56 protein-coding genes (2 of these 56 running past the window's edge) are annotated in these 56431 nt (G+C 69.1%); 29 read left to right on the forward strand and 27 right to left on the reverse strand.

What is annotated here, in order from left to right; genetic code table 11:
• Window positions 1-794, forward strand: the 3' portion of a protein-coding gene (locus tag JNUCC0626_RS01095; protein WP_394617722.1) for an NAD(P)/FAD-dependent oxidoreductase. 589 nt of this gene lie to the left of the window's left edge; 794 of the gene's 1383 nt are visible here — the last part of the coding sequence; its start codon lies off the left edge, out of view; it ends in the stop codon at window positions 792-794.
• Between the two features lie 204 nt (window positions 795-998).
• Here JNUCC0626_RS01095 and JNUCC0626_RS01100 read toward each other — a convergent pair whose 3' ends face one another.
• Window positions 999-1943: a beta-ketoacyl-ACP synthase III gene (locus JNUCC0626_RS01100; protein WP_394617723.1), complete on the reverse strand. Its 945-nt coding sequence runs from the start codon at window positions 1941-1943 to the stop codon at window positions 999-1001.
• Between the two features lie 83 nt (window positions 1944-2026).
• Between JNUCC0626_RS01100 and JNUCC0626_RS01105 the strand changes: the two genes are divergently transcribed.
• Window positions 2027-2626, forward strand: coding sequence for a TetR/AcrR family transcriptional regulator (locus tag JNUCC0626_RS01105; RefSeq protein WP_394617724.1), 600 nt, complete (start codon window positions 2027-2029; stop codon window positions 2624-2626).
• Here JNUCC0626_RS01105 and JNUCC0626_RS01110 read toward each other — a convergent pair.
• The 3 genes from JNUCC0626_RS01110 to JNUCC0626_RS01120 are packed head-to-tail and all read right to left on the reverse strand — an operon-like array spanning window position 2596 to window position 4398.
• Window positions 2596-3321 carry an alpha/beta fold hydrolase gene (locus tag JNUCC0626_RS01110; protein WP_394617725.1) on the reverse strand — a complete coding sequence of 242 codons (726 nt, stop codon included), beginning with the start codon at window positions 3319-3321 and terminating at the stop codon, window positions 2596-2598. The two genes, JNUCC0626_RS01105 and JNUCC0626_RS01110, sit on opposite strands and share 31 nt — an antisense overlap.
• Entirely contained in the window at window positions 3318-3782 is a 465-nt protein-coding gene (locus JNUCC0626_RS01115) for a hypothetical protein (RefSeq protein ID WP_394617726.1), read from the reverse strand. The genes JNUCC0626_RS01110 and JNUCC0626_RS01115 overlap by 4 nt, the downstream gene beginning before the upstream one ends.
• Window positions 3783-3816: 34 nt before the next feature.
• Window positions 3817-4398 (reverse strand): TetR/AcrR family transcriptional regulator, encoded by a 582-nt coding sequence (locus JNUCC0626_RS01120; RefSeq protein WP_394617727.1) that lies wholly within the window; start codon window positions 4396-4398, stop codon window positions 3817-3819.
• Window positions 4399-4461: 63 nt separating this feature from the next.
• Here JNUCC0626_RS01120 and JNUCC0626_RS01125 point away from each other — a divergent pair, with 63 nt between their 5' ends.
• Entirely contained in the window at window positions 4462-4704 is a 243-nt protein-coding gene (locus tag JNUCC0626_RS01125; protein ID WP_394617728.1) for a hypothetical protein, read from the forward strand.
• Between the two features lie 2 nt (window positions 4705-4706).
• On the opposite strand, the gene JNUCC0626_RS01130 is transcribed toward JNUCC0626_RS01125, so the two are convergent.
• A complete protein-coding gene (locus tag JNUCC0626_RS01130; protein ID WP_394617729.1) occupies window positions 4707-6329 on the reverse strand; it encodes a C39 family peptidase in 1623 nt (540 codons plus the stop codon).
• 63 nt (window positions 6330-6392) lie between these two features.
• Here JNUCC0626_RS01130 and JNUCC0626_RS01135 point away from each other — a divergent pair, with 63 nt between their 5' ends.
• Entirely contained in the window at window positions 6393-8939 is a 2547-nt protein-coding gene (locus JNUCC0626_RS01135; protein ID WP_394617730.1) for an AfsR/SARP family transcriptional regulator, read from the forward strand.
• Here JNUCC0626_RS01135 and JNUCC0626_RS01140 read toward each other — a convergent pair.
• Window positions 8919-10193 (reverse strand): FAD-binding oxidoreductase, encoded by a 1275-nt coding sequence (locus tag JNUCC0626_RS01140; protein WP_394617731.1) that lies wholly within the window; start codon window positions 10191-10193, stop codon window positions 8919-8921. The two genes, JNUCC0626_RS01135 and JNUCC0626_RS01140, sit on opposite strands and share 21 nt — an antisense overlap.
• A 125-nt stretch (window positions 10194-10318) precedes the next feature.
• Between JNUCC0626_RS01140 and JNUCC0626_RS01145 the strand changes: the two genes are divergently transcribed.
• The 7 genes from JNUCC0626_RS01145 to JNUCC0626_RS01175 all read left to right on the forward strand — a co-directional run bounded on the left by JNUCC0626_RS01145 (window position 10319) and on the right by JNUCC0626_RS01175 (window position 16915).
• The gene (locus JNUCC0626_RS01145; protein ID WP_394617732.1) at window positions 10319-11254 is read left to right on the forward strand and encodes a hypothetical protein; all 936 of its coding nucleotides are present in this window, start codon (window positions 10319-10321) and stop codon (window positions 11252-11254) included.
• A 10-nt stretch (window positions 11255-11264) separates the two neighbouring features.
• The gene (locus tag JNUCC0626_RS01150; protein WP_394617733.1) at window positions 11265-12173 is read left to right on the forward strand and encodes a LysR family transcriptional regulator; all 909 of its coding nucleotides are present in this window, start codon (window positions 11265-11267) and stop codon (window positions 12171-12173) included.
• Between the two features lie 116 nt (window positions 12174-12289).
• Window positions 12290-13438: a CaiB/BaiF CoA transferase family protein gene (locus JNUCC0626_RS01155; protein ID WP_394617734.1), complete on the forward strand. Its 1149-nt coding sequence runs from the start codon at window positions 12290-12292 to the stop codon at window positions 13436-13438.
• The gene (locus JNUCC0626_RS01160) at window positions 13435-14178 is read left to right on the forward strand and encodes a crotonase/enoyl-CoA hydratase family protein (protein ID WP_394617735.1); all 744 of its coding nucleotides are present in this window, start codon (window positions 13435-13437) and stop codon (window positions 14176-14178) included. The genes JNUCC0626_RS01155 and JNUCC0626_RS01160 overlap by 4 nt, the downstream gene beginning before the upstream one ends.
• A 1-nt stretch (window position 14179) precedes the next feature.
• Window positions 14180-14899, forward strand: coding sequence for an acetoacetate decarboxylase (locus JNUCC0626_RS01165; RefSeq protein WP_394617736.1), 720 nt, complete (start codon window positions 14180-14182; stop codon window positions 14897-14899).
• Window positions 14896-15723 carry a 3-hydroxyacyl-CoA dehydrogenase NAD-binding domain-containing protein gene (locus JNUCC0626_RS01170; RefSeq protein ID WP_394617737.1) on the forward strand — a complete coding sequence of 276 codons (828 nt, stop codon included), beginning with the start codon at window positions 14896-14898 and terminating at the stop codon, window positions 15721-15723. Before JNUCC0626_RS01165 ends, JNUCC0626_RS01170 begins: the two co-directional genes overlap by 4 nt.
• Before the next feature lies 1 nt (window position 15724).
• Window positions 15725-16915 carry an acyl-CoA dehydrogenase family protein gene (locus tag JNUCC0626_RS01175; protein WP_394617738.1) on the forward strand — a complete coding sequence of 397 codons (1191 nt, stop codon included), beginning with the start codon at window positions 15725-15727 and terminating at the stop codon, window positions 16913-16915.
• A 3-nt stretch (window positions 16916-16918) separates the two neighbouring features.
• Here JNUCC0626_RS01175 and JNUCC0626_RS01180 read toward each other — a convergent pair whose 3' ends face one another.
• Window positions 16919-17317 (reverse strand): TOBE domain-containing protein, encoded by a 399-nt coding sequence (locus JNUCC0626_RS01180; RefSeq protein ID WP_394617739.1) that lies wholly within the window; start codon window positions 17315-17317, stop codon window positions 16919-16921.
• A gap of 89 nt (window positions 17318-17406) precedes the next feature.
• Here JNUCC0626_RS01180 and JNUCC0626_RS01185 point away from each other — a divergent pair, with 89 nt between their 5' ends.
• On the forward strand, window positions 17407-17562 hold the full coding sequence (locus tag JNUCC0626_RS01185) for a hypothetical protein (RefSeq protein ID WP_394617740.1): 156 nt from the start codon (window positions 17407-17409) through the stop codon (window positions 17560-17562).
• Window positions 17563-17603: 41 nt separating this feature from the next.
• On the opposite strand, the gene JNUCC0626_RS01190 is transcribed toward JNUCC0626_RS01185, so the two are convergent.
• Window positions 17604-18566, reverse strand: a complete 963-nt coding sequence (locus JNUCC0626_RS01190) for an aldo/keto reductase (RefSeq protein WP_394617741.1) — start codon at window positions 18564-18566, stop codon at window positions 17604-17606.
• A gap of 179 nt (window positions 18567-18745) precedes the next feature.
• Between JNUCC0626_RS01190 and JNUCC0626_RS01195 the strand changes: the two genes are divergently transcribed.
• Window positions 18746-19660, forward strand: a complete 915-nt coding sequence (locus JNUCC0626_RS01195) for a polyprenyl synthetase family protein (protein ID WP_394617742.1) — start codon at window positions 18746-18748, stop codon at window positions 19658-19660.
• 25 nt (window positions 19661-19685) lie between these two features.
• Here JNUCC0626_RS01195 and JNUCC0626_RS01200 read toward each other — a convergent pair whose 3' ends face one another.
• Window positions 19686-20588 carry an NADP-dependent oxidoreductase gene (locus tag JNUCC0626_RS01200; protein ID WP_394617743.1) on the reverse strand — a complete coding sequence of 301 codons (903 nt, stop codon included), beginning with the start codon at window positions 20586-20588 and terminating at the stop codon, window positions 19686-19688.
• A 130-nt stretch (window positions 20589-20718) separates the two neighbouring features.
• Here JNUCC0626_RS01200 and JNUCC0626_RS01205 point away from each other — a divergent pair, with 130 nt between their 5' ends.
• Window positions 20719-21975, forward strand: a complete 1257-nt coding sequence (locus tag JNUCC0626_RS01205; protein WP_394617744.1) for a helix-turn-helix transcriptional regulator — start codon at window positions 20719-20721, stop codon at window positions 21973-21975.
• On the opposite strand, the gene JNUCC0626_RS01210 is transcribed toward JNUCC0626_RS01205, so the two are convergent.
• Window positions 21972-22313, reverse strand: a complete 342-nt coding sequence (locus JNUCC0626_RS01210; RefSeq protein ID WP_394617745.1) for an iron chaperone — start codon at window positions 22311-22313, stop codon at window positions 21972-21974. The genes JNUCC0626_RS01205 and JNUCC0626_RS01210 overlap by 4 nt on opposite strands.
• A 142-nt stretch (window positions 22314-22455) precedes the next feature.
• On the opposite strand from JNUCC0626_RS01210, the gene icmF reads away from it, so the two are divergent.
• Window positions 22456-25683, forward strand: coding sequence for a fused isobutyryl-CoA mutase/GTPase IcmF (gene icmF, locus JNUCC0626_RS01215; protein WP_394621946.1), 3228 nt, complete (start codon window positions 22456-22458; stop codon window positions 25681-25683).
• Here icmF and JNUCC0626_RS01220 read toward each other — a convergent pair.
• Entirely contained in the window at window positions 25680-26360 is a 681-nt protein-coding gene (locus JNUCC0626_RS01220; protein ID WP_394617746.1) for an MOSC domain-containing protein, read from the reverse strand. The two genes, icmF and JNUCC0626_RS01220, sit on opposite strands and share 4 nt — an antisense overlap.
• Before the next feature lies 1 nt (window position 26361).
• Window positions 26362-26796: a nuclear transport factor 2 family protein gene (locus JNUCC0626_RS01225; RefSeq protein WP_394617747.1), complete on the reverse strand. Its 435-nt coding sequence runs from the start codon at window positions 26794-26796 to the stop codon at window positions 26362-26364.
• 117 nt (window positions 26797-26913) lie between these two features.
• Here JNUCC0626_RS01225 and JNUCC0626_RS01230 point away from each other — a divergent pair, with 117 nt between their 5' ends.
• The 3 genes from JNUCC0626_RS01230 to JNUCC0626_RS01240 all read left to right on the forward strand — a co-directional run bounded on the left by JNUCC0626_RS01230 (window position 26914) and on the right by JNUCC0626_RS01240 (window position 29075).
• A complete protein-coding gene (locus JNUCC0626_RS01230; protein ID WP_394617748.1) occupies window positions 26914-27414 on the forward strand; it encodes a CGNR zinc finger domain-containing protein in 501 nt (166 codons plus the stop codon).
• Window positions 27415-27525: 111 nt separating this feature from the next.
• Window positions 27526-28683: a hypothetical protein gene (locus JNUCC0626_RS01235; RefSeq protein WP_394617749.1), complete on the forward strand. Its 1158-nt coding sequence runs from the start codon at window positions 27526-27528 to the stop codon at window positions 28681-28683.
• A gap of 122 nt (window positions 28684-28805) precedes the next feature.
• A complete protein-coding gene (locus tag JNUCC0626_RS01240) occupies window positions 28806-29075 on the forward strand; it encodes a hypothetical protein (RefSeq protein ID WP_394617750.1) in 270 nt (89 codons plus the stop codon).
• A gap of 17 nt (window positions 29076-29092) precedes the next feature.
• Here the strand turns inward: JNUCC0626_RS01240 and JNUCC0626_RS01245 are convergent, their stop codons facing one another.
• Window positions 29093-29737, reverse strand: a complete 645-nt coding sequence (locus JNUCC0626_RS01245; protein ID WP_394617751.1) for a hypothetical protein — start codon at window positions 29735-29737, stop codon at window positions 29093-29095.
• A gap of 157 nt (window positions 29738-29894) precedes the next feature.
• Here JNUCC0626_RS01245 and JNUCC0626_RS01250 point away from each other — a divergent pair, with 157 nt between their 5' ends.
• Window positions 29895-31460 (forward strand): sensor histidine kinase, encoded by a 1566-nt coding sequence (locus JNUCC0626_RS01250; protein ID WP_394621947.1) that lies wholly within the window; start codon window positions 29895-29897, stop codon window positions 31458-31460.
• 6 nt (window positions 31461-31466) lie between these two features.
• On the opposite strand, the gene JNUCC0626_RS01255 is transcribed toward JNUCC0626_RS01250, so the two are convergent.
• Both JNUCC0626_RS01255 and JNUCC0626_RS01260 read right to left on the reverse strand, forming a co-directional pair.
• On the reverse strand, window positions 31467-32117 hold the full coding sequence (locus JNUCC0626_RS01255; RefSeq protein ID WP_394617752.1) for a response regulator: 651 nt from the start codon (window positions 32115-32117) through the stop codon (window positions 31467-31469).
• 130 nt (window positions 32118-32247) lie between these two features.
• Complete coding sequence (locus JNUCC0626_RS01260) at window positions 32248-32805, reverse strand: YceI family protein (RefSeq protein ID WP_394617753.1); 558 nt, start codon at window positions 32803-32805, stop codon at window positions 32248-32250.
• A 94-nt stretch (window positions 32806-32899) separates the two neighbouring features.
• On the opposite strand from JNUCC0626_RS01260, the gene JNUCC0626_RS01265 reads away from it, so the two are divergent.
• Window positions 32900-33433 (forward strand): MarR family winged helix-turn-helix transcriptional regulator, encoded by a 534-nt coding sequence (locus JNUCC0626_RS01265; RefSeq protein ID WP_394617754.1) that lies wholly within the window; start codon window positions 32900-32902, stop codon window positions 33431-33433.
• Here the strand turns inward: JNUCC0626_RS01265 and JNUCC0626_RS01270 are convergent.
• A complete protein-coding gene (locus JNUCC0626_RS01270; RefSeq protein ID WP_394617755.1) occupies window positions 33338-34282 on the reverse strand; it encodes a GlxA family transcriptional regulator in 945 nt (314 codons plus the stop codon). The two genes, JNUCC0626_RS01265 and JNUCC0626_RS01270, sit on opposite strands and share 96 nt — an antisense overlap.
• Window positions 34283-34353: 71 nt before the next feature.
• Between JNUCC0626_RS01270 and JNUCC0626_RS01275 the strand changes: the two genes are divergently transcribed.
• Window positions 34354-34503 (forward strand): hypothetical protein, encoded by a 150-nt coding sequence (locus tag JNUCC0626_RS01275; RefSeq protein ID WP_382443662.1) that lies wholly within the window; start codon window positions 34354-34356, stop codon window positions 34501-34503.
• On the opposite strand, the gene JNUCC0626_RS01280 is transcribed toward JNUCC0626_RS01275, so the two are convergent.
• A complete protein-coding gene (locus tag JNUCC0626_RS01280) occupies window positions 34496-35635 on the reverse strand; it encodes a citrate/2-methylcitrate synthase (protein WP_394617756.1) in 1140 nt (379 codons plus the stop codon). The two genes, JNUCC0626_RS01275 and JNUCC0626_RS01280, sit on opposite strands and share 8 nt — an antisense overlap.
• Window positions 35636-35677: 42 nt before the next feature.
• On the opposite strand from JNUCC0626_RS01280, the gene JNUCC0626_RS01285 reads away from it, so the two are divergent.
• Complete coding sequence (locus JNUCC0626_RS01285; protein WP_394617757.1) at window positions 35678-36799, forward strand: citrate synthase; 1122 nt, start codon at window positions 35678-35680, stop codon at window positions 36797-36799.
• Window position 36800: 1 nt separating this feature from the next.
• Here the strand turns inward: JNUCC0626_RS01285 and JNUCC0626_RS01290 are convergent, their stop codons facing one another.
• Complete coding sequence (locus tag JNUCC0626_RS01290) at window positions 36801-37667, reverse strand: alpha/beta fold hydrolase (protein WP_394617758.1); 867 nt, start codon at window positions 37665-37667, stop codon at window positions 36801-36803.
• Window positions 37668-37754: 87 nt separating this feature from the next.
• On the opposite strand from JNUCC0626_RS01290, the gene JNUCC0626_RS01295 reads away from it, so the two are divergent.
• Together JNUCC0626_RS01295 and JNUCC0626_RS01300 are read left to right on the forward strand one after the other, a co-directional pair.
• Entirely contained in the window at window positions 37755-38354 is a 600-nt protein-coding gene (locus JNUCC0626_RS01295) for a TetR/AcrR family transcriptional regulator (RefSeq protein WP_394617759.1), read from the forward strand.
• Window positions 38355-38408: 54 nt separating this feature from the next.
• The gene (locus JNUCC0626_RS01300) at window positions 38409-39506 is read left to right on the forward strand and encodes an acyltransferase family protein (protein WP_394617760.1); all 1098 of its coding nucleotides are present in this window, start codon (window positions 38409-38411) and stop codon (window positions 39504-39506) included.
• Here the strand turns inward: JNUCC0626_RS01300 and JNUCC0626_RS01305 are convergent.
• From JNUCC0626_RS01305 to JNUCC0626_RS01345, 9 genes are all read right to left on the reverse strand, one after another.
• Entirely contained in the window at window positions 39469-41175 is a 1707-nt protein-coding gene (locus JNUCC0626_RS01305) for a 1-deoxy-D-xylulose-5-phosphate synthase (RefSeq protein ID WP_394617761.1), read from the reverse strand. The genes JNUCC0626_RS01300 and JNUCC0626_RS01305 overlap by 38 nt on opposite strands.
• A complete protein-coding gene (gene ispH, locus JNUCC0626_RS01310) occupies window positions 41165-42106 on the reverse strand; it encodes a 4-hydroxy-3-methylbut-2-enyl diphosphate reductase (protein WP_394617762.1) in 942 nt (313 codons plus the stop codon). The genes JNUCC0626_RS01305 and ispH overlap by 11 nt, the downstream gene beginning before the upstream one ends.
• 23 nt (window positions 42107-42129) lie before the next feature.
• The gene (locus JNUCC0626_RS01315) at window positions 42130-43176 is read right to left on the reverse strand and encodes a family 2 encapsulin nanocompartment cargo protein polyprenyl transferase (RefSeq protein ID WP_394617763.1); all 1047 of its coding nucleotides are present in this window, start codon (window positions 43174-43176) and stop codon (window positions 42130-42132) included.
• A 3-nt stretch (window positions 43177-43179) separates the two neighbouring features.
• Entirely contained in the window at window positions 43180-44580 is a 1401-nt protein-coding gene (locus JNUCC0626_RS01320) for a family 2B encapsulin nanocompartment shell protein (RefSeq protein WP_394617764.1), read from the reverse strand.
• A gap of 36 nt (window positions 44581-44616) precedes the next feature.
• Window positions 44617-45630 (reverse strand): terpene synthase family protein, encoded by a 1014-nt coding sequence (locus tag JNUCC0626_RS01325; RefSeq protein ID WP_394617765.1) that lies wholly within the window; start codon window positions 45628-45630, stop codon window positions 44617-44619.
• Window positions 45623-46702: a terpene synthase family protein gene (locus tag JNUCC0626_RS01330; RefSeq protein WP_394617766.1), complete on the reverse strand. Its 1080-nt coding sequence runs from the start codon at window positions 46700-46702 to the stop codon at window positions 45623-45625. The genes JNUCC0626_RS01325 and JNUCC0626_RS01330 overlap by 8 nt, the downstream gene beginning before the upstream one ends.
• Before the next feature lie 5 nt (window positions 46703-46707).
• Window positions 46708-48114, reverse strand: coding sequence for a family 2B encapsulin nanocompartment shell protein (locus tag JNUCC0626_RS01335; RefSeq protein ID WP_394617767.1), 1407 nt, complete (start codon window positions 48112-48114; stop codon window positions 46708-46710).
• 360 nt (window positions 48115-48474) lie between these two features.
• Entirely contained in the window at window positions 48475-48939 is a 465-nt protein-coding gene (locus JNUCC0626_RS01340; protein WP_394617768.1) for a heme-degrading domain-containing protein, read from the reverse strand.
• A complete protein-coding gene (locus JNUCC0626_RS01345) occupies window positions 48936-49940 on the reverse strand; it encodes a Gfo/Idh/MocA family protein (RefSeq protein WP_394617769.1) in 1005 nt (334 codons plus the stop codon). The genes JNUCC0626_RS01340 and JNUCC0626_RS01345 overlap by 4 nt, the downstream gene beginning before the upstream one ends.
• Window positions 49941-49978: 38 nt before the next feature.
• Between JNUCC0626_RS01345 and JNUCC0626_RS01350 the strand changes: the two genes are divergently transcribed.
• The 5 genes from JNUCC0626_RS01350 to JNUCC0626_RS01370 all read left to right on the forward strand — a co-directional run.
• Window positions 49979-50953 carry an ROK family transcriptional regulator gene (locus JNUCC0626_RS01350; protein ID WP_394617770.1) on the forward strand — a complete coding sequence of 325 codons (975 nt, stop codon included), beginning with the start codon at window positions 49979-49981 and terminating at the stop codon, window positions 50951-50953.
• 316 nt (window positions 50954-51269) lie between these two features.
• Complete coding sequence (locus tag JNUCC0626_RS01355; RefSeq protein WP_394617771.1) at window positions 51270-52058, forward strand: helix-turn-helix domain-containing protein; 789 nt, start codon at window positions 51270-51272, stop codon at window positions 52056-52058.
• A 5-nt stretch (window positions 52059-52063) separates the two neighbouring features.
• Window positions 52064-52462, forward strand: a complete 399-nt coding sequence (locus JNUCC0626_RS01360) for a VOC family protein (RefSeq protein WP_394617772.1) — start codon at window positions 52064-52066, stop codon at window positions 52460-52462.
• Between the two features lie 65 nt (window positions 52463-52527).
• The gene (locus JNUCC0626_RS01365; protein ID WP_394617773.1) at window positions 52528-55929 is read left to right on the forward strand and encodes a S8 family serine peptidase; all 3402 of its coding nucleotides are present in this window, start codon (window positions 52528-52530) and stop codon (window positions 55927-55929) included.
• Between the two features lie 217 nt (window positions 55930-56146).
• Window positions 56147-56431 carry the 5' portion of a methyltransferase domain-containing protein gene (locus tag JNUCC0626_RS01370; RefSeq protein WP_394617774.1) on the forward strand. The gene runs 465 nt beyond the window's last position, so 285 of the gene's 750 nt are visible here — the first part of the coding sequence; its start codon is at window positions 56147-56149; the stop codon falls past the right edge of the window.

Raw genomic sequence — 56431 nt, forward strand, 5'->3', positions numbered from 1 at the left:
ACGGCGTGCGGCTGGCCACCGGAGTCGGCATCAAGCACTGGGTGCGGCAGCCCGGCGGCATCGGGATTCACCTCTCGGACGGCCAGGTGTTCTTCGCCTCGTGCGTGGTGCTGGCCGTCGGCGCCTCGCCGGCCGTCGACTGGTTGCGCGGCTCCGGCCTCGACATCTCCGACGGCGTGCTGTGCGACTCGACCAACCACGTCGTGGGTGCCGAGAACCTCGTCGCCTGCGGTGACGTGGCGCGCTGGCCCAACATGCGCTTCAACGGTGTGGTGCGGCGCGTCGAGCACTGGCTCAACGCGGTCGAAGGCGGCCGTGCGGCGGCCGAGAACCTGTTGGTGGGCCGCAACCACGCCAAGACCTACACGCCCGTTCCCCGGTTCTGGACCGAGCAGTACGGCATGCGCGTCCAGGGTGCCGGCCTGCCCGTGCTGGGCACCGACACCACGGACGTGAACGGCCTCACCGGCTTCATCGCCAACGGCAAGCTCGTCGGCATCGTCGGCCTGGAGGAGCCGGGCAAGATCATCACCGAGACGCCGGAACTGTTCCGGCAGAACCAGGTCGAGACGAACGTTCCCGTGTGGACGCAGCCGGAGACCGAAGTGGTCGCGCCTGCCGAACCGGAAGTTCTCCCGACGGCCATGCTCCCGGTTCCCGAACCGGTCGCCGCCCTCGCATCATCCGTTCCCCCGTCCGTCTCGTCGTCGATGTCCCCGCCATTGCAGCGGCGGAGGCATTCGCGGTCGAGGCCGGAGATGGTGCGGTCGGGCGGAGGACGCGCGAGGCCCTAACCAGGTGTGGAGGTTTCAGGCAGTCGGTACAGGGCAAGCGGGAACGGCGAACTCCGACGTCGCCCGCGTGGCCAGGTGGCGGACCGATGACGTCACGCGGCGATGCGCTCGTTCCCGCGCCGGCAGCCTGAACTTCCCTCTCGTGCGTCACCAACGGTGTGGCGGCTCGGCGGGCTCCCGAGCCGCCACACCGGCCTTTTCGTTTCAGGGTGCCGTGATGACCTGACCGGCCCAGGACAGCCCGCCGCCGAAGGCGAACAGCAGCACCGGCTTACCGGACGGAAGCTCGCCGCGTTCGGCCATTTTGGACAGTGCGAGCGGCACCGAGGCGGCCGAGGTGTTGCCGGACTCCACGACGTCCCGCCCGATCACGACGCCCTCGGGCAATCCCATCCGCTTCGTCAGCGCCTCGATGATCCGCAGGTTCGCCTGGTGCGTCACGACGGCCGCGAGGTCGCCGACCGCGATGCCCGCGCGTTCGCAGGCCTGGAGCGCGACGGCGGGGAGTTCGCTGGTGGCCCACCGGAACACCGACTGGCCCTCCTGCTCGAACCGGGGCTGCCACTCGTTCACCAGCCGAACGGCGTTGGACCTGCTGGGGTCCGAACCCCAGACCGCGGGGCCGATCCGAGCGTCGTCGGAGGCGCTCACGACCGCGGCGCCCGCGCCGTCGCCCAGCAGGATGCAGGACGACCGGTCGGTCCAGTCGACCAGGTCGGACATCTTCTCCGCGCCGATCACCAGCGCGTGCTTCGCGGCACCCGCGCGCACGGTGTGGTCGGCGGTGGCGAGGGCCGTGCAGAAGCCGGCGCAGGCGTTGTTGAGGTCGAAGACGACGGCCGACGGGATGGCGAGCCGCGCCGCCACCTGGGCCGCCGTGGACGGGCTGCGGTCGATGGCCGAGCAGGTGGCCACGATGACCTGGCCGATGTCGGACGGCGCGAGGCCCGAGGCCTTGAGCGCGCTGGAGCCCGCCTCGGTGGCCATGTCGGCGACCGTCTCCTTCTCGGCGGCGATCCGGCGGGTGGCGATGCCGGTGCGCTGGAGGATCCACTCGTCGTTGGTGTCGACCATCTTCTCGAGGTCGGCGTTGGTCAGCACCCGTTCGGGCTGGTAGTGGCCGAGCGCGACGACACGGGATCCGGACACGGTGAACTCTCCTCCAGGACAGGCGACGCGGCGAATATAGCAACCGATCGGTCGGTAGCTAAAGGGCCTCGTAAGCTACTGGGATGAGCCCGCGCCGTTCTGTCGCCGACACCCTCGAGACGCGGCAGCGCATCCTCGACCGCAGTCTCGCGATCGCGTCGTCGGAAAGCCTCGAAGGGCTCACGATCGGCCGCCTCGCCACCGAACTGGGCATGAGCAAGGCGGGCCTCCTCGGCCACTTCGGCACCAAGGAGGCCCTGCAACTGGCCGTCGTGGACCAGGCCGCCGCGGTGTTCCTGCGCGAGGTCCCCGGCAAGGTGAAGCAGATGCCGTCCGGCCTGCCACGCCTGCGCGCCGTCTGCGAGGCGTGGGTCTCCTACCTCGAACGCAACGTGCTGCCCGGCGGCTGCTTCTTCACCGCGGCCACCACCGAGTTCGACGGCCGCAGCGGCCGCGTCCGCGACGCCCTCGCCGGCATGAACGCCCTGTGGCGCCGCGACCTCCGCATCCACATCCGCCGCGCCGTCAGCGACGACGCCCTGTCCCGCGACACCGACGTCGAACAACTGATCTTCGAGCTGCTCGGCGTCATGCTGGCGCTCAACCACTTCCTCCAGCTGGAGCACGACAACGCCGCGCCCTTCAGGGCCCGTCAGGCCTTGAAGCGCTTGCTCACGAACTGATTGACGATCGCCGCGACCGCTTGCGGTTGTTCGGCGATGAGGCCGTGGGTCGCGTCGATCTCGTGCACCTCGACGTTCGCCGGCACGTCCCGCCGCACCCCCGCCCTGTGCGCCTCGGACAACGGCAACAGCTCGGGTGGGACCGGCAAGTTGCGCGCGGCGAACACCAGCAGGAACGGCGCGGTCACCTTGGCGAACACCGGCAGCGCGTCCAGCAGCTCAGGCGAGGTCCGCAGCACGTCGAGGATCCTGCGCGACGGCCGCGTGATCGTCTCCAGCTGGGCGTCGAAGAGCGCGTTCAACTCGGCCAGGCTTCGCGTCACGTCCTCGGTGCTCAGCCCAGGGTAGTTCTCCGGATGCGTTGTGGCAGAACGATGTCCGTCCAAGCTGACCGCCGCCGGGCACGACGGATGCCGCAACGCCCACAGCCCGGCGATCACGCCGCCCAACGAGTGTCCGACCACCACGGGCTTGTCGAGTCCGAAGTGGACAACGGTCTCGTCGAGGTCGTCGAGCACGGCCTCCCAGTCCCAATCGCCGTCAGGCGACTCGCCGTGCCCTCTGAGGTCGACCGCCACCGCCCGGCCGTTCAGTTCCGGCGCGAGCGCGTCCCAGTTCGACCTGTCGCCGCCCAAACCGTGCAGCAGCAGGAAGTCCTGTCCAGTCCCTTTGTGCTCGGTCGCCGCCAACTTCACTGTTCTCTCCTCAGTCCGAGCCGGGCGCGGATCGACTCGACGGCCACGCCGCCGTCCGGATGCCGCAGCAACTTGTGGCGGTTCACGAGGTCGTGCACGCCCTGCCGGGTGATCCCGAGCATCGCGCCCGCCACCCCGAACGACACGCCCTCCTTGCTGGGATGACCGACCCTCCGCGCACACACGCGTCCCAGCGGCGTCGCCCACCACTCCTCGGGCGGGTCGAACGGCTTGTCGCCGGGGTAGAGCACGGCCATCAGCCGCACGGCCACCTGTCGCGCCACGACGTCACGCGGCCCGAGCAGTTGGGCGGCCCACATGTCGGCGTCCGCGCGGACGGACAGCCGCAGGCCGTCGAGATCGGCCTGCGGCAGCAGGATTTCGAGGGGGTCGAGGAGCCGGCTCGTGACGAGCCGGATCAGGTCGTCCCGCAGATCGACGTGTTCCGAGAGGGTCGGCACTTGACAGACGATAGCAAGTACTTGACGCCCGCCGTCAAGTAGTAAGCGCCGACTTCAGCACGTGCGACAGGACCGTTCGCGCATCGGTCCCGGTCAGGAACGCCTGACGCAGCGCCAGGCCGATCCCGAGCGCCCCGAGCAGCACGACCACCTGTCGCACCGGCATCGCGGGCATGAGCCCCAGCCGTGCCACATGCTCCTCCAGGAGTGCGGTCACCTGCGCGTCGTGCTCCTCCTGCACGGCGGCGATCTGAGCTGAGATCTCGGGTTGTGCCGCGGTGGCAGCAAGAACCTCCGCCGCCACCGCCGCCCACTTCGCCGCCTCGGCGTCCGCGACCCCGCTCAACACCGCGACCAACTCGTCCACCGAAGTGGTCTGGGAGAGCGCGGCACGCAACCCCTCCAGGTGTGTCCCGGCATCGGCCGACACGACGGCGAGCCACAGCCCTTCCTTGCCGCCGAAGTGCTTGTAGACCGCACCCCGCGTGTACCCGGCGTCGGCGGCGATCTCCTCGACCGTCGCCGCGAGAAACCCCCGCCGAAGAAACACCTGCCGCCCAGAGGTCAGCAACCCGGCATGGGTCCGCGCCTGCGTCTCAGCCCTGGTCAACCGCACTGCAGCCCCACTTCAGTAACACAGTGTTTCTGGAAACAGAGTGTCACTGTACAGTCGGAAACCATGGACCTCGTCGCAGGCCTGGCCGCGTTCCTGAGCCTGCCGCTCACCCTCGCCGCCTTCACCTGGTACGCGAGAAGAGCCCGCCGCACCGGCAGCGGCCAGTCGCTGATGGCCCCGTTCGAGGAGATCTGGGACCCGGTGGCCCACCGCACGAACGTCGAGGTCCACGCCGAAGCGCAGAAAACCCCGGAAACCCCGGCGCCGGGCGACCCTCCACAAGGAGAGTCGCCCGGCACCAAGTGAAATCAGGCAGCCCACATCTGGACGGGTGCGATGTAGTTCCAGCTGTAGAGCTGGTTCGCGCCGTCGTAGCTGCCGTCCGTGCCCGCGCCATAGGTGTCGTGGACGTAGAACTGGCCGTTGTCGTGGTAGCCGATCACCACGGACAGGTGGCCGGCGGTGGAGCCCCAGGTGCCGCTCATGATCACGAACTTGCCCTGGTCGAGGAACGCGCGGACCTGCGCCGGGGTGAAGTTGCCCTGCTGGACGGCGGCGCCGTTGCGGGCCAGGAAGTCGCGCTCGGACTCCCAGGAGGCGCAGGGGCGGGCCGGGTTGCCGCCGCAGTAGTAGCCGGTGATCCAGCCGTGCGCGCCCTTCCACGCTCCGGTGCGGCCCCAGTCGGCCATCGTGCGGTTGAAGGTGGTGCCGCGGTTCGAGAACTCGTCGGTGATGTAGCGGCCCCACTTCGAGTAGTGCGAGAACGGCTGGGACACCTGCACGCCGAACTCGTTGGGCAGCTGGTAGGTCACGAGGTCGATGACCGCGCTGGTCGGGCCGCAGGACGAGTTGCCGTTGAAGTCGTTGCGGGTGTCCCACAGCTGGTGGATGTACTCGGCGCGGTTCAGCCGGCCCATCGTGGTCACCTGGCCGTCCAGGGCGGAGGCCTTGAGGCCCGACGCCTTCACGTACCCGCGGGTGGCACTGCCGATCACGGCCTCGGCGCCGTCGAAGCCGGTCAGCGCGTGGGTGAACGACAGGCCCTCGACGACCCGGGAAGCCTTGCCGGAACCGAGGTCCTGCACGTAGACGCCGTTGAACGCCGTGTACTGGTCAGGCCCGAGCGTCTTGTCCGACACGCAACCCATGACCTCGTACGCCACCCGCGCGCCGTCGGTGCTCCACACCGCGCTGCGGTAGTGGTGCTTCGTCTCGCCGATCAGCGACGTGACCTCGCCGTTCTCCGACGCGAGCCCGAGCCACTGCGGTTCGGCGCCGCCGCAGCGGTAGATCTCGTTGTGCTTGATGAAGCTGACGTGCCGCTTGCCCTCGACGTCGACCAGTTTGAAGTCGCGGTACAAAGCCTCTGCACCTGAGCTGATCAGCGGCTTCGCGGCGCCGGACTTCAGGTCGAACCGCACCAGCGAACCCACGAACGTGCTGTCGTCGGCCACGTCCGGGTGCTCGACGGCGAGCAGGCCCGTGCCGTCGGTGGTGAAGCCGAGCAACGACGGTGCGCGGCCCTTGAGCTTGCCCGCGACGACGCCGTCCACCACCACGTTCTCGCCATCGGCGTAGGCGAGCGTCGAGCCGTGGAACACGGCTGACGTGATCGCGCCACGGGCGATGAAGCGCTTCTTGCCGTAGCGGTCGACGGTGTGCAACGAGCCGCCGCTCGTGCCGTCGAAGTCTGAGATCACAGCCGCATAGGCGCCATCGGCAGAAGACGTCGAACGGACCGTGTATGCCGGATCGCTGACAGCGAAAGAGGCTCTCGAAACGCCGCCGACGACCACGTCGTAACCGGAGCCCGCACGGACGGCGTGCGACTCCGCCGGGCTGGAGGAGTAGGGCTCGACGCCCTGAGCGGGGGACACCGCGGCGGCCATTGTGCCGAGTGCCAGCACCAGGGCCAGTGAGGTTTTCGTCATGGTGCCGACGTCCTGGCGCGTGGCATGCGTCCGGTATGCGGTTGGTGGTTACGATCGGGAGTTGTGGAGTTCCGGGTGCTCGGGCCGGTCGAGTGTTACGCCGACGACGGCGTGCGGCTGGGCCTTGGGCCGCCCAAACAACGAGCGGTGCTCGCGTTGCTCCTCGCGCAACCGGGCCGGGTGCTGTCGGTCGACCGGCTGATCAGCGTGCTGTGGGACGACGCCCCGCCCAAGACGGCGTTGAAGAACCTCCAGGTCTACGTCTACCAACTGCGCAAGATCGTGGGCTCGCGGCTGCTCTCGCGCGCCCCCGGCTACCTGATGTCGATCGACCCGGCCGAGCTCGACCTGACCCGCTTCACCGAGTTGCTCGACGTGGCCCGCCGCGAACGCACACCGCAGGCCTATCGCGAGGCGCTCGCGTTGTGGCGCGGTCCCGCCCTCGCCGACCTGAGCGCGTCCGGGCTGCTGCGCGGAGTCGTGGCGCAGCTGGAGGAACTCCGGCTCGCCGCACGTGTCGAGTGCGCCGAGGCCGAGCTGGACCTGGGCCGGCACGTCGAGATCGGCGCGGACCTCAACGAATGGGTGCGCGAACACCCGTTGCACGAACGCCTGCGCGAGCTGCAGATGATCGCGCTGCACCGCGCGGGCCGGGCCGCTGAGGCGCTCGCCGCCTACCAGGAGTGCCGACGCGTGTTGCAGGACGAACTCGGCGTCGAGCCGGGGGAGTCGTTGCGGCGCCTGCAAGCCGAGATCCTGCGCGCGAAACCCGTTGGGGCGGCGGCGATCCGGCAGCTGCCACCGGACGTCGTCACGTTCGCGGGCCGCTCCCGCGAACTTACCCTGATCAAGAACCAGCTGCGCCAGGACCGGGTCGCGGTGTGCGTGATCACCGGCCAGGCGGGCATCGGCAAGTCGGCGCTGGCGGTGCGGGCGGCGCACGAGATCACCGCGCGCTTCCCCGACGGTCAGCTCTACGCCGACCTCTCCGACGGCGCGTCCGAGCGGGTGCTGAGCCAGTTCCTGCGCGCCCTCGGCGAACGCCCCGGCGACGAGGAAGCCTTGCGCTACCGCTCGCTCACCGCGTCCCGCCGTCTGCTCGTGGTGCTGGACAACGTTGCCACCGCAGGTCAGGTCAAACGCCTGCTCCCGACCGGCCCCGGCTCGGCGGTGCTGATCACCTCGCGCCGCCCGCTGACGTCGTTGCACGGCGCCTCGTACGTCAAACTCGGTGCCCTGCAACTGGAAGACGCCTACCGCCTGCTGGAGGGCGTCGCCGGACGCGTCGAGGACGCCGCCGACCTGGTGCGCTGGTGCGGCGGCCTGCCCCTGGCCCTGCGCATCGCCGGAGCCCGGCTCGCCGCCCGTCCACAGTGGACCGCCCCGCTGCTCGCGGCTCGCCTGGCCGACGAGACCCGCCGCCTCGACGAGCTGCGACTGGGCGACGTCGCGGTCCGCTCGGCGTTCGAGGTCAGCTACGCCGAACTCGGATCCGCTGATGTGGCCAGGGTTTTCCGCCTGCTCGGGCTGCTCGACGGCCCGGACTTCGCGGTCGCCGCCGCCCGCGCCCTGACCGACGTGCCGGACGTCGAGGACCTCCTCGCCGAACTCGCCGACGCGCACCTCGTCGAGGAACCGGTGCCGGGCCGCTACGCCCTGCACGACCTGCTGCGCCTCTTCGCCCGCGAACGCTGCCGCGCCACCGAGACGTCCGAGGAACGCACCCTCGCCCTCGAACGCCTGCACAAGCACTACCTGGAAGCCCTGGCGGACAACCCGACCGACCTCTGGCTCGCCGAGGAACGCGACAACCTCCTCGCCGCCGCCCACCAGGCCTCCCCGGCGGGCGCGGTCGCGTTCGCCGAGGGCCTGTCCTGGTACTTCCGCCGCCGCTCGGAGGTTGCCGACTGGACGGCGCTCAACACGCTGGCACTGGAAGCCGCCCGCACGCTGGGCGACCTGCGAGCAGAAGCGCTGGCACTGAAGGAACTCGGCGCGGCCTGCGAACGGGGCTTCAAGTTCACCGAGGCCCAGCAACACTGGACGGCCGCGCTGGAGCTGGCCCGCGCGTTGCACGACCGGCAGCTGGAAGCCGTGACGCTCAACAACCTCGGCATCGCCCACTGGCGCCGCCGCGACCTGCCCGCCGCCCTGACGTCGCTGGAGGCGTCGCTGACGTTGCGCGAGGAGCTCGACGACGCCCAGGGCGCGGCCTACGTGCGCACCAACCTCGGCCTCGTGCACGCGGCGCTGGGTGATCTCCCGGCCGCATTGGCCTGCTACGAGGAGACTTTGGCGACGTTGCGGGCGTGTGGGGACAGATCCGGCGAGCTGCACGCACTGGCGAACATGGCCGACGCCCACCGCCAGCTCGGGTCCCTGGACCGGGCCCTCGACCTGGCGGACGAGGCGTTGCGGCTGGCCCGGTCGGTGGGGGACCGGCAGATCGAGGCAGGCGTGCTGCTCGACCGCGGGATCGTGCACGAGCTCGCCGGGCGGGTGGCGGACGCCAAGGCCTCGTACGAGGAGGCCGTGGAGTTGTCGCGCCGGATCGGATTTCGTTGGGGAGAGACGGAAGCCGCTCGCAAGCTAGCCGCGTTGGGCTCCTGAGTACCTGCTCGGCGCGAACACTCCGTCCGGGTCCAGCGCGTTCCCGATCCGAGCCTGCAACCTCGTCAACGCACCCGGCCGGTCGACGTCCAGCCGGTGCGGCAGAAACCCCTGCGCCGCAAACGCTTCCCTCATCCGCCCCAACGCCTCCCGCGCCTCGACAACAGCACCGGAGTCGTGCGCCGGGAACGCGAGCGCGATCACGTGGTCGACGGTGTCGAAGTCGTGCACGTTCACCGTGACCGCCGGCAGAGTGGCGCAGCAGTCGCGGATCAGCTTCTCCGTCAACGCCAGCGCCGCGCCGGTGAACGGCACCACCGGCAGGAACATCAGCATCCCCGCCTCGGCGTCCAGCCGGTCCGCCGGGCATCCCATCGTCCGCCGCACGAACCAGGTGTCGGCCGGGTCGGGATCGCCCGCGTACGTCCCCCGCACCGCCGCGTCCACGGCAGGTCCCTCCATCAGCGGCGAATCCGCTGCCACACCACGAAGAACCGAGCTGAGCGCCTCCACGACCTCGCCCGCGCCGCTCAGGCACACGTGCGCGAGGTAGCCGCCGGACTGGGCGGCGACCGGGTTGTAGAGCTTGGTGGTCGGCGGGATCAGGCGCTGCGCCGTCCACTCCCGCAGGGTGTCCACGGCGTCGGCCAGGTCGTCGGAGTCGAAGGTGAACGGCAGCAGCCGCACCTCCTCCGGTCGCGGCAGCAACCGGACGACAGCGGCCGTGACGATCCCGAACGCCGACTGCGTGAACAGGTGCGTGAGCGACGGGCCGAGGCCGTGCGGGCGGGGCGTCGCGGACGCGCCGGGCCACCAGCCGACGTGCTCCACGGAACCGTCCGCCAGCACGACTTCGAGGCCTACGAGGTCCTCGGAGCGGGAGCGGTGGACGCCGAAGCCGCGTTCCAGGGCATTGCCGACGACGCTGGTGTGCATCGAGGACGTGGTGAGGTTGAAGATCCTCGGCTTGCCCCGCAACGACTCCGCCAGCGCGCCCTGCGTCACCCCCGGCTCGATCACGGCGAAGCCGCGGTCGACGTCGATCACGCGCACCCGGTCGAGCCCGGACAGATCGAGCACCACAGCCCCGTCCCGCACCGGCAGACCCGAGCCCAGGCCCCAGTTGTGGCCCTTGCTGAACGGGTGCAACGACCGGCCGGAGCGGACGACGCCGACGACCTCGTCCACGCTCGAAGGCCGGACGACGTCGGTGATCACGCGGGAACGGAAGGCGGCGGGTTGCTCGATGGACACGTCGCGCACGATAAAACGGCCGCCCGCCGGAAACGCCCACGCGCGCGCAGGACTACTCGAACCGGTGAACAAGTGGGGACGGAAGTCGGTAGCCGACTGCCGGAACCGCGGTGAGGATCGGCAGGATGACGAGAATCCTGATCTCGCTGCTGCTCCTCGTGTTCACCCCGGCCACCGCCGACGCCGCCGGCTCGCCCTGCCCGCCGGTGATCACCGGCAACGGCCCGTCGCTGCACCCCGAAGGCGTCGCGTACGACCCGCTGCGCCGTCAGTTCCTCGTCGGGTCCGTCACGCACGGCACCGTGTCGAGGGTCGTCGGCGGCCAGGCCCGCACCCTCGTCGACGACCCGTGGCTGATCACCACGATGGGCCTCGCGGTGGACGCGCGCCGCGGCCGCGTGCTCGTCGCCAACGCCGACCTCGGGCTGGCCGACCGCAGCAAGCCGGAGACCACCAGGGCGTTCGCCGGGCTCGGCATCTACGACCTGCGCACCGGCAAGGCGATCCACCGCGTCACGCTCGCCACCGGCCCCGGCCACTTCGCCAACGACGTCGCGCTCGCCCCGGACGGCACGGCGTTCGTCACCGACTCCATCTCGGGCACCGTCCACCGGGTCACGCCGAACGGCCGCGCCACGCCCCTCGTCCAGCACCCCGACCTCGCGCAGCCGCCGACCGGGGGCTGGGGCCTCAACGGCATCGTGTACGTCGGCGACAAGCTGGTCGCGGCCCTGTCCGGGGCCCGCAAGCTCGCGGTGATCCCGTTGAGCAACCCGCGCGACGTCACTACGGTCACCGCCCCGATCGGTGCGCCCGACGGGCTGCTCGCCTTGGGCCGCAACCGCTTGCTGCTCGTCGACAACACCGCCGCGAACCGGCTCGTCGAGGTGCGCACGCAGGATCGTTGGCAGACGGTGGAAATCGTGAATGAAACCGCCTGGCCGGACAAGGCACCGACCACTCTCGCGCAGACCCCGTGCGGTGTCTACGCGCTGGCGGGCAGGCTGGACGTGTTGCAGTCGGGAGCCCGCAGCGACGAGTTCGTACTCCGAAAGGCCTAGTCTGGCTTTCGTGGAACTGCTGCACCTCAGGTACTTCGTCGCGGTCGCCGAGACGCTGAACTTCTCGGCGGCCGCTCGAAAACTGCACATGGCCGCGTCGCCGTTGAGCCAGCGCATCAAGGACCTGGAGCACGAGCTGGGTCGCCCGCTGTTCGACCGCAGCACCCACCACGTGGCGCTGACGCCCGCCGGCACCGCCCTGCTGCCGATCGCGCGGGACGTCCTCGACCGCGTCGGCTCCATCCGCTGGCGCCTCGACCAGGCCACGAAACCCGACCGCACCACCGTGTTCGTCGGCATGCCCGCAGGCGTCCACCCCGCACTCCGGGAACGCCTCACCGCGCTCGCCGACCAGGTCGCCGACCGCTTCGAGGTCAAGCGCTGGCCCGGCACGACCACGGACCTCGTGGCCGCGGTGAAGGACGGCAGGTTGGCGCTCACCCTGGCGCGGCTCCCGATCCAGGAGGCCTCGCTCGACACCCTGCACGTCATGTCCGAGCGGCTCGGCGCGGTCGTCCCGGCCGACCAGTTCGAAGGGAAGAAATCGGTCAAACTCGCCGATCTCACCGAACTCGCGTACGCGAAGTCACCGGAAGAAATAATGCCAGCCTATTTCGAAATCCTCGACCGGCAACTTGCCGAACTGGGCATCAAAAAGCGCATCCAGCTCAGCAACACCGGCTACCAGGGCACCTCGGAGATCGTCTCGGGCGGCCTCGGGTTCTCCGTCTCGATGCTGGACGAGGACAGCTCCATGCGCGGCTACCAGCTGGAGAACATGGCGATCCTGCCGTTCGAGGACTTCCGCGCGCAGCTCGACACCGGCCTGCTCTGGCGTCGCGACCGGGCCGCAGGCGGCGACCTCGACGACCTCGTCGACGCGGCAAAAGAAATCTTCGCGGAGCCGATAATCAAATAGGGAATGGTGTGACCGCTGTGGTCATACCATTGTTCGCGACATGATCGTTCCCTTTCCGTTCGCCCGGTACTAACTTCGGTGGTGCAGGAAAACGAACAGGTGCGAAAGGACGAACGATGAAGGACATCACCGCCGGTCCGCTGGACGGCGTGCGCGTGATCGACCTCTCGACCGTGGTGATGGGCCCGTACGCGGCCCAGATCCTCGGAGACCTCGGCGCCGACGTGATCAAGATCGAGTCGCCGGTGGACACCGTCCGCAACGGCCGCTACCGCACCACGCCGGGCATGACCGCGTTGAGCCTCAACGTCAACCGCAACAAGCGCAGCGTCGCGCTCAACCTCAAGGACGAGGACGACCGCGAGACCGCGCTCAAGCTGATCGACACGGCCGACGTGCTGATCACCAACATGCGTCCGGGCGCGCTGAGCAGGCTCGGCCTGAACTACGCCGACGTCGCCGCACGCAACCCCGGCCTGGTCTACGCCCACGCCCAGGGCTTCCGCGGCGACTCCGACCGCGCCGGCGTCGCCGCCTACGACGAGACGATCCAGGGCGCGTCCGGCCTGGTCGACATCGCGAACCGCGCCCTCGGCAGGCCCGTCTACCTGCCGACGATCATCGGCGACAAGGTGTCGTCGCTGACCATCGCCTACAGCGTGCTCGCCGCGCTGGTGCACCGGAACAACACGGGTGAAGGCCAGCGCGTCGAGATCCCCATGGCCGACACGATGATCGCGTTCAACCTGGTCGAACACCTCGCCGGGCACGCGTTCGTGCCGGCGGAGGGGCCGACGGGCTTCAACCTCTCGATGGCCAAGGGGCACCACGCCGTGCACACCAAGGACGGCCTCGCGTGCGTCGTCCCGTACAACCCGCAGAACTTCCGCGACTTCTTCGCCGCCGCCGGGAGGCCCGACCTGGTCGAGGACCCGCGCGTCGCCGGTGAGCGCATCGACCCGGACGACAGCGACGACCTGATGGGCCTGGTCGACGAGTGCGCGAACGCACTGTCCACTGAGGAATGGGCCGAGGTGTGCGCGAAGCACAGCATCCCGTTCGGACCGGTGCTGGAACTCGACAGGGCGCACGAGGACCCGTACGTCCGCGACGGCCACCTGCTCGAAGAAGTGCAGCACCCGAGCGAAGGCGCGATCCGTCAGATCGGCATCCCGGTCCGGTTCTCCGCCACGCCCGCCACCGTCCGCCGCCTGGCACCCCTGCCCGGCGCCGACACCCAAGAAGTCCTCAAGGAGTTGGCATGAGCGAGGTTCGCACCGAACGCGTCGGTTCGGCACTGCTGATCACCATCGATCGGCCCGAGGCCCGCAACGCCGTCAACGCGGCCGTCGCGACGCAACTCGCCGCCGCCCTGGACGAACTGGAGACCACCCCCGAACTCCGCGTCGGCGTGCTGACCGGCGCGGGCGGCTCGTTCAGCGCCGGCATGGACCTCAAGGCCGCGCTGAAGGGCGAGTCGCCGGTGGTCGGCGACCGCGGCCTCGGCGGTCTCACCGAGGCGGAACTGAGCAAGCCGCTGATCGCCGCGGTCGAGGGCTTCGCGCTCGGCGGCGGGTTCGAGATGGCACTCGCCTGCGACCTGATCGTCGCCGCGCAGGACGCGAGGTTCGGGTTGCCCGAGGTCAAGCGCGGCCTGATCGCCGCCGCCGGGGGAGTGGTCCGCCTGCCGCAACGGATCCCGCACCACCTCGCGATGGAGATCCTGCTGACCGGCGAACCGATCGACGGCGTCCGCGCGGGCACGCTCGGCATCGCCAACCGGGTCGTGCCGGCCGGTGAGGCCGCCGCGATCGCACTTCAGCTCGCCGAGCAGATCGCGGTGAACGCCCCGCTGGCGCTCGCCGCCGTCAAGGACGTCGTGCGCTCCCAGGACCCCTGGGCCGCGCAACGCATCGCCAGCGCCCGCCTGATGTCCACGGCCGACGTCCGCGAGGGCATGACCGCGTTCGCCGAGCGTCGCGCTCCACAGTGGACAGGACGCTGACATGCTGGGCATCACACCACTCACCGCTCCGGCGTTTCCCGCCGTGCAGCCGAGGTTCTTCGACCGCGAGTACCTCAACATCGTCTACCGGACCGATCCCGAGGCGCTCAGGGCCGTCGTCCCGCAGCCGCTGGAGATCGACGAGCCGCTCGTGCGGTTCGAGGTGATGAAGATGAACGACGTCACCGGTTACGGTCCGTACACCGAGGCCGGGCAGGCGATCCCGGTCGTCCTCGACGGCGAACGCGGCGAGTACCTGCACGCGATGTACCTCGACAGCTTCGCCGCCACCGCGTCCGGCCGCGAGGTCAGCGCGTACCCGAAGGTCATGGGCAAGCCGAGCCTCTACGCCGACAGCGGCGCCCTGGTCGGCACCCTCGACTACGGCACGATCAGGGTCGCCACGGCGACGATGGGTTACAAGCAGTACGAACTGGACACTCGGAAGGCTGAGGCGGAGATCACGGTTCCGACCTTCATGCTGAAGACGATCCCTGACTATGACGGTTCGTTGCGGGTGCAGGAGCTCGTGCGCACGGAGATCACCGACGTCGTGGTCAAGGCCGCGTACACCGGTCCGGCGCGCCTGCAGCTGTTCCAGCACGTCCTCGCGCCGCTCGCCGACCTCCCGGTGCTGGAGGTCGTGTCCGCCAGCCACGTCATCACCGACCTGACGCTCGCTCCCGCCAAGCCGGTCCACAACTACTTGGAGGAAGCGTGAAGACCGCAGTCATCGGTGCCGGAGTCATCGGCCTCTCGTGGGCCCGCCTGTTCGCCGCGCACGGCCACAGCGTCAAGGTGTTCGATCCCCGCCCGGACCTGGCCGTTCCCGAGGGCGTCGAGGTCGCGCGGACCGTCGCCGAAGCCGTGCGGGACGCCGACGTCGTGCAGGAGAACGGCCCGGAGGACCTGGAGTTCAAGAAGACCCTGTTCGCCGAACTGGTCGCGGCAGCGCCGGAGCACGCGTTGCTGCTCAGTTCGTCGTCCGCGATCCCGTCGACCGCGTTCACCCAGGGCATCGACGGCTCGCGTGTCCTCATCGGGCACCCGTTCAACCCGCCGCACGTCCTCCCGCTGGTCGAGGTCGTACCCGGCGAGCAGACCACCGAGGAGTCCGTCGACCGGGCCGTCGAGTTCTACCGCGGCCTCGGCCGCAGCCCGGTCGTGGAACGCCGGGAGATCCCCGGCTTCGTCGGCAACCGCCTGCAGGCCGCGCTCTCCCGCGAGGCCGCCTACCTGGTCGAACAGGGCGTTGTCACGCCGGAGGACCTCGACACGGTCGTAACGAAGTCGCTCGGCCTGCGCTGGGCGACCGTCGGGCCGTTCCTCGGCGCCCACCTCGGTGGCGGCCCCGGCGGCTACCGGCACCTCGCCCAGCACATCGGCAGGTCGATGCAGGGCCTCGAACTCGGCACCCCCGCACAAGATCCGGAACGGCTCATCAAGGCCGTGGAAGACGCTTACGGCTCCTCCACGTACTCGGACCTCGCCGAGACGCGCGACCGCAGGCAACTCGCCGTTCTGACGGCATTGGAGGAGAACTGACATGAACCGCCTCGAAGACCAGCTGACCGCCGACTTCTACAACTACGAGGCGCTGCTCGGCGACGAGGAGCGCAAGATCCTGCTGAACGCCCGCGAGTTCATGACCACCGAGATCAAGCCGCTGGTCAACGAGAACTGGGCCAAGGGCGAGTTCCCGCACGAGCTGATCGGCAAGTTCCGCGGCGCCGGACTCACCGCCCTGTCCTACGAGGGCTACGGCGAGCACCCCGCCGCCGTCAGCAACCTCCTCACCGGCATGCTGGCCATGGAGATGACCCGCACGGACGCGTCGATCGCCACGTTCTTCGGCGTCCACAACGGACTCGCGATGTACTCGATCTACGCGGGCGGCTCGCAGGAGCAGCGCGACCGCTGGCTCCCGGCGATGGCCGCGATGGACAAGATCGGCGCGTTCGCGATGACCGAACCGCTCGGCGGCTCCGACGTCGCGGGCGGCATGCGCACCACGGCCCGGCGCGACGGCGACACGTGGGTGTTGAACGGCGCCAAGAAGTGGATCGGCAACGCCACCTTCGCCGACTACGTGATCGTGTGGGCGCGCGACCTGGAAGACAACCAGGTCAAGGGTTTCGTGGTCGAGAAGGGCACGCCCGGCTTCGTCGCGGAGAAGATCGAGGGCAAGATCGCGTTCCGGATCGTCGAGAACGCCGAGATCACCCTGACCGACGTGCGCGTCGCCGAAGCCAACCGGCTGCAGAACATCAACTCGTTCCGCGACGTCGCCGAGATCCTGCGCGCGACCCGCGGCGGCGTTGCCTGGCAGGCCCTCGGCGTGATGATCGGCGCCTACGAACTGGCCCTGGCCTACGCCAAGGAACGCGAGCAGTTCGGCCGCCCGATCGCGCGGTTCCAGATGGTGCAGGACAAGCTGGTGCAGTCGCTGGGCAACATCACCGCGTCGTGGGGCATGCTCGTGCAGCTCGCCCGGTTGCAGGACGCGGGCATCTTCCAGGACGAGCACTCGTCGCTCGCCAAGGCGTTCGTGACGTCTCGCATGCGCGAGGTCGTCGCCTGGGCTCGGGAGATCTTCGGCGGCAACGGGATCGTGCTCGGCTACGACGTGGCGCGCTTCTTCGCCGACGCCGAGGCGATCTACTCGTTCGAGGGCACCCGCGAGATGAACACGCTGATCGTCGGCAAGGCGATCACCGGCGAGAGCGCCTTCGTGTAGGTCTCAGGCCTCGGGGATCTCGACGACCACGTGCGTCGACTTGATCGAGGCCACCGCGACGCTGCCGACCTCCAGGCCGAGCTCGTCCGCCGACTCCCGGCTCATCAGGGACGTGACGCGGAAGGGCCCGGCCTGCATGTCGACCTGGGCCATCACGCCGTCCTTCAGCACGCGCGTGACGATGCCCTTCATGCGGTTGCGGGCCGACGCGGCCACGGTCGCGCCGGGCTCGACGACCTCGGTCATCTTCTGCGCGAACTCCGCGAGTTCGGTCCCGCTGACGCCTTTGCGTCCGTTGTCCAGGACCACGGACGCGAGGCGGCCCTGGTCGATCCACCGGCGCAGGGTGTCGTCACTGACCCCGAGCAGCACGGCGGCCTCGCTGATCCGCAAATTCGGCACGAAGCGAAGCCTAGCCCCGCGTCTGACCAGGAGCCGGACGGGTACGGTGCCAGGCGCAGGGAACTCTTCAATCCGACAGGTCGTGATGCATGAACGAGTTCAGGGACAACCTCCTCGCCCGCATCGAGCAGGCGGAGGAGGCCACGCGTGTCGCGGCCGAGCAGAAGGACGCGTACGCGGCTGACGTGCACGGAGCCGATCTGGCGAACCTCCGGCGGCTCGCCGCGGAGCACGGAGTGAGCTGAGCGCTCGGGCACCCGGTTCCGCACCGGGTGCCCGATCCTGTTCAGTGCCCTGCGATACCGCGCGGCCGGTAGCCGGACTCCAGCAGCCGCACCTCGTCGTCGGTGAGTTCGAAGTCGACCGCCGCGACCGCGTCGGCCAGCTGGCCCGGCTTGGTCGCGCCGAAGATCGGCGCCGTCACGACCGGGTTGCGTCGCAGCCACGCCAGCCCGACCTGCGCCCGCGACACCTCCCGCGCCGCCGCGATCTCCGCCACCGTCTCGACGATCTCGCGGTCGGAGTCGAGGTACAGGCGCTTGCCGAACTCGTCGGTGTCGGTGCGGGCGGTCGAGGCGTCCCAGTCGCGCACCAGCCTGCCGCGGGCGAGCGGGCTCCACGGGATCACGGCGATGCCCTGGTCCGCGCACAGCGGCAGCATCTCCCGTTCCTCCTCGCGGTAGATGAGGTTGTAGTGGTTCTGCATCGACACGAACCGCGTCCAGCCGTTCTGCCGTTGCGTGAACAACGCCTTGGCGAACTGCCATGCGTACATGGAGGACGCGCCGATGTACCGCGCCTTGCCGGACTTCACGACGTCGTGCAGCGCTTCGAGGGTCTCCTCCAGCGACACGGTCGGGTCGAAGCGGTGGATCTGGTACAGGTCCACGTAGTCGGTGCCGAGCCGGCGCAGCGAGTTGTCGATCTCGGCGAAGATCGCCTTGCGGGACAGGCCGGCGCCGTTCGGGCCCTCGTGCATCCGGTTGTACGCCTTGGTGGCGAGGACGATCTCGTCGCGCCGCGCGAAGTCCTTGAGCGCGCGGCCGGTGATCTCCTCGGACGAGCCGTCCGAGTAGACGTTGGCGGTGTCGAAGAAGTTGATCCCGGCGTCGACCGCGGCCTTGATGAGCGGCCGGGACTCGTCCTCCGGCAACGACCACGGGTGGCCGCCGCGCTTCGGATCTCCGTAACTCATCATGCCGAGACAGATCTCGGACACGTCCATGCCGGCGAGCTTGGTGTACCGCACGGTCAGCCTCTCAAGAAAACGACGATCACGGTCGGGTGATGGTGACGACAGCCCGTTCAACATCAACCTAGTCGCGCTCGCCGGAAGGTGCCTCTCTTTAACACGACAGTGGCGTTCGCGCCTGTTCGTCTGATCAGCAGGTTTAGCGTCGTTCCCCTGGGGTCTCGAGAGGACAGCGCATGACGAGCATCGACGTGGCCGCGCCGCCGCAGGACATGCTGGCCCGCACCCGTGCGGCGGTCGACCCGCTGGTGCGGGCGGCGCTCGACGCGCTGCCGGACGAGACGCGCGAGGTGGTCGAGCACGGCCTGGCGAGCCAGGACTTCTCGGCGGCCGCGCTGGTGCTGCTGTCCGCGGCGGCGTTCGGGGACGCCGACGCGTCGTCGATCGCGGTGGCGCTGGAGTTCGCGCACCTGCACGAACAGCTGCACGCCGGGCTGATGGGCCGCACCGGCGCGCGCGAGGTGTTCGGTGCGGACAGGACGGTCTCGGCGGCGGATGCCTTGCTGTCACTGGCCTGCGCACGTCTCGGCAAGTCCGGCGTGATGATCCTCAACGTCGCCCTCATGTCCGTTGTGGACGGTTATGTCCAGGAGATCGACATGGACGAGGCCGGCGACACGGACATGGCGCAACACCTCGGTGTCGCGGCGGCGAAGCACAGCTCGCTCCCGGCGGCGGCGTGCGAACTCGGTGCCCTGGCGGCGGGAGCGACCGCGAGCCAGGCGGCGCACCTGAGGCAGTTCGGCGACGACATCGGCCTGGCCCGTAAGCACGTGGACGACGTGCGGGGCGTCCACGACGCGCTGGCCGCCGGACGGCGCACGTTGCCGGTCGTGGTGGCGCTCAACGCGGGCGTCGAGATCGACGGACCCGACTCGCACGCGGCGCTGGTGGAGGCGGGCGGGCTGCGGTGGTGCGAGCAGCAGGCCGACCTGCTGCTCGCGCGTGCCCTCAACCACCTCCGGCAGTGCACGCCGAGGGCAACGGCGGCGGACGAGCTGGCGGGACTGGCGAGGAGGGTGACGACGGACCGGTTCATCGCCGTCGTGCCCTCCCAGCCGACCGCAGCCTCCCAGCCGGCCACCCTCTGACCCACGTGGCCGCCGTCCCTGCCTCTCACTCGGCGGGGCGGAGCACCACCTTGCCCTGCACGTGCCCGGTCTCGACCAGCTCCTGCGCCTTGGCCGCGTCGGCCAGCGGCAGGCTCGCCGCGATCCGCACGCCGAGCTTGCCGTCGGCGGCGAGCTGCGCGTACTCGCCGAGCCGCGCCCCGAACGGCGCACCGCCACCGGTGAACACGACCCCCAGCTCAGCGGCCGCGGGGTCGGCGATGGTGACGATCCGGTCGGTGCCGCCGCGCAATTCGATCGACAACGGCAGGTCGCCCTGCCCGGCCGCGTCGTACACGGCGTCGACACCGTTCGGAGCGGCCGCGCGCACCCGGTCGCCCAGTCCCTCGCCGTACGCGACCGGGGTGGCGCCGAGCGACCGCAGGTAGTCGTGGTTGGCGGGCGACGCGGTGCCGATGACCGTGGCGCCCCGCGCGATCGCGAGCTGCACGCCTGCCGCGCCGACGACGCCCGCGGCGCCGTGGATCAGCACGGTGTCGCCTTCGCCGACCTTCAGCAGGTCCAGCACGCGGACCGAGGTCTCGACGGCGGTGGGCAGCGCGGCGGCGGTGTCCCAGTCGAGGCTCGCGGGCTTGAGCGCGAAGTCGGTGGCCAGCGCGTACTCGGCGTACCCGGCGGTGACCCAGCCGAGGACCTCGTCGCCTTCCTGCACCCCGGTGACGCCCTCGCCGACCTCGTCCACGATCCCGGCCGCCTCCAGGCCCGGGATCGCGGGGAGAGGGGGCGTCATCTGCGGGAACCAGCCGTTGCGGATCTTGTGGTCGAGCGGGTTGACCGCCGCCGCGACGACCTTCAGCCGCACCTGACCGGGACCGGCGTGCGGTTCCGCGGCCTCGCCCAGGTTCAACACCTCGGGTCCGCCGTGCGTGGTGTAGGTGATCGCCTTCATCGTGGACTCCCTCGTCGTTTGGTTGACATGTCAACACTAGCGACGGGGGAGTCGAGCCTGCCCCCGCACTTCGGCTAGTTCGCCCTGACCGAAAGACCAGCCGACCACCCGTTCGTGCGGGCTACGCTGGGTGTATGGACCTGAGGACCGCCGCCGCGCTGATTCAGGCGCCGCTGAGCGAGACGCTGCCGACCATCTCCGCGGCGCTGGCGGAGGGCATCCCGCACCGGGCGATCGCGGAGTTGTCCAACTGCTCGCGCCGTTCAAGTTCCGCGGCGAGGTACCGGGTCCGGCCGTCACGATCACCGACCTCGCCGCGCTGCGCTCGCTCGTGCCGGCGCAGGGGACCTGGCAGGGCCGCGCGCTCCTGGGCGGGGTCGAGGTGCCCGTGGTGGTCCTGATCAGCGCCGTCACCGAGCCGCGGGGGATGCTCGTGCTGCTGCGCGACGACGACACCCCGGTGCCCGCCGAGGTCCTCACACCCGCCGGGGCGTTGTGGGACGTCGTGACCGCGCACATGGAAGGCCTGCGCAACGAGGCCGTGCCCGCCACTCTCGCCGTGTCCCGCGCCGCAGCAGCGGCACGCGCTGTGGCCATCTCCGACCTCGGCGACGTGCACGGTGCCGCGCTGACGTCGTTGCTCGCCGTGCTGCGCGACCGCGACGTGGACGACTCGACGGCCCGCGCGCGTGCCGTCGACCTCGCCGTGACCGCCCTGGTCGAACTGCGCTCGCGTGCCGACCTCGACCGCGCCCAGGTCGAGGAACGCGCCGGGGACGCGTTCGAACGCCTCGCCGAGTCGTTGCGGCGCGTGCTGCGCGGCCGGGACGTGCGCCTCGACCTGGGCCTGCCCGGTGCGGAGGAGGGCGCGGACCGGATCGTGCCGTCCGAGATCACCTCGACGGCCGCCGCCGTGGTCCGGTCGTCCGTGCACGCGATGCTCGACGACCAGGGCGGGGTGAGCCGCGTCCACATCGGCTGGAAGGTCGTCGGGGCAGTGCTGCGCGCGACCGTGCGCGACGACGGCCCCGGCACCCTGTCGTGCGGCAGCCTCGATCAGCGGCGCGTTCCCGAACGGCTCGGGCCGCTCGGCGGCAGGGTCGAGGTCGACGCCGTCCCCGGCTGGGGCGCGACGGTGACGATCGAGGTCCCGCTCGGCCCGCCGGAGACCCCGCGCGAGGACCCGCTGACCGTGCTCGGCGCGCGCGAGTTGGAGGTGCTCGGGCAGCTGGCGCGGGGCAGGCGCAACCGCGACATCGCCGGTGACCTGCACATCAGCGAGTCCACGGTGAAGTTCCACGTCGCCAAGATCCTGGAGAAGCTCGGCGTGGGGTCGCGCGGCGAGGCGGCCGCGCTGGCGCACGAGTGGGGTGCGGCGGCGCGTTAGCCGATCTCGCCCAGCCGGTGCCGGACCACGTCGCGGACGACGTCGTCGGGCAGCGGCCGCTCCGCCGTGAACCGGATCGTCCCCTTCGACAGCGAGTAGCCGCCCAGCCGGTCGCGCACGGAGTCGATCGCGCCCGGGCTGAACGGGAACACGGCCAGGTGATTTTTCGCGGCCTTGAACGCGAGCAGCGGCTTGCCCTTGAACCGCAGCGTCGCCATGCCGTAGCTGGTGCCCTGTTCGGCGGTGGGCGCGACTTCCTCGGCCAGCGCGCGGATCCGGGCGAACGCGTCCCGTGACGACGCGTCGAGGCTCGCGAAGTAGTCGTCGACGTCGGCCATGCCGCGCACGCTACCGGCGCTGAGTGCTCCGCGAGCGAACCTGTGGCCCGTGGCGAGACCATGTCCTTCCTGCTCGATACAGAGACCTGGACCACGCTCGGTTGCACGTCCGATAGTAGGAAGTCAAACTATTCTCATGACGATGCCGTCTTCCGGGGCGTCCCCCGTGCCCGCGTTGCACAAGCCGGTGAACCCGGTGCGCTTCGTGACCGCGTCCAGCCTGTTCGACGGCCACGACGCGGCCATCAACATCATGCGGCGGATCCTGCAGTCGCAAGGCGCCGAGGTCATCCACCTCGGGCATAACCGGTCGGTCGCGGAGGTCGTCAACGCGGCGATCCAGGAGGACGCGCAGGGCATCGCCATCAGCGCGTACCAGGGCGGGCACGTCGAGTACTTCTCCTACCTGGTCGAACTGCTGAACGAACGCGGCGCCGGGCACATCCGCGTCTACGGCGGCGGGGGCGGCGTGATCGTCCCCGAGGAGATCGAACTGCTGCACTCGCGCGGTGTCGCGCGGATCTTCTCGCCGCAGGACGGGCAGACCATGGGGCTCGCCCGCATGATCAACCTGATGATCGAGGAATGCGACCACGCGCTCACCGCGCCGTTCAGCCCCGACGCGCTGCTGACGGGAGCCGACGAGGCCCTGGCGCGCGCGATCACGCACATCGAGGCCGGCACGGCCGATGTTCTCGAGACCACGCGCACGGTGCCGGTGCTCGGCATCACGGGCACCGGTGGTTCGGGCAAGTCGTCGCTGACCGACGAACTCGTGCGCCGGTTCCGTCTGGACCAGCAGGACAAGCTGCGCATCGCCGTGCTCGCCGTCGACCCGACGCGTCGCCGTGGTGGTGGCGCGCTCCTCGGCGACCGCATCCGGATGAACTGCCTCGACGGCGACCACGTGTTTTTCCGTTCGCTGGCAACGCGCCGTGCGGGCAGTGAGATCCCGGACGGCCTGGAGCAGGCCATCGTGGCGTGCAAGGCTTCCGGCGCGGATCTGGTCATCGTCGAGACGCCCGGTATCGGTCAGGGTGACGCGGCCATCGTGCCGTTCGTCGACTTCTCGCTGTACGTGATGACGCCGGAGTTCGGTGCCGCGTCGCAGCTCGAGAAGATCGACATGCTCGACTACGCCGACGCCGTGGCCATCAACAAGTTCGAGCGCCGGGGTGCCGAGGACGCACGCCGTGATGTCGCGCGTCAGATGGTGCGCAACCGTGAGGCGTTCGGCGTGAAGTGGGAGGACATGCCGGTCTACGGCACGTCCGCGGCGACGTTCAACGACGACGGCGTGACGGCGCTGTACCAGTTCCTGCGCGACGGCCTGGTGTCGCACGGTCTCGCCGTGGAGGAAGGCGTTCTCGTTCCGGTGTCGGGCAAGACGTCGACTTCGGCGTCCACGGTCGTGCCGGCGTCGCGCGCGCGTTACCTCTCGGACATCGCCGACACCGTGCGCGGCTATCACCGCAAGACCGACGAGCAGGTTCTCGCCGTTCGCACACACACGCAGCTTTCCGCCGCGCAGAAGGCGTTGGAGGCCGCGGGCAAGGGTGTCGCGGACATCGCCGAGCTGGCGTCCGACGCCGAACGCAAGGTGGACCGTTCTTCTTCCGACCTGCTGACCGCGTGGCCCGCGACCGTCGAGCAGTACTCCGGCGACGAGCTCGTGTTCAAGGTGCGGGACAAGGAGATCCGCACGTCGCTGACGCGCGAGACGTTGTCCGGCAACCAGGTCCGCCGCGTCAGCCTGCCGCGCTACGACGACGAGGGCTCGCTGCTGCGGTTCCTGCGCAAGGAGAACCTCCCGGGCTTCTTCCCGTACACCGCGGGCGTCTTCCCGTTCAAGCGCGAGGGCGAGGACCCGGCGCGCATGTTCGCGGGCGAGGGCGACGCGTTCCGCACCAACCGCCGCTTCAAGTACCTGTCGAAGGGCAACCCGGCCACCCGCCTGTCGACGGCGTTCGACTCGGTGACCTTGTACGGCCGCGACCCCGACACCCCGCCGGACGTCTACGGCAAGATCGGCACGTCCGGCGTCTCGATCGCCTCGCTGGACGACATGAAGGCGCTCTACGACGGCTTCGACCTGGTGGCGCCCACGACGTCGGTCTCGATGACGATCAACGGCCCGGCGCCGACGATCCTCGCGTACTTCCTGAACACCGTGATCGACCAGCAGGTCGGTGTCTTCACGGAGAAGGAGGGCCGCGAGCCGTCGGCGGAGGAGCACGCCAAGATCAAGGCGTTCGCGCTGGCCAACGTCCGCGGCACCGTGCAGGCCGACATCCTCAAGGAGGACCAGGGCCAGAACACCTGCATCTTCTCCACGGAGTTCTCGCTGCGCATGATGGCGGACATCCAGGAGTGGTTCATCCAGCAGCAGGTGCGCAACTTCTACTCGGTGTCGATCTCGGGCTACCACATCGCCGAGGCCGGGGCGAACCCCATCAGCCAGCTCGCCTTCACCTTGGCCAACGGCTTCACCTACGTCGAGTCGTACCTCGCGCGCGGCATGAACATCGACGACTTCGCGCCGAACCTGTCCTTCTTCTTCTCCAACGGCATGGACGCCGAGTACAGCGTCATCGGCCGCGTGGCCCGCCGCATCTGGGCCGTGGCCATGCGCGACCGCTACGGCGCCGCGGAGCGTTCGCAGAAGTTCAAGTACCACGTGCAGACCTCGGGCCGTTCGCTGCACGCGCAGGAGATGGACTTCAACGACATCCGCACGACCCTGCAGGCTCTCTGCGCCCTGTACGACAACTGCAACTCCTTGCACACCAACGCCTACGACGAGGCCATCACCACCCCGACCGAGTCGTCGGTGCGCCGCGCCATGGCCATCCAGATGATCATCAACAAGGAGTGGGGCCTCTCCGCCAACGAGAACCCGCTGCAGGGCTCGTTCGTCATCGACGAACTCACCGACCTGGTCGAAGAGGCCGTCCTGATGGAGTTCGACCGCATCTCCGAACGCGGCGGCGTCCTCGGCGCGATGGAGACCGGCTACCAGCGCGGCCGCATCCAGGACGAGTCGATGCTCTACGAACAGCGCAAGCACGACGGCTCGCTGCCGTTGATCGGCGTCAACACCTTCCTGCCCGAGGACGGCACCCGCGAGGTCGTGAAGATCGAGCTCGCCCGCGCCACCGAGGAGGAGAAGGAGTCCCAGGTCGACCGCACCCGCGCCTACCAGGCCGCACACCGCGACGAGGCGGCGTTGGCGTTGGGGAGGCTGCGGGAGGTGGCGCAGACGAACGAGAACGTGTTCGCGGTGCTGATGGACGCGGCGCGCGTGTGCACGCTCGGCCAGATCACCGAGGCGTTCTTCGAGGTGGGCGGCCAGTACCGCCGCAACATCTAGACGGCGTAGGGCCGGCCGACGATCCACCCGCCCACGTGCGCGGGCAGTTCGTCGGTCGGCACCACCTCAACGGGGTCACCCACGCTGACCACTCCGGCCTGGATCACCCAGCTGTCCAGGCACAGCACACCGCCGAACTCCCGCCGGATCCGCCGGTGCACGTCCAGGTCCTGCGCCCCGGTGTCCGGATCGATCGTCGTCACCACGCACCGCGCCCGCTTCTGGTACATCCCGATCACCACGTCGCCGACCACCAGCGCGTGCCCGGGCCAGGTGTCCTCGACCCCGGCCTCCACCCCGCCGATCAGGATGTTGGGCCGCAGCCGCCGCACGTCCACCCCGGCGGCGGCGACCTGTCCGTCGGTCGCCACCAGCACGTTGAGCACGTCGAAGCGCTCCGGCCCGTCGTAGCGCGTCAGCCGTCCGCCGAACGGCAGCACACGCTCGTGCGCCTGCCAGCTGTCCCACGGGTGTCCGTCCACCAACGGCCCGTCAGGCCCGGTGGACGCGGGAATCGTGAGCAGGCCGTAGCGCGTGCGTCCGGTGAGCACGCCACGCGGTCCCTGCACGTGCACGAGCCGGTCGCCCTCGACGCCATCGGCCGTGAATCGTGCCTGGTCCAGGGGTTCGCCGCCCAGCGACTTCACCGGGTAGCGCCACAACGCCTCGACGTGCACGTCACTCCGCCGGGATCTCGTCGGTGGACGACGGGTCGACGCGGCGGTCCGACTCGGCGATCCGCACGTCGTTGATGCTCGCCTCGCGCCGTGCCATCAGGCCCGACTCGGCGAACTCCCAGTTCTCGTTGCCGTAGCTGCGCCACCACTGGCCCTCGTCGTCGCGCCACTCGTACTGGAAGCGCACGGCGATGCGGTTGTCGCTGAACGCCCACAGCGACTTGCGCAGTACGTACTCGTGCTCGCGCTCCCACTTCCTGGTCAGGAACGCCACGATCTCGTCGGTGCCGTGGACGAACTCGGACCTGTTGCGCCACACCGAGTCCGGGGTGTACGCGCCGGCGACGCGCACCGGGTCCTTGGTGTTCCAGGCGTCCTGGGCGGCCTGCACCTTCAGGCGGGCGGTCTCGGCGGTGAACGGGGGCACGAGTTTCACGACGGTCCTTCCAACGGTTGGGCGACGTTGCAAACGTTAGAACGAAGACCTAACGGATGCAAGCCTGTGTTACCGTTAGACGTGCTGACGCCCGACGAACCCCGTCCGGTCCTGCTGATGAACACCATCTGGGCCAACCGGTCGCAGCTCCACGACGACCTGACGACTGTCGGTGGGCTTCGCGATTTTCTGGGCGTGCCCGCCGACGAGGCCGACCTGGAGGCGTTCCTCGAGCTGCGGCAGGCGTTGCGGGACCTCGCCGCGACGCTCACGCAGGACACCCGTGAGATCGCGCAGGGTCGCGATCTCGCCCGCGCGGTGGTCGCGGTCAACCGTGCGGCGCGCAGTGCCCGGCTCTGGCCCCAGCTGACGGTGCGGGACGGCGAGTTGTTGCGGCACAACGAAAGCGAAGGATCACTCGCGGATCGCGAACGGGCCGCGATCGCCGCCGAGGCCGTGGATCTCTTCACCGGCGAGGACCGGGTGTTGTTGCGCGCCTGCCACGCGCCGGGCTGCGTGCTGTACTTCGTGAAGGACCACCCGCGCCGCGAATGGTGCTCGCCGTCGTGCGGCAACCGGGTCCGCGCGGCCCGCCACTACCGGCGCAACCGGGGGTGAATTCCCTGGTCCGAACGGGTTTTCCTGATCAGCGGGGGTAAACATGAGCCGCGCCGGTTCCGATTAAACGGACAACAGTTGGGCGCGTTTTGTGTGTGGTGGTGATCCGCGATGTCCCGAGAATCCGTGCCAGGTCACGACATCAGCTATCACCTCGTCTGTTTCGACGAGACCGGCAACGAGCGGGGGCGCGACAGCGCGGACGTGCTGTACGACGCCCGCCGAGGCGTCACCGACGTCTTCTTCTTCATACACGGGTGGAACGGCGACGTGCCGGCCGCCCGCTACCAGTACGGGCAGTGGGTCAGGACGATGGCCGACTGCCGGGCCGAACGCGAAGCGGCGCACCGGCTTCCGGGTGGCTTCAAGGCGTTGCTCGTCGGACTCCACTGGCCCTCGAAGGCGTGGGGCGACGAGGACGTGCGGTCGGACGAGTTCATCAAGGCGCAGGCGAACCGTCTCGGCGGAGGCGCCGGACGCACCGCCGCGGTGCGCACGATCGTCGAGGCCGCGCGGAAGCACCCGGGCTGGATGTCGGCCCCGGTCAAGCAGGCCTACGACTACCTCGAGAGCTCGGTGCCGGACCTGCCGGGCGAGGACGGCATGGTGTTCGACGCCGAGCAGCTCTACCGCGCGTGCCTGGAGGACCCGGCGCTGGGCGGCATCCTGTCGCCGTTGCGGATCCTGACGTTCTGGAAGATGAAGCGGCGCGCCAAGGTCTTCGGCGAGAGCGGTGCCGCGCGCATCGCCAGGGACGTCGCGCAGGCCGCCCCGCAGGCCCGCATCCACCTGATGGGCCACAGCTTCGGCTGCATCACCGCCACCGCGATGGCGAACGTCGTGCCCGCCGCGACTTTGACGCTGGTGCAGGGCGCGATGTCGCTGTGGTCGTTCGCGGAACGGCTGCCCGACGAACCCGGCTCCGGCTACTTCCGCGGCGTGCTCGGCCGCGTGCCGGGCCCGATCATCGTGACCACGTCGTCGAACGACTACGCCATCGGCAGGTTCTACCCGCTGGCCGCGCGTTCGGGCCGTCAGGTCGACCTCGACTCGTACCCGAAGTACGGCGGCATCGGCTCGCACGGCGTGCAGGGCACGTACGCGCACGGCCACAACATCGGATCTCCCGGCGAGCTGTCGCGCGGGCAGGTGCACAACGTCGACTGCACGTCCGTGATCCGCCGAATCGACGGAATCGCGGGCGCCCACAACGACATCTGCCACCCGGAACTCGCGCGGCTGCTCTGGAAGGCGGTGCTGGTCCGCTGACGCTGTCCGTTTCAGAAACACGCGTTTCCGTTGACCGCTCCGAGGACTCGGTTCCACGGTGGTGTCACCGTCACCGAACCACCTCGGAGGACGGTCGACCATGTTACGTCCATTGTGGATAGTTGCTGCGCTGGTGCTGGCGCTCGTGGGCCCAGTGCGAGATCCTCGCCGACGGCGACACCGGCATCGCGCGGATGGCGTGCTGCCCGCTGCCCGACGGCGCCGCCCGCTGCAAGGCGACCGAGGTCCTGAAGTTCGAGGACAGGAAGGAACCCGCCGGACGCGAGGCCCCGCTCGCCATCCAGATCCACAACAAGGGCATCGAGGACGAGTACAAGGACCTCGTCGTCGAGTCACCCGTGGCCGACCCGTCGAAGTTCCTGACGACCTGACCCTGTCCGGCAAGTGTCTAACCCAGTCGTAGCTCCACCTGCGGCACCAGCGTGTTGCCCAGCGACGGCCGCAAGTCCGCCCGCAACGCCGACAAACTCGTCGGGTCGAGCGCGGGGGAGACGGCGAACCCGACCGTCGCCGCCGTCAGCACCACGCGCTGCATCGCCTGCCCCGCACGGATTTCCGCCGCCGCACCCTGGTTGAACGTGCAGAGCACCAGCTCGGTCGAGCTCTTCACGTGCAGCCAGGCCCGCTCGACCTCCGCGGCCCGCGACAACAGCCCTCGCCACGAGGCCAGTTCGGGAAACGCCGTCCACGTGCGACGGTTGGCGCGCAGAGCGTGCAGCAACGCCCGCACGTCCGGTCCGGCCTCCTGGTACCCGCCGAGCCGGATGGCGGCGGCCGCGTCGTTCGCGCTCGGTCCCGGCAGCAGCGTCACGAGTGGACGGATGCCGTGACCCTGCAACGCCAGCCGCGCGTTGAGCAGCGCGACCCCGCACCCGAGACGTGTCTCCCGGCCGTGCGGGACGTCGGTGTGCAGCTCGATCTGCTCCGGGCGCACCTCGAACCGGACACCGGACACCGAGGTCCTGGCGAGCGCGAGGACGTTGCGCACGTCCTCGCCCGCGAGCCCGAGCGAGCCGGGCACAGCGATCGTCATGGCCCTACTCTCCGGCTGCTCAGACGGGTCAGCCACGGTCGAAGGTCCTCATTTCCTAGGGCCGTGCGGGGCCGAAAAGTGTGCGAATCTAGGCGGCGTGCCTGACGCGCCCGGTCGCCGCGACCTCGACGAGCTGCTCGACGAGGTCCGCGACCGCATGGACGAGATCGTCACCACCCGCGACCACATGCAGGAGTTGCTCGGCGCGGTGCTCGCGGTCGCGTCCGGCCTGGAGCTCGACTCGACGTTGCAGCGCATCGTCCAGGCCGCCGTCGACCTGGTCGGCGCCCGCTACGGTGCGTTGGGCGTGCTCGGCACCCGCGACGACCTGGCGGAGTTCGCCTACGTGGGGGTGGACGAGGCGACCCGGGCCACGATGGGCCACCTGCCGGAGGGCAAGGGCCTGCTCGGCCTGCTCATCAAGGACCCGACACCGTTGCGGCTGCGCGACCTCTCGCAGCACGAGATGTCCGTCGGCTTCCCGCCCAACCACCCGCCGATGCACGGCTTCCTGGGCGTGCCCGTCCGCGTGCGCGACGAGGTGTTCGGCGCCCTCTACATGACCGAGAAGGTCGACGCCGGCGAGTTCACCGCCGACGACGAGGCAGTGCTGCAGGCCCTCGCCGCCGCCGCGGGCATCGCCATCGAGAACGCCCGCCTGTTCGAACGCTCCCGCATGCGCGAACGGTGGCTCGAGGCCATCGGCGAGGTCAACTCCGAACTGCTCGGCGGCGCCTCGGGCGAGTACGCGCTGCGCCTCATCACCCAGCGCACCGTCGAACTCGCCGGCGCCGACTCCGCCCTGGTCGTCCTCGGCGATGGCCGCCACATGCCGTTGTCCGTGGCCGCCAGCGCGGGCGTGAAGATCGATGACTTCGACGCTTCCGACTACGCCGTGGACGAGGTGGTGCGCTCCGGCGTACCGCTGCTCGTCGACGACCTGGGCACCGCCTTCGGCCCCGCGCTGGCCGTGCCGTTGCGCTCGGAGATGGGCGTGACCGGCGCGTTGCTGGTGTTGCGCCGCGGCGGCGAGACCCGTTTCCTGCCGGACCAGGTGCCGATGCTCGCGTCGTTCGCCGACCAGGCGGCGGTCGCGCTGGAGTTCGCCGAGCAGCAACGCTCCCAGCGCCTGCTCGACGTCCTGGAAGACCGCGACCGCATCGCCCGCGACCTGCACGACCACGTCATCCAACGGCTCTTCGTCACCGGCCTCACCCTGCAGTCCACGATGCGCCGCGTCACCGATCCCGAGGTGGCCGCCCGCCTGCAGACCGCCGTCGAGCAGCTCGACGAGACGGTCCGCGAGATCCGCACGTCGATCTTCGACCTGCACTCGACCGACAACACCTCGCTGCGCCGCCGCCTGCTCGACCTGGTGGCGGGCCTGACCGAGGCCACGCACCTCAAGCCGTCCATCCGCATGTCCGGCACCGTCGACAACTCCGTACCGCCCGAACTCGCGGAGCACGTCGAGGCCGTGGTGCGCGAGGCCGTCACGAACGCCGTCCGCCACGCCGACGCCACCGAACTGACGGTCCTTATCGACGCCGGCGACGACGTCGTGATCACCGTGCAGGACAACGGGGTCGGCATTCCCGCCGACGCGGCCCGCAGCGGCCTGCGCAACCTCGCCCACCGCGCGTCGCAGTTCGGCGGCTCGCTCGCGGTGCGCGCGACGGAGGGCGGCGGCGCCTGCGTGGTGTGGCGAGTGCCGCTCGGCTAGTCGCGGCTAGTGGGGCTTCTCGCCGTCCTTGCGGAACTGCGAGGCGAACACGGCGGCCTGGGTGCGGCGTTGCATGCCCAGCTTGGCGAGCAGGTGGGAGACGTAGTTCTTGACGGTCTTCTCCGCCAGGAACATGCGTTCGGCGATCTGCCTGTTCGTGAGGCCCTCGCCGATCAGGTCGAGGACGGTGCGCTCCTGCTCGCTGAGCATGCGCAGCGGGTCGCCCTCCTCGCGTTCGCGGCGGATCCTGTTGAGCAGCGCGGAGGTCGTGCGGGCGTCCAGAAGGGACTGTCCTGCCGCGACGGTGCGCACGGCGTTGACCAGGTCGGCGCCCAGGATCTGCTTCAGCACGAAGCCCGAGGCGCCTGCCATGATCGCGTCGAACAGGGCCTCGTCGTCGGCGAAGCTCGTCAGCATCAGGCACTGCAGGCCGGGGATGCGGCTGCGCAGTTCGCGGCACAACTCGATGCCGTTGCCGTCGGGGAGCCTGATGTCGAGCACCGCCACGTCGGCCTGGGCGCCGGGCATCTTGGCCAGGGCCTCCGTGACCGACGCGGCGTCACCGACCACTTCGAGGTCGGACTCCTCGCCCAGCAGGTCCGCGATGCCGCGGCGGACGATCTCGTGGTCGTCGACGAGGAAAACACGCGTCGCCATGGGGGTCACGGTAGCCCAAAGAACCCGCCGGAAGGGGACCATCGGCGGGCGGCGCACTACGACGATCGGGCCTACTTCAAGACGAAGGGCGTGGCGGATCCGCCACGCCCTGTGCCCTGGTTGCCTGTCGTCAGGCCTGCTTGATCGCGGAGATCTCGAACTCCAGCACGACCTTCTCGCTCACCAGCACGCCGCCGGCCTCGAGCGCAGCGTTCCAGCTGACGCCGTAGTCCTTGCGGTTGATCGTGTGGGAGCCCTCGAAGCCGACGCGGGTGTTGCCGAACGGGTCGACGGCCACGCCCTCGAAGGCGAACGGGATGGTGATGCTCTTGGTGACGTCCTTGATGGTCAGGTCACCGGTGATCTCGAAGTTGTCGTCGTCGATCTGCTTCGCGGAGGTCGAGACGAACTTGATCTCCGGGTAGGTCTCGACGTCGAGGAACTCGTTGGTGGTGAGGTGACCGTCGCGCTGCGCGTTGCGCGTGTCGATCGTCGCGGACTTGATCGTCACGGTGGCGGTGGTGTTCTCCGGCTTGTCACCGTCGATGGAGATCGCGCCGTCGAACTCGTTGAACGCACCACGAACCTTCGTGATCATCGCGTGGCGCGCAACGAACCCGATGCGGGAGTGCGAGCCGTCGATGACGTAGTCGCCGGTCAGTTCGGAGAGGTTGGTGGCGGTGGTCATGGTGTCAAGCCCTTCGGTTGCTCGATTTGGTTGAAGTGTCACTCACCCTGCCGGAACGTGGATGATGTGTCAACTATTCCCGTATGCTGAACCGGTGACACGATGGTTGGAACCTGAGCAGCAGCAGGCGTGGCGTGCCTACGTCCGCATGCAGGGGGAGCTCAATGCGCATCTGAGCAGGCAGATGTCGGTCGATTCGGACATCTCGATGGCCGACTTCGCCGTGCTGGTGCAGCTCACCGACACGCGTGAGGAGCGCGTGCGCGTTTTAGAGCTCGCACGGTCGTTGCACTGGGAGAAGAGCCGTATCTCACATCACGTCGCACGGATGGAGAAACGCGGCCTGGTGCGCAGGGAGAACTGCCGCAGCGACGGGCGCGGGTCGTTCGTCGTGCTGACGGACCTGGGGCGTGAGGCGATCGAGGCCGCCGCCCCCGCACACGCCGAGACGGTGCACAAGCTGGTGTTCGACCTGCTGAGCGACTCCGAGGTGGTGGCGTTGCGGGAGATCTCCGAGAAGATCTTCGAGCGTCTAACGACAGGAGAATGTGCGGCGGTAATCGCTCGGTGCGACGCCGACGACCCGATGGAAGTGGTGTCGGAGGAGGGCGGCTGTCCCGAAGCCTGACCTGGTCGCGACCGCGTCGACGTCCAGGTCGGTCTCTTCGAGCAGCCTGCGTGCGTGCAGCACCCGCTGCAGCGACAGCCACTTGTTCGGCGTGGTGCCGGTCTCCGCGGCGAACCGGCGCGCGAAGGTCCGTTCGGACATGACGGCGAGCTTCGCCATCGTCGCCACCGTGTGGTTGTCGGCGATCGTGTCGAGCACCTGCTCCAGCACCGGTTCGAGGCTGTCCGCGCTGCACTCGGGGATGGGCAACTCCACGAACTGCCGCTGACCGCCGTCGCGCTGCGGTGCCACGACCATCCGGCGCGCGATGGTGTTGGCGATCTTCGTGCCCAGCTCGCGGCGCACGAGGTGCAGGCACGCGTCGATGCCCGCCGCGGTGCCGGCGCTGGTGATGATGTTGCCGTCGTCCACGAACAGCACGTCCGCGTCGAGCTGAGCCTTCGGGAAGCGCTCCTTGAACGTGCGCGCCTCACGCCAGTGCGTGGTGCAGTGCCTGTCGTCGAGCAGGCCGGCCGCGCCGAGGATGAACGCCCCGCTGCACACGCTGAGCAACGTCGCGTCGGTCTCCCTGAGCGCCTTGACGAGCTTCTCGGGGTAGTCGTCACGCACGCGCGCGGCGGGCAGTGCGACGAGGTCGACGCTCTGCAGCGCGTCGAACCCGTGCTCCGGCGTGATGCTCACGCCGCGGATGCTCGTCGGCACCGGTTCGTTCGGGGTCTCCCCGCACACCCGGAAGTCGACCAGCGGCACGCCCTCCTCGGTGCGGTCGATGCCGAACACCTCGCAGAGCAGGCCGAACTCGAACGGAGCAACGCCGTCGATGAGCGGAACCGCCACAGAACGCAGCATGGCAGGATTTTAGCGCGCAGCGTCAGATCTGCCACTGTTGGCGGGATATTGCCGGCCGCAAACTTACTGACATGACACTTGCAGCGATCGTCCTGGCAGTAGCAGCGCTCTCCGTCTGGCTCGACCGGCACCGCGACCAGAACGCCGGTCTCGCAGGCTCCTCCGACGTCAACGACCGCGACCGCGTCCGCGTGCGCGACGACCTGAGGTACCTCACCTGAGTTGTTCAGAGCCGATCTGGGGTGAACCGACCTGGGGCTCGGGTCCCGTGTAGCGGGCGACCGGCCGGATGATCTTCTTGTCCTCGGACTGCTCGAGGGCGTTGGCGCACCATCCGACCACCCGGCTGCACGCGAACGTCGGCGTGAACATCTCGCGCGGAATCCCGCACTGCTCCATCACCACGCCGGCGTAGAACTCCACGTTCGCGTACAGCTGCCGGCCGGGCTTGAGCTCGGCCAGCAGCTCCGTGACCTTCCGCTCGACGGTGACCGCGAACTCGGTGAGCGCGGTCGGCTGCTCGAGTGCGATCTCCTTGAGCAGACGTGCCCGCGGGTCCTCCGTCTTGTAGACGGCGTGGCCGAAGCCCATGATCCGGTCGCCCTGCTCGATGCGCTCGCGCACCCACGCGTCGATGTTGTCCGGCGACCCGATGAGGTCGAGCGCCTCCAGCGCCCGGTCTGGCGCGCCCCCGTGCAGCGGTCCGGAGAACGTCCCGATCGCCGCCGTCACCGCCGACACGACGTCGGACCCGGCGCTCGCCACCACGCGTGCAGTGAACGTTGACGCGTTGAACCCGTGGTCGATCGTGGCGATCAAGTACTGCTCGACAGCACGACTCGTCCACGTTGACGGCTCCAGTCCAGTCAACATGTACAACCAGTTCGCCGACATTGACAAATCAACCCTGGGGTTGACGGGATCAAGTCCACGGTTGATCCGGTGCAGTGCAGCGAGGATCGTCGGCGTCATCGCGCTGACCTTGAGCGCGTCCGCCTTCCGCTCGTTCATCGGCGCGTCCCACATCGGCCGGCTCGGCACCATCGACAACGCCGTCCGCAACCCGGCCAGTGCAGTGCACCCCGACCGGGCGATGGCAGGCAGCACCTCGCGGATCGACGCAGTTAGCTCCCGCAGTCCGGCGGTGTGTTCGGCGAACCGCGCGGCCTCGTCGGCGTTCGGCAGCCTGCCTTCGGCGAAGAGGAACCACACCTCCTCGAACGACCGCGTCCTGGCCAGGTCGATCGCGTCGTGCTCGCGGTAGTGGTAGTAGCCCGCGGCCCCGTTCACGTCCCCGATCCGGGTGGTCGTGACGACGACGTCTTTAAGCCCTTTGGGTGCATCAATCAACATGCACAACAGGCTCCGTCAACATGTCCTGTACAGTCAACGTTGATGGAATCAATGTTGACGACGAATCAAGCTGCCCGTCGCCTCGGCGTGAAGCCGGCGACGGTCTACGCGTACGTCAGCCGCGGTCTTCTGACCAGCGAAAAGGTCAACCGCTCCAGCATGTTCGACGTGGCCGAGGTAGAAGCTCTGGCGCAACGCACTGGTGCCCGCGGAGCAGTGGCCGCTGTGACCGATCGCATCCGCACCAGGATCTCGTTGCTGGAGGACGACCAGCTGCACTACCGCGGCCGGTCGGTGTCTCTGCTCGCGGCCTCGAAGCGGTTCGAGGACGTCGCCCACTGGCTGTGGACCGAGATCGACTCCGAGGGCCTGCAGTTCCCGGAGGGCCAGGAGATCTGGATGGCCCTTCCCGATAGTGCCACGCTCACGGACCGCGTCAGGGTGGCCATCGCGCTGGCGAGCGTCGGCGATCCGCTGCGCTACGACCTCGACCGGGCCATCACCAGCGCCAAGTCGTTGATCGCCGACGTGGTCGAGTCGCTGCCCCTGGTCGGCCGCCCCGCCGGCACCGACATCGCCGACCGCCTCTGGGCCCGCCTCTCCCCGGAACCGCCCCAGCCCGCCCTGCTGAACGCGACCCTGATCCTCCTCGCGGACCACGACCTGGCCATCTCGACCATGGCCGCGCGAGTCGCCGCCTCGGCCCACGCCCACCCGTACGCCGTGGTGTCCGCCGGTATGGGTGCGATGGAGGGGCAGAAGCACGGCACCGCGACGACGTTCGCGCACCGGTTCCTGATGCGGGCCGAGTCCGACCCGATGGGCACGGTGGCCGAGCACCTGCGGTCCGGCCAGCCGATCCCGGGGTTCGGCCACCGCATCTACCAGCAGCGCGACCCGAGGGCCGACTACCTGCTGGCCGTGTTGCGCAGTCACGGCGATCTGGTGGCGGACAAGGTGATCGCCACGCAGCTCCAGTCGTTCCCGAACATGGACCTGGCGCTGGCGCAGTTCGCGTTGATGTTCAAGATGCCGCCGGACGCCGGCGAGGCCATCTTCGCGATCGCCCGGATCGTCGGGTGGATCGCGCACGCGATGGAGGAGTACAAGGAGCCGGGCCTGCGGTTCCGCGCGATGGGCGTCTACACGGGCGACAGGCCGTAGCTCAGTCCGGCAGTCCCGCGTGCTCCTCGGCGAACGCGATGATCCGGGCCGTGGTGAGCTCGAGTTCCTCCAACGGCAGCGTGTGCGTCGTCCCCGGCACGATCTCCGTGCGCACCCGTGACACGAGGGACTCGAGGCGCGCGGCGAGCTCCTTCGGGTCGTGGACCGGGTTGCGCTCGGCCAGGAGGAAGTGGGCGGGCACGTCGATCGACCGCAGTTCGTCGTCGGTGAACTCCCGCAGCGGAGCCAGCTGGACCTTGTACTTGAGGCCACCGAACAACAACGGGCGCAGCGTGTGCCGCACGGCCGGATCGCCGGAGCTGATCCGGCGCAGGATCGGGGCGGGCAACATCCAGCGGACCAGCTCGCCGATGCTCCAGAGCACGAACTTCAGCATGGCGATCCCGAACCCGCCGGGCTCGATCGCGAGGACGCCGGTGATCCCGTCGGAGCGCCGCACGGCGAGGTTCAACGCCAGGTAGGCGCCTCGTGAAATGCCGACGAGATGGACCTTCTCGTGGCCGAGGCCCGCGAGGACGTCGGCCAGCCAGTCCGCCTCGTCCTCGGTGTTCTCGAACGGCCGGGTCTGCACCGACCGCCCCGGCTCGCCGATCATGTCAACGGCGTACACCGTGTGCTTCTCCGCCAGCGCGGCGACGAACGGATACCAGGACAACGACGTGCCCATCGCGCCGTGCAGCAGCATGATCGGCACCCCGTCAGCGGAGCCGCTGCGCCGCACACGGGTCGCGCCGAACCGGGTCGGCACGTCCAGCTCCTCCGACGGCACCGGCCACTTCCGCAGGATCGCGTCGTACTTGGCGAAGTAGCGATCCTGCGCCTTCTGGTCAACGAACTTCCCGACCATCACAACCCCAGTTTTTTCTAATGCAGATGCAATGTAACAGCGCCCGGCGGTCCTCGTCGACGCCGGTCGCTGTGACACAGTGATCACATGCCGAAGCGCGTTGACCACGAGGAGAAGCGGCGTGACCTCGCGGAGGCGCTCTTCCGGATCGCCTCGACGCGAGGCCTGCAGGCCGTGACGTTGCGCGCGGTCGCGGCGGAGGCGGGCGTGTCGATGTTCCAGATCCAGTACTACTTCCCGACCAAGGAGGAGATGCTGCGCCACGCGTGGCAGCGGATCACCGAGCTGGGCGCCGAACGGGCCGGGCAGGGCATCGCGGAGGCGGCCAGGACGGGCGACGAACGTGCCGTCATCCGCGCGTGCGTGCTTGGGGTCCTGCCCACGGACGAACGCACCCGCATGCTGTGCGCGGTGCAGATCGCCTACTTCGCCGTGGACGTCACCCGCGGCGGTCAGGCGCCGGACCAGCAGGCCATGCTGCCGCACCTCGTGAACCTGATCGCGAGCCAGCTCGAACAAGCGCGACAACGCGGCCGGATCTCACCGGGCCCCGATCTTCGGCTGGAGGCGGACGCGCTGGCGATCATGACCGTCGGCCTGCTCAGCGGCATGCTCGTCGACGCCTACGACGCGACCAGGGCCGCGGAGATCGTCGACTACCGGCTCGACCAGCTGTTCACCGGCTGACGAGGCCCGCTTGGCCGCTGGCGTGATCGCCACGAGAAGCGGACCATGAAAACCATGAGATTGTCCGCAGTGGACAACCTGAAGGTGATCCTGGTGGCGTGGGTCATCGGCGGCCACGCGCTGCTCGGCTACGCCGCGATCGGCGGCTGGCCCTACGACGAGGTCAACGAGGTCACGTTCCACCCCGGCGTCGAGACGGTGCTCGCGGCGGTGATCGGACCGTCCGGGCTGTTCTTCATGGGGACCTTCTACTTCATGGCCGGGATCTTCACGCCCGGCTCGATCGAACGCAAAGGGCGGCAGCGGTTCATCGCCGAACGCCTGGTCCGGCTGGGGACGCCGTGGGTGGTCAGCGCGCTGGTGGTGTGGCCGACGTTCGTGTGGATCGCCTACACCGGCGCCGGGCGCGATGTGTCGTGGTGGCAGGCCTTCACGAACCGCGAGCCCTTCCTCGACAGCGGGTCGTTGTGGTTCGTGGGAGTGCTGCTCATCTTCAGCATCGGGATCGCGTTGATGCCGCCGATCAAGGAGCGGGTCATCACCACGAAGACCGTGGTGGGCATGACGATGGTGGTCGCGGGGACGACGTTCCTGACGCGGCTGGTGTTCCCGGCTCGCAGCGGGCAGGTCGGCGACCTGCACCTGTGGTGGTGGCCGCAGTGCCTGGGGATGTTGGTGCTGGGGGCCATCGGCGGGCGCAAGCTCGCGGAACGGGTCCCGGACGACATCTACCGCATGACGCGCAACGTGGTGGTGGGAACCATCGCGTTGCTGCCGGTCGCCGCTGCGCTCATGGGCGTGCTGGACCTGGCCAAGAGCGCGGAACCGTTCCTCGGCGGCTGGCGGTGGCAGGCCGCGGTCCTGGCGGTGGTCGAGGGAATCCTGGTGGTGGCCGGGAGTTTGTGGCTCATCGGGTTGGCCCAGCGGCGGTTGACGCGCCAGGGGGCCTGGGCGCAGGGGCTGGCGCGGTCCGCCTACGTCGCGTTCGTCGTGCAGGGCCCGATTTTGTTGTTGCTGGCCACTGGGCTGAGGGCGTTGCCGGCACCCGCCGAGGTCAAGGCTCCGTTGGTGGGGGCCGGGGCCATCGCGTTGTCGTTCGCCATCGGCTGGATGGTCACTTCACGCCGAGGCGCTTCAGCACGCTCGTCGTGATGCCCGCGGAGTCCAGGCCGTGGGCTCGGAGGATGCGAGCTCGTGAGTCGTGCGGCAGGAAACGCGGTGGCAGCGCGAAAGTCGCCACGCACGTGGACGTTCCGGCCAGAGCTTGACCCAGGCGTGCTCCCAGCGCGCCGGTCGACGTCGTGTCCTCCACGGCCAGGACCAGGCGGTGCTGGCCGCTGAACTTCACCAGGTGCGGGTCCAGCGGCGCGGTCCAGCGCGGATCCACCACGGTCACGCGGACGTCGTGCGACGCCAACTCCTCAGCCGCTGCCAGGCAGGGCGCGGCCAACGGGCCGACCGCGATCAGCAGGACTTCGGCGTCAGCGGACTCCTTCAACACGTCGAAGTGGCTGACGCGACGCAAAGCCGGGATGTCCGGACCGACGGCGGCCTTGGGGTAGCGAACGACCGTGGGGCCGTCGGAGACGTCCACGGCCTCACGCAACAACGCCGCCAACGACGTCGGGTCACGTGGCGCGGCCAGACGCAGACCGGGGACCACCGGCAGGATCGAGGCGTCCCACATGCCGTGGTGCGACGCGCCGTCCGGGCCCGTCACGCCGGCGCGGTCCAGCACGAACGTGACCGGCAGGCGGTGCAGCGCCACGTCCATCAGGAGCTGGTCGAACGCCCTGGACAGGAACGTCGCGTAGACGGCCACCACCGGATGTAGACCGCCCATCGCCATGCCCCCGGCGGACGTCACGGCGTGCTGCTCGGCGATGCCCACGTCGAAGACACGGGTGGGGAAGTGCTCGGAGAACGGCCGCAGGCCCACGGGCTCCAGCATCGCCGCGGTCACGCACACCACGTCCGGACGGGCGGTCCCGATCGCCACGATCTCGTCGGAGAACGCGTCGGTCCAGGTCCGGCCACCTGAAGCACCGGACGCGCCCACCGCGTGCATGCGGTCGGCTTCGTCGGACTCGGCAGCCGAATAGCCCTTGCCCTTCACGGTCTTGCAGTGCACCACGACCGGACGGCCCAGGGACTTGGCCTCCCACAAGGCGTTCTCGACGGCGTGCACGTCATGTCCGTCGACCTCGCCGATGTACGCGAGACCCAACGACTCGAACAACGCCCGCGCGGATCCGGCCAGCAGAGAAGCCGCGAAACCACCGGCGGTCGGGTCGTAGGAACGGCCGTTGTCGTTCAGCAGCACCACGACCGGACGTGCCGAGCCGCCGATGTTGTTCAACGCCTCCCAGCACATGCCGCCGGTCAGGGCTCCGTCGCCGACGATCGCGACCACCCGGCGTTCGGCCGCGCTCAGCTCGAACGCCTTGGCCAGACCGTCCGCATAGGACAGTGCGGTCGAGGCGTGCGAGTTCTCGATGACGTCGTGGGCGGACTCGGCCGCGGACGGGTAGCCCGACAGACCACCGGCCTGCCGCAACGAGTCGAACTCCGCGCACCGGCCCGTCAGCATCTTGTGCACGTACGCCTGATGCCCGGTGTCGAACAGCACCACGTCGACCGGCGACGTGAAGACCCGGTGCACCGCGATCGTCAGCTCCACGGCACCCAGGTTCGGCCCCAGATGGCCACCGGTCCGGTGCACCTTGGAGATCAGGAACGACCGGATCTCCGCAGCCAGCGAAGAGAGTTCCGACGACGACAGCGCGCGCACGTCGGCGGGGGAGGTGATGTCAGCCAGCACGGCGCACCGCCAACGGCAGGGTGAACGCGATCGTCTCGGTCGCCGTCGTGTGCGTGGAGACCGTCACGGACCCCAACGCCTCCAACGCCGCCACGACCTCGTCCACCAACTCGGGCGGCGCCGACGCACCCGCGGACAGGCCGACCGACGACACACCGACGAGCCACGCGGGATCGATCTCCGACGCGTCGTCGATCAGGTACGCCGGGGTGCCGCCACGCGCGGCCAGTTCGACCATCCGCACCGAGTTGGACGAGTTCTTCGAGCCCACCACCAGCACCAGGTCGGACTGCTCCGCGACCTCGCGGATCGCGATCTGCCGGTTCGTGGTGGCGTAACAGATGTCGTCGGACCCAGGCCCTCGCAGCTGCGGGAACTTCCGCTCCAAAGCCGCGATGACCTCCAGCGTCTCGTCCACGGCCAGCGTCGTCTGCGTCAGGTACGAGATCGGCCCGCTGATCTCCAGAGCTTCAACGTCCTCAACGGTTTCCACCAGCACCATCTGGTCGGGCGCCTCGCCGAGCGTGCCTTCGACCTCCTCGTGCCCGGCGTGCCCGATCAGCACGATCGTGTCGCCGCGCTCAGAAAAACGCCGAGCCTCGGCGTGCACCTTCGTCACCAACGGGCAGGTGGCGTCCAGCACGTCCAGGTCCCGCAGACGTGCCTCCGCGCGCACGGCAGGAGACACGCCGTGCGCGGAGAACACCGCCGTGGCACCGAAAGGCACCTCGGACAGCTCCTCCACGAACACGGCGCCACGAGCCTCCAGCGAACGCACGACGTGGACGTTGTGCACGATCTGCTTGCGCACGTAGATGGGGCCGCCGCGTTGGTCGAGCAGTCGTTCCACGATCTCGATGGCACGCTCCACCCCGGCGCAGAACGACCGGGGTGACGCGAGCAGCACCGAACGCGGCGGATGTTCCGTCATCTAACGCCTTCCCGAGCAGGGTTTCAGTGATCTCGATGTGTCACGAGCTGGGCGAGCGTGCCGAGCTCCACGGCCGCCCGCGCCGTCGGCGAGGACTCGCCGAGGTGCACCAGCGCCTGCGTGTGGAGTTCGTCGGCCTGCGTCTGGCTCCACGCCCGCCCACCGGCCAGATCGACCAGCTCAGCCGCCCGCGCAAGCGTTTCCGCGTTCATCTCCTGCGACCCGAGGTACAGCACCCCGAGCTCCTCGGACGCGGGCACGCCGGCGTTCAGCGCGCGCACGACCGGCAGGGACTTCTTGCGGTTCACCAGATCCGAGTGCACGGCCTTGCCCGTCACCGCCGGGTCGCCCCAGATGCCGAGAAGATCGTCCACGTGCTGGAACGCGAGTCCGAGCTCGGCGCCGAAGCCGCGCATCGCCTCGACCTGCTCGTCGGACCCGCCGCCGTACAGCGCGCCCAGAGCCGTGGACGCACCGAGCAACGCGCCCGTCTTGCCGCGCGCCATCAGTTCGACCTCGTGCACCGACACGTCGTTGCGCGTCTCGAAGTCCAGGTCGTACGCCTGGCCTTCGAGCAATGCCACCACGGCGTCACCCAACGACCGGATCGCCTCCAGCGAGCGCGGGTGTCCCGACGCCGCCAGGACGTCCACGGCCAGCGCCTGCAACGCGTCCCCGGCCAGGATCGCCGCGTTCACGCCGAACACCGTCCACGCCGTCGCCCGATGGCGCCGGGTGGTGTCGCGGTCCATCACGTCGTCGTGCAGCAACGAGAAGTTGTGGATCAGCTCCACCGCGACCGCCGCGGGCACGGCGGAGGCGGGGGTACCGCCGACGGCCTCGGCCGCCAGCAGCACCAACGCGGGACGGATCGCCTTGCCGCCGTTCTCCAGCACCGGGTTGCCGTACTCGTCGCGCCACCCGTGGTGGTACTCCGCGACGGTCCGCAACGACGGCGGCAGCTGGTCGACGGCCTTGCGCAGAGCCGGCAGCACGAGGCTGCGGCTCCACGCGAGGACCTCGCCGGACGGACGCCCGGCGGCCAACGGTTCGGTCATCTCCGCAGTCATCGCTTAGAGACCGATCTCCACGTTCTCCAGCACGCCCAGGGCGTCCGGCACCAGCACCGCGGCCGAGTAGTACGTCGACACCAGGTACTTGAGCATCGCGTGCTCGTCGATGCCCATGAACCGCACGTTCAGGCCGGGCTCGTACTCGTCCGGGATGCCGGTCTGGCGCAGGCCGACGACACCCTGCTTCTCCTCGCCGAGCCGCATCGCGATGATCGACGTGGTGCCGTTCTTGTTGACCGGGATCTTGTCGCACGGCGCGATGGGGATGCCGCGCCACGACTGCAGCGCCTTGCCCTCGACCTCGACCGTCGGCACGTACAGGCCGCGGTTGTTGAGCTGACGCCCGAACGCCGCGATCGCCTTGGGGTGCGCCAGGATCAGCTTGGTGTTGCGGCGCCGCGAGATCAGCTCGTCCATGTCGTCCGGCGTCACCGGGCCGGAGTTGGTGCTGACCCGCTGCTTCAGGTCTGCGTTCGCGAGGAGACCGAACTCCTTGTTGTTGATGAGCTCGAACTCCTGGCGTTCGCGCAACGCCTCGATGGTCAGCCGCAACTGGTGCTCGACCTGGTCCATCGGCTGGCTGTAGAGGTCCGCGACACGGGTGTGGACGCGCACGATCGTCTGCGCCACGCTCAGCTCGTACTCGCGCGGCCGCAGTTCGTAGTCGACGAACGTGCCGGGCAGCGTCGGTTCGCCGTCGTGCCCGGACGAGATGTCGATCTCGGCCTCGCCGTGCTTGTTCGACGCGTTCGTCGGGTTCGAGAGCTGTTGCTGGATGTGCTCGCGCAGCGGTTCGATCTGCCCGTTGAGCTGTGCGAACGCCGCCCGCGACAGCACCACGGCCGTCGTCGGCGTCAACGCGCGGGCGGTGAAGCTCCAGTCCTTGTCGGCGCCGGAGAGCACCGGCTCGTCACCGATGTACTCGCCGTCCGCGATCGTGCCGAGCGCCACGTCGTCGCCGTACTCGCCGCGCCCGGTCTTGGTGACCTTGCCGTGCGCGATCACGATGATCTCGTCGACGGACTGGCCGCGCTGGGCGATCACCTCGCCCGGCTGGTACTCGCGCTGCTCGAAGCGGTTCGCGACGGCGGTGAGCGCCGCCTCGTCCTCGAACCCGCGCAGCAGCACGAACTCCGCCAGCTCCTGCGGCACGATCCGCACCTCGGAACCCACGGCGGTGAACGTGACCCGGCCGTCGCCGATCGCGAAGGTGAGCCGGCGGTTGACGCGGTACGCACCACCCTTCGCCTCGACCCAGGGCAGCATGCGCAGCAGCCACCGGGGCGAGATCCCCTGCATCTGCGGTGCGGACTTGGTGGTCGTCGCGAGGTTGCGGGCTGCGGCCGTCGAGAGGCTCAGCTGCGCGTTCTCGACCCCAAGGCCCGGATCGGTAACAGTCACGGGAAATCCTGCCAATCTGTTGGTGCGGTTGTGGAACTAGCGGACCAGTACTGCGGCAGTACCCAATCCGGTGGGGCGGTGGAAAGACGCCACGGATGGCGTCGGGTAGGGCTCGTAACGGCCCGTGCGCTGCGTCCACATGAGCTCGCCCGCGAGCCATGCCTTCAACGCCTCGACGTAGGCCTTCAACGCGATGCGTTGCGCCGAGTCGAGCTGGTACTGGTCGGCGAGGTACGGCAGGTCGTCCGCCGCCGACGTCGCGAACTGCTTCATGCGGGCGTTCACCAGGTCCGCGACCATGTTCACCGCCTGCTGGAGTTCGCAGTCGAAGAACGTCCGCACGACGTGCACGGCGTTGGTGATCAGCCCGGTGTCCGGGCCGAACCGCTCGTAGCCCACGACGTCCGCCTTGAGGCTGGTGATGTCGGCGAACGCGTCGACCATCGCCTGCATCGTGGAGTTCGCCATCAGTTCCGGCGGCAGCTGGTCGATCAACGGCCCGGCGGCCAGCCGCGCGGACATGTCGGCGGCGATGGTGCGGCGCCGCATCTCCACGAAGTCGACCGGGTCGGGCACCCGGCCCTGCGCGTTGGCGTGCACTTCCCACAGCATCGCGTCGAAGTACTCGTCGAGCGACGCCCGGTCGCGCTGATCGAGCGGGGCGCGGGTGAGCAGGTCGGCCAGCGCCCGTTCGGTCACGGTCCACGTCGCCTGCGCCGGATCGTCCATGATGGACCGCATCCTCGTGACGAACGCCTTGGCGCCCGCCAGATCGCGGGTGCGGAAGTAGCCGTCGTAGAAGATGTCCGCCACGTACCAGGCCCACACGTGTGTGTCGCTGATCTGGACGAGCGCGTCCAGGCCGAGCGTCGGGTGGGCCAGGGGAGTGAACGAACCGAAGTCGGCCTGGTCGTAGTACGCCTCGGTCCAGAGCGTGCCGTCGAGCATGCCCATGTCCCGCGCCCACAGCTTGCTGTGCTGGCGCACCTTGTCGACGTGCGGGGAAAGCCTGGCGGAGAACGGCATGTCGAACGCGGGGAGCTCAACCACGGGCCACCCCCAGCCACGCCGCGGACGTGCCCAGGCCGGTCGGCCCGCGCAGGATCGTGCGGAAGAACGCGGAGTTGCCGCCCCCACCGTCCACTTTGGTGTAACGACCCGCGTGCAGGTGCCACTCGTGACCGCCGGACTGCCAGTCCTGCAGGCCCTTGACGTACTTGAGGACCTGCGCCTGCTCGTGCGGCAGCAGCGCGTTCTCCGCGAACAGCAACGGCAGTTCGGTGAACACGGTGTTCTCGAACTGGTGCAACCGCGAGGTCAGCAGTGCGTTCACGGCCTCGACGGCGGTCTGCGTGTCGTGGCCGAAGAACTTCTCGAACACGAGCACCCCGTTGGAGTTCTCGCCCTCGCGCTCGACCTCCCGTTCGTACGAGAAGATGTCGTTGCGCAGGTGGATCGCGTCGGAGAACGTGTCGGACAGGACCCGCAGCGGCCGGGTGCCCGCGACGGACGCGGGCACCTCGGCTGCCTCGGAGACCTCCACCAGGTTCGCCGACCACGGCGCGCCGCCGACCTTGCGGCGCATCTCGATGTACTCGATCGGGTTGGCGACCGTGCCGCTCTCGATGTTGCGGATCTCCCACATGCACTCGAGCAGCAGGTTGTGGGTGCTCGTGGTGAACCGGCGCCGCCAGTCCTGCGACATCAGCGGAATCGTCCGCTGCCACAGGTCGACGAGGCCGCGTTCGGTCGGGTTCTGCGGCTCCGGCCACGGGTCCGTGCCGTTGAGCGGCATGAACGCGGGCAGCCGGTCGAGATACGCCTTCGCTCCCGACACGTCCTTGCTCTGCTTGAACTCCGCGAAGAACTCGTCGTCGAAGTAGAAGACCCAGACGTACCAGTCCGTGATGAGGTCGAGGATCTCCGCGGGCGCGTCCGGGTGGGTCCACGCGCACATGAACCCGTAGTCGTCGCCCGCGAGGATCTCGTCGGTCCACACCCCGGTGTCGAGCATTCCCATGTCCCGCGCCCACTGCGTGGAGTGGGCGCGGGCCCGTTCGAGGCTCGGGTTCATCCGCGCCGGGTGCGGCACGTAGAACTCCGGCATGGTGAAGGACGCCAAGGGTTTCAGCCCTCGCGACCGAGCTCGACGTGCTCCAGCACACCGATCGCGTCCGGCACCATGATGGCGGCCGAGTAGTAGGCGCTGACCAGGTAGTTGATGATCGCCTGGTCGTTGATGCCCATGAACCGCACCGAGAGGCCCGGCTGGTACTCGTCCGGGATGCCGGTCTGGTGCAGGCCGATGACGCCCTGGTTCTGCTCGCCGGTGCGGATCAGCATCACCGACGACGTGCGGGTGTCGGAGACCGGGATCTTGTTGCACGGCAGCACGGGGATGCCGCGCCACGCCGGCACCTGCTGGCCGTTGAAGTCGATGTGCTGCGGGTACAGGCCGCGCTTGTTGAGCTCACGGCCGAACGCGGCGATCGTGCGCGGGTGCGCGAGGAAGTACCCGGGGTCCTTCCACACGATCGACAGCAGCTCGTCGAAGTCGTCCGGGGTGGGCGGGCCGGAACGGGTGTGGATGCGCTGCTTGAGGTCCGCGTTGTGCAACAGGCCGAACGACCTGTTGTTGACGATCTCGTGCTCCTGGCGTTCGCGCAGGGCCTCGATCGTGAGCCGCAACTGCTGCTCGATCTGGTCCATCGGGTGGTTGTAGAGATCGGCGACGCGGCTGTGGACCTGCAGCACGGTCTGCGCGACGCTCAGCTCGTACTCGCGCGGGGACTGCTCGTAGTCGACGAACGTGCCGGGGAGCACGGGCTCGCCGTCGTGACCGGACGACAGCCCGATCTCCGCCTCGCCGTGCTCGTCCTGCGGCTTGTTGCGGCTGTTGAACGTCTGCTGGATGTGCGCCCTCAGGCCGCCCGCTTCCCCGTTGAGCGCCTGGAAGTCGTCCCACGACAGAGTCAGCACGGTGACCGGGGTGACGGCCTTGGCCGTGTACTCCCACTCGCCCTGCGGTCCGGCGAGGACGGTCTCGCCGAAGTACTGGCCGTCGGCAAGGTTGCCGAGCACGGTGTCGCCGCCGTACTCACCGGTGCCGATCTTGTCCACCTTGCCGTGCGCGATCAGCACGACGGTGTCCTTCGGGCGGCCCTTCTCGACGATGACGTCGCCGATGCCGAACTCCTGCTGGGAGAACCGGCCGGCCAGCGCGGCGAGCACCTCCTCGTCGTCGAACCCCTTCAGCAGGGCCAGCTCGGTGAGCTCCTGCGGCACGACGCGGATCTCCGCGCCGATGTTGGTGAACGAGACGCGGCCATCGCCCAGCGTGTAGGTGAGACGGCGGTTGACGCGGTAAGCACCACCGGCGGCCTGCACCCAGGGCAACACCTTGAGCAGCCAGCGGGAAGTGATTCCCTGCATCTGCGGGACGGACTTGGTGGTAGTGGCCAGATTTCGTGCGGCGGCCGTGCCCAAACTCAGCTGCTGACGGCCCTCATTGAGGTCAGAATCCGTCACAGTCACAACCGGTACCCACCTATCTCAATGCGCTAATGGACCAATCCGATAAGCCGGAACGGACGTTAGTTCGCGCTGTTGAGAACTGTGAAGGGGCCAAAAAGGCGACATTCGGGTGGGTGGTTTACGCCTGTCAGTGCTACGGAGCGTACAACTGCTGCCGCACGCAACGGCAGTTGTATCGGCAGGTGAGTGACTGGTCGTTATTCTTGGGGCGATGGAATCAGGCACTCGTTTGGCTCAGTAGGATCACTCTTTCGTGCGCATTGTCGGAGTGCTCCAAGGTGTTATGAGAACCCCACTTCGAGTGGACTGAAATCCACTCGAAGTGGTGGGTATTATTTGTACCAACGACTATTCGAGTTATTACGCCTCGCGTGAGTTCAGGAACGATTCCAGCTCGGCGACGACGAACGCGTGGTCCTCCGCCTGGGGGAGTCCGGAGACTCCGACGGTGCCGACGGGCCCCGTTCCGCGAAGGATGACGGGAAACACACCGCCGTGCGCGGCGTACAGATCCGGGTCGAGCCGCGACTCCTCCTCGAACGTCGTCCCCTTCTCCCTGAACGTCTCCCCAACGTAGAACGAACTGTGCCCGAACAGCTCCACGACGCGCGCCTTGCGCTCGAGCCACCTGTCGTTGTTCGGCGCGGTCCCGGGCAACGCGGCGTGGAAGAGCCGATGCCCGTTGCGCTGCACCGAGATCGCGATCGGCAGGCCCTGCGCGCGGGCGGCGTCGAGCAGGTGCAGCCCGAGCTCGATCGCGACGTCGTTGCCGAAGCGCTCGAACTGGAGCCGACGCTCTTGGGCGAGGAGTTCTTCGGAGTTCACAGCTCGACCACCTTGTTCTCGCGTGCGGACTGGAATGCGGCTTCGATGACCTGGAGTGCCGCCACGGCACCGGCGGGGTCGACCGGAGTGCGGCCTGCCTGGATTTCGGCGTAGAACTGCTGGTACGCACCGGGTTCCACGGCGACCTCGACCGTCTCGTCGAGCACCCCGAGTCGTCCGGTGCGGCTCTCGCGCCCCCAGTCCTCGCCCGGCCGACGCCCGGCGGCGAGCGCGTCCTCCTGCTCGTCGAGCCCGTCGATCTCGAACGCTCCCTCGCTACCCAGCACCCGGAACCGCGGCCCGTAGTTCGCCGCGTGCGCACTGGCCCACAGATGCGACCGCACCCCGTTCTCGTGCGTCAACGCCACGAACACGTCATCGTCGACCTGCGCCCCAGGCCGCCGCCTGTCGAGTTCCGCGTACACCGTCCTGACCGGACCGAACAACTGCAACGCCTGGTCGACAAGATGCGCGCCGAGGTCGTACAGCAACCCACCGGCCTCGGCGGGGTCGCCGAACTCGCGCCAGTTGTCCCAGATCTCCGGCACCCACCGCTCAAACCGCGACTCGAACCGCCGCACCTCACCCAACTGCCCAACGACCTTCTTGAGCGTCAGGAAGTCGCTGTCCCACCGGCGGTTCTGGAACACCGTGAGCGGCACGCCGGCCTTCTCGGCGGTGGTCACGAGATCCGCGGCCTCGGCGGACGTAGGCGCGAACGGCTTGTCCACCACGACCGCGACACCCCTGCCGATCGCCTTCAGGGCGTACCTGACGTGCGTCTTGTTCGGCGTGGCCACGACGATCAGGTCGAGATCGAGCTCGAACAACTCCTCAGGCGTGACGATCTTCGCCTCCGGGTGAGCCGCACGGGCGTGCGCCCGCCGCTCCGGGTTCGCCGTGACGATCGCGACGAGGTCCATGCCCTCGGTCGAGGAGATGAGCGGGGCGTGGAAGACCCGCCCCGCGATGCCGTAGCCCAGAAGTCCGACCCTAGTCATGCTTCCGATTAAAGCAACGCTGTTGAATAATTGCGACCGTGGACCTCACCTCGCTGCGTTCGCACAACGACCGAACCGTGCTGCGCCTAGTCCGCTCAGGCGCCCTGAGCAGGGCTTCCATCGCCGAACAGGCAAACCTGACCCCGCAGGCGGTCTCGAAGATCGTGGCGAGGCTCATCTCGGCGGGCCTCCTGGAGGAGACCGGCGCGGTCCGAGCGGGCACCCGAGGCAAACCCCGCCGCTCACTACAACTGGCCGCGTCGGGCGCGTTCACCTACGGCGCCTACGTGGACCGCGACGAACTACGAGTAGTACGTCTCGACCTGACCGGCTCCATCGTGTCTTCCGCCGTCGTGCCGCTGCCCCCGATGTTCACCCCGGACGACGTGCTTTCCGCACTCCAGCCGTTGATCGCCCTGGACGACAAGGTGCTGGGGCTCGGCATCGGCATAGCGGGCCCACTCGACTTCCGCGACGGCGTCGTCTCCCCGAACGGCCTGCCGGGCTGGTCCGCCGTTCCTCTGCGCGCGCTGGCCACCGAACGACTCGGGCTGCCCGTCGTCGTGGACAAAGACACCAACTGCGCCGTGCTGGCCGAGGCGTGGCGACGCCCGCTGCACGACGCGGCCCTCGTGTTCGTGGGCACCGGTCTGGGCGTGGGCTTGTTCCTCGGAGGGGAGGTGCACCGAGGCACACGGTCAGGCGCGGGGGAGTTCGGCCACACGACAATCCAACTGGACGGCCCGCTGTGCGTCTGCGGCCGACGAGGCTGCATCGAGGCGGTGCACGCGGCGACCACGGGCGTCGACGCGGCACGGGTGATCGGAGCGGCGGTCATGAACCTGGTGCAGCTGCTCGACCTGGACCAGATCGTCCTGAGTGGACGGAAGGTGCTCGCCGCACCCGACCTCTACCTGCGGGAGATGCCGGACGTGGAGGTGAGCGTGACGGAGTTCGGCGACGAGCTCGTACCCGTCGGCGCGGGGCTGCTGGTGCTAGGGGAACTGTTCTGACCACGCACGCAACCGCACTCGCCAACGCAAGCCGACCACCGTCTTGGCCCGGCGCGCGCACCGAACCGGATAGCCACAGACGTAAGCCGCCCACTTACGAGTCTTGGCGTGGCGAAGCCGAAGGCGAGCCCGAACGGGCTGCTACCTGGTTGGGAGCCGGTTGCCCCAATCGCAACCCACTTCATCCGAAACGACCCGCCGGACCGCTCTCGCAACCGCAGCCCAACCATCCAAACGCAACCAACCCCGCTGGAACAGGAACCAGCCAACACAAGCCGACCCGCACCCACCCATCTCCTGAGCTAGCCTCACCACCGTGGACGTCGAGCACGTCATCGGCCTACCGCACCCCAGGCTGAGACCGTTCATCACCAGATACTCCGGGTATCGAATGCGCACCGACCCCGGAGTCCACCGAGGCCTGCCCTCCCGCTCCCTCACCCTGGTAATCACCCTGGACGGCACCGTAAACCTGACCGAAGGCAAGTTCGCCACCCTCTGCGGCGGCCTGCACGACGAAGCCGTGATCATCACCCACGACGGCTTCCAACACGGCGTCCAGTGCGACCTGACCCCACTCGGCATGCGAGCCCTCTTCGGCATGCCGGCCGGAGAACTCAGCGCGACCACCGTCGGACTCGACGCCCTAGCCGCGCCCACCGGCCTGCGGGAACGGCTGCAACACGCGCCCACGTGGCTAGACCGGTTCGCCCTGCTAGACGAACTGTTGGGCGCCACGGTCCGCCCGGTCAAGCAACAGGTAGAAGTCGCCTGGGCCTGGCAACGCCTGACCACCGGCACCCCGGTAGCCGAGATAGCGGCAGAAGTCGGCTGGAGCAGACAACACCTGACCACCAAGTTCACCACCGAATACGGCCTGACCCCCAAGGTCATGGCCAGGATCATGCGCTTCGAGAACGCCAACCGAATGCTGCGCGGCGAACGCCGCCCCACCCTCACCGAGGTGGCGGCAGCCTGCGGCTACACCGACCAGGCCCACTTCAACCGGGACTGGCGCGCCCTCTGCGGCGCCACCCCGACGGAGTGGATCGCGGCCGAGCTTCCATTCGTACAAGGCAGCGAGCGCGGTCAAGCAGCACAGTAGGGACCATGAGCACACCACCACCCACCTGCTGGCCGACACTGTCCTACGTGGACGCACCCAAGGCGATCCGCTTCCTGGTCGAGGCGTTCGGCTTCGAGGAACACCTGGTGGTCCCAGGCGAAGCCGCAGGCGAGGTCGTGCACTGCGAGCTGGTCTGGCCCGAGGGCGGCGGCGTCATGCTCGGGTCCACAGCAAGGTCAGTCGGCGAGGTCGAGGCGACAACGGCCGGTCAGGGATCGGTCTACGTGGTCACCGACCGGCCGGACGAACTGCACGCCAAGGCGTTGGCGAACGGCGCAACGGAGATCCGCGGGTTGCGGGACGAGGACTACGGGTCGCGCGGGTTCACGGTCGCCGATCCCGAGGGCAATCGCTGGAGCTTCGGCACCTATCGCGGAGCGTGAGGCAACCTTCACGCGCTGTTCGAGGTCTTCCTGGGTGGAGAGGTTCACATCCCAGGGGAGGACACGTGCGCCTTGCACGATGTTTGGTGATCGCCGCGGTCGCCGCCGGACTGGTCAGTCCGGTGGGGGCCGCGCAGGCGGAACCGCCGAGAGCTCAGCAGACCTCGACCATCACGTTGATCAGCGGCGACAAGGTCGTGGTCGGCGAACGAGGTGAGCTCGTCCGGATCGAGGGACGGCCGGGCATGTCGTTCGCCCGGTACGTGCGGGACGGCCATCAGTTCGTGGTGCCGGCGGACGCGGTCGACGCGGTGGGGCAGGATCGCGTCGACAAGCGCTTCTTCGACGTCACGGCGTTGCACTCGTACGGGTACACCGATGACAAGGTCGACCGGATTCCGTTGCTCGCCAATGGATCCGTCCAGAAGAAGGACGCTGCCCAGCAGTGGAACGGCCGGCGCGCGAACGCGTTGCGGGCCGGGAAGTTGTGGCTCGACGGCAAGTCGAAGATCTCGCTGACCGAGAGCGTGCCGATGGTCGGCGGGCCGGCGGCGTGGCAGGCCGGGTTCGACGGCAGCGGCGTCACGGTCGCGGTGCTCGACACCGGCTACGACCAGCAACACCCTGAGCTGCAAGGCGTGGTCAGCACGGCGAAGGACTTCACGCCCGCCGGCATCCAGGACAACGTCGGGCACGGCACGCACGTCGCGGCCACGATCGCGGGCCGCAGCAGCCAGTACGTCGGGGTCGCGAAGGGCGCGAATCTCGCCGTGGGGCGGGTTTGTGAGGCCGACTGGTGCCTCGACAGCGCGGTGATCGCCGGCATGGAGTGGGCGGCGCGCGAGGTCAAGGCCAAGGTCGTCAACATGTCCTTGGGCGGTGACCAGTCCGACGGCACCGACCCGTTGTCGGTGAAGCTCAACGAACTCACGGCCGAGACCGGCACGTTGTTCGTGGTGGCGGCGGGCAACTACGGGACGTTCCGGAAGGTCTCGTCGCCCGCGTCGGCGGACTCGGCGCTGGCCGTCGCGAACCTCACCAAGGGCGGTGCGGTCAACGAGTTGTCGTCGCGCGGGCCGCGGTGGAACGACTTCGCGGTCAAGCCGGACATCGCCGCTCCCGGCACGGACATCGTGGCCGCACGGGCTGAAGGCACGTATCCGGAGTACGCGGTCGACGAGTTGCACGCGCGGTTGTCCGGCACGTCGATGGCCTCGCCGCACGTGGCCGGTGCCGCGGCGGTGCTGGCGCAACGCAATCCGACGTGGCGGGCCGCTGACCTGAAGGCGCAGCTCATGGCCACGGTCAAGCCGGTGAACGACAGTCCGGTCAACGTCGGCACGGGTCTGCTCGACGTTGGCCGCGCGGCCACCCAGAACGTCCGCGCGGACGTGGGCAGCCTGTCGTTCGGGCTGGTGGAATGGCCGCACACCAGCACGATCAAGAAGACGATCACCTACACGAACTCGGGCGCGCAGCCGGTGTCGCTGAACCTCCAGCACGACCTGGGCGCGCACTTCGCCGTGCCCGCGACGGTGACGGTGCCTGCGGCGGGCAGCGTGGCGGTCGACGTCGTGCTGGACCCGCGCAAGGGACTCGGCACGTTCTTCGGGCACGTCAAAGCGACTGCGGACGGCGTTGCGCTCACCACCTCCGTCGGCGCGTACGTGCAGGAGGAACGGCACGAGCTGAAGGTCTCGATGACCGGCCGCGACGGCAAGCCCGTGGCGGACGAGTTCGTCATCGTCGTGAACATGACGACGCAGGAAGCCTCGGTGCTCTCGATCGTCGACGGCGCCGGGTCGTCGAGGCTGCCGGTCGCCGACTACGCCGTGCTCGGCCGCATCGACGAGCGCACGCCGAACTACGACTGGTTCGCGCCGGTGTCCGTGACCGACGTGGCGGGCCGCGTCTCGCTGACCAAGCCGGTCTCGGTGACCATCGACGCCAGGCAGGCCAAGCAGTCCAGCGTCGAGCTGCCGGAACGCGACTCCGTCGTCTGGTACCGCGACACGGACCTGCGGGTGCCGTTCACGCCGGGCAAGATCAGCGGCGTCGCGGGCATCCTGGACGGCCGGGTTCCCTTGTACACCTTGATGTTCGGCGCTCCGCTGCCCGAGCTGAGCTACGTCAACGGCCTCAAGGGCGGCCAGCCGCTGATCTCCGTCCCCGGCGGGTTCCCGGTGCGCTACTACGACGGCAGCGGGTACCTGAAGCCGGGCGACCACAAGCTCGACGTGGCCGAACGCGGTGGTGACGTGCGCGGCAAGCTCGCGTTCGTCCGCCAGGCCGGTGAAGATCCTTACGTTGTGGCGCAGGAGATGAAGGACGCCGGAGCGGTTGCTGTGCTGTGGTCGGGACCGGTGCCGTTCCCGTTCGAGCAGCAGACCGCGATCCCCGTGATCGCCGTCCCGGAACACCACGTGACCACCGCGCCGACGAAGCTGACACTGCGGGCCGTCGCGGGGTCGCCGGTCTCGTACACGTTGCTGCTCCAGGACAAGGGGACGTTGCCGTCCGGCGTCAGGAAGATCCGGCACTCCGACCTCGGCGAGGTCAAGGCCCGTTACCACACGTCCGGCGCGGACGGCCTGGTCAGCCAGCGGAACTACCCGGTCCTCGACGGTGTGCTCGACTTCGGCATGGTGCTGGACGAGGACCTCTTCGCTCCCGCGCAACGCACCGAGTACTTCACGGCCGACCGCGGGGTGAGCTGGTACCAGGAGGGTTTCGACGGACGCATGTTCGGCGCGGGCGACGACCAGAGCCAGACGTCGTGGGCCGACCTCGCCCCGGTGAAGTTCCAGCCGGGCCGCGAGTACGAGAAGTCCAACCTGCGCGCGGTCACCTCGCCACGGCTCGGTGGCGCGTGGCAGGTGACCTGGGCGGACGGCGGCGGCATCACGCGCTCCGGCGACCAGATCAGCACGAGGATCTCGCCGTTCGGCGGCTCCGGCTGGGTGGAGAACTGGCACCGCGGAGGCTGGGCGTGGCTGGAACTCAAGCACAACGGCGTCACCCAGGGCTACGCCGACGGCCGTCAGGGCACGCTGCCCGCACCGGCACGTGACGGCCGGTACCAGTTGGTGCTGGAAGGCGAACGCGACAGACTCGCGTTGTCGACCGCGATTCGCACCGAGTGGGACTTCGCGGGGTCCGCCGACGGCCGCCTGCCGTTGCTGGAGGTCGACTACTCGGTGCCCGTCGACCTGCGCAACAGCTGGAAGGCCGGGGTGCCGATGCCGGTGAAGTTCACCGCGACCCGCCAGTCCGGCGCGGGCAAGGCGTCCGTGCGCTCGTTGCAGGCGTACGCCTCGTTCGACGACGGCGTCACGTGGCAGCCGGTGAAGTCGCTGGTGCCCGCGGGCGGTCAGGCGGGCGGCTTCGTGTCGCTGCGCGTGGTCGCCACAGATTCGGACGGCAACAAGGTCGACCAGACCGTGAAGAGGGCCTATCGGTTGCGTTAGTTCCCTCTAGCGGGTGACAACCTCGTTGTAGGCCGAACGGTCGTGCTTGTGTTGCGTCTTAGGGCGTAACCACGCGGCCGTTCGGTCGTTGTAAACCCCTGCGGCACCTGCCCCGCCGAGCGCGAGACGAACCAGGGACGCGGCGTCTCAGCGCCCGGGGCAGGTGCCGCCGAATTCCGGTGGTCGGTCCGCTGATCTTGTGGTGCCATTCGTGCCCATGGGGACTTTCGAGGCGCTGGTGGCAGAGGGCGAGGCCGTGCCGCTCGACGGCTGGGACTTCTCGTGGTTCGCCGGACGGGCCACCGAAGAACGTCCGCCGTGGGGTTACGCGGGCCAGATCGCCGAGCGCCTGAGAGCGGTCTCATCGGCGCTGGACCTGCAGACCGGCGGGGGAGAGGTGACGGCCTCGGCACCGGTGTTGCCGCCGCTGATGGTCGCGACCGAGTCCTGGCCGCCCAACGCCCTGGTGGCGTCGCGAAACCTGCCGCTGGTGGTGCGGGCA

It is taken from the genome of Lentzea sp. JNUCC 0626 (assembly GCF_043632865.1).
Classification (GTDB): Bacteria; Actinomycetota; Actinomycetes; order Mycobacteriales; family Pseudonocardiaceae; genus Lentzea.

Bases quoted from the DNA above. Each gene is read 5' to 3' on its own strand.
- JNUCC0626_RS01160 (WP_394617735.1), top strand. From the start codon at position 13,435: ATGAGCGAGGTTCGCACCGAACGCGTCGGTTCGGCACTGCTGATCACC.
- JNUCC0626_RS01295 (WP_394617759.1), top strand. From the start codon at position 37,755: ATGCCGAAGCGCGTTGACCACGAGGAGAAGCGGCGTGACCTCGCGGAG.
- JNUCC0626_RS01195 (WP_394617742.1), top strand. From the start codon at position 18,746: ATGACGAGCATCGACGTGGCCGCGCCGCCGCAGGACATGCTGGCCCGC.
- JNUCC0626_RS01230 (WP_394617748.1), top strand. From the start codon at position 26,914: ATGAACACCATCTGGGCCAACCGGTCGCAGCTCCACGACGACCTGACG.
- JNUCC0626_RS01285 (WP_394617757.1), top strand. From the start codon at position 35,678: ATGGAATCAATGTTGACGACGAATCAAGCTGCCCGTCGCCTCGGCGTG.
- JNUCC0626_RS01175 (WP_394617738.1), top strand. From the start codon at position 15,725: ATGAACCGCCTCGAAGACCAGCTGACCGCCGACTTCTACAACTACGAG.
- JNUCC0626_RS01360 (WP_394617772.1), top strand. From the start codon at position 52,064: ATGAGCACACCACCACCCACCTGCTGGCCGACACTGTCCTACGTGGAC.
- JNUCC0626_RS01210 (WP_394617745.1), bottom strand. From the start codon at position 22,313: ATGGCCGACGTCGACGACTACTTCGCGAGCCTCGACGCGTCGTCACGG.
- JNUCC0626_RS01260 (WP_394617753.1), bottom strand. From the start codon at position 32,805: ATGACCACCGCCACCAACCTCTCCGAACTGACCGGCGACTACGTCATC.
- JNUCC0626_RS01275 (WP_382443662.1), top strand. From the start codon at position 34,354: ATGACACTTGCAGCGATCGTCCTGGCAGTAGCAGCGCTCTCCGTCTGG.
- JNUCC0626_RS01105 (WP_394617724.1), top strand. From the start codon at position 2,027: ATGAGCCCGCGCCGTTCTGTCGCCGACACCCTCGAGACGCGGCAGCGC.
- JNUCC0626_RS01270 (WP_394617755.1), bottom strand. From the start codon at position 34,282: ATGCTGCGTTCTGTGGCGGTTCCGCTCATCGACGGCGTTGCTCCGTTC.
- JNUCC0626_RS01145 (WP_394617732.1), top strand. From the start codon at position 10,319: ATGACGAGAATCCTGATCTCGCTGCTGCTCCTCGTGTTCACCCCGGCC.
- JNUCC0626_RS01300 (WP_394617760.1), top strand. From the start codon at position 38,409: ATGAGATTGTCCGCAGTGGACAACCTGAAGGTGATCCTGGTGGCGTGG.
- JNUCC0626_RS01235 (WP_394617749.1), top strand. From the start codon at position 27,526: ATGTCCCGAGAATCCGTGCCAGGTCACGACATCAGCTATCACCTCGTC.
- JNUCC0626_RS01345 (WP_394617769.1), bottom strand. From the start codon at position 49,940: ATGACTAGGGTCGGACTTCTGGGCTACGGCATCGCGGGGCGGGTCTTC.
- JNUCC0626_RS01255 (WP_394617752.1), bottom strand. From the start codon at position 32,117: ATGGCGACGCGTGTTTTCCTCGTCGACGACCACGAGATCGTCCGCCGC.
- JNUCC0626_RS01125 (WP_394617728.1), top strand. From the start codon at position 4,462: ATGGACCTCGTCGCAGGCCTGGCCGCGTTCCTGAGCCTGCCGCTCACC.
- ispH (WP_394617762.1), bottom strand. From the start codon at position 42,106: ATGACGGAACATCCGCCGCGTTCGGTGCTGCTCGCGTCACCCCGGTCG.
- JNUCC0626_RS01165 (WP_394617736.1), top strand. From the start codon at position 14,180: ATGCTGGGCATCACACCACTCACCGCTCCGGCGTTTCCCGCCGTGCAG.
- JNUCC0626_RS01290 (WP_394617758.1), bottom strand. From the start codon at position 37,667: ATGGTCGGGAAGTTCGTTGACCAGAAGGCGCAGGATCGCTACTTCGCC.
- icmF (WP_394621946.1), top strand. From the start codon at position 22,456: ATGCCGTCTTCCGGGGCGTCCCCCGTGCCCGCGTTGCACAAGCCGGTG.
- JNUCC0626_RS01155 (WP_394617734.1), top strand. From the start codon at position 12,290: ATGAAGGACATCACCGCCGGTCCGCTGGACGGCGTGCGCGTGATCGAC.
- JNUCC0626_RS01245 (WP_394617751.1), bottom strand. From the start codon at position 29,737: ATGACGATCGCTGTGCCCGGCTCGCTCGGGCTCGCGGGCGAGGACGTG.
- JNUCC0626_RS01250 (WP_394621947.1), top strand. From the start codon at position 29,895: ATGGACGAGATCGTCACCACCCGCGACCACATGCAGGAGTTGCTCGGC.
- JNUCC0626_RS01200 (WP_394617743.1), bottom strand. From the start codon at position 20,588: ATGAAGGCGATCACCTACACCACGCACGGCGGACCCGAGGTGTTGAAC.
- JNUCC0626_RS01130 (WP_394617729.1), bottom strand. From the start codon at position 6,329: ATGACGAAAACCTCACTGGCCCTGGTGCTGGCACTCGGCACAATGGCC.
- JNUCC0626_RS01185 (WP_394617740.1), top strand. From the start codon at position 17,407: ATGAACGAGTTCAGGGACAACCTCCTCGCCCGCATCGAGCAGGCGGAG.
- JNUCC0626_RS01280 (WP_394617756.1), bottom strand. From the start codon at position 35,635: ATGTTGATTGATGCACCCAAAGGGCTTAAAGACGTCGTCGTCACGACC.
- JNUCC0626_RS01315 (WP_394617763.1), bottom strand. From the start codon at position 43,176: ATGACTGCGGAGATGACCGAACCGTTGGCCGCCGGGCGTCCGTCCGGC.